This is a genomic window from Salegentibacter maritimus (assembly GCF_016236975.1).
GTDB classification, from domain to species: domain Bacteria; phylum Bacteroidota; class Bacteroidia; order Flavobacteriales; family Flavobacteriaceae; genus Salegentibacter; species Salegentibacter maritimus.
Genome location: NZ_JAEHNY010000005.1, coordinates 1 through 57671, shown reverse-complemented (window position 1 = coordinate 57671; position 57671 = coordinate 1). Strand labels below are relative to the sequence as shown.

General features: G+C 37.1%; 46 protein-coding genes (1 of these 46 running past the window's edge). 9 read left to right on the top strand and 37 right to left on the bottom strand.

Features of this window, described 5'->3' with window-relative positions:
• The 22 genes from I6U50_RS06615 to I6U50_RS06510 all read right to left on the bottom strand — a co-directional run.
• Window positions 1-502 carry the beginning of an argininosuccinate synthase gene (locus tag I6U50_RS06615; protein ID WP_198629004.1) on the bottom strand. The gene continues 683 nt to the left of window position 1, outside the view, so the window shows 502 of its 1185 coding nt (coding positions 1-502); the start codon lies at window positions 500-502; its stop codon lies beyond the left edge, outside the window.
• A gap of 116 nt (window positions 503-618) precedes the next feature.
• Window positions 619-1254: a GNAT family N-acetyltransferase gene (locus tag I6U50_RS06610; RefSeq protein ID WP_193709973.1), complete on the bottom strand. Its 636-nt coding sequence runs from the start codon at window positions 1252-1254 to the stop codon at window positions 619-621.
• A gap of 337 nt (window positions 1255-1591) precedes the next feature.
• Complete coding sequence (ilvA, locus tag I6U50_RS06605) at window positions 1592-2866, bottom strand: threonine ammonia-lyase IlvA (RefSeq protein ID WP_198629006.1); 1275 nt, start codon at window positions 2864-2866, stop codon at window positions 1592-1594.
• A gap of 2 nt (window positions 2867-2868) precedes the next feature.
• Window positions 2869-4344: a ketol-acid reductoisomerase gene (ilvC, locus tag I6U50_RS06600; protein WP_193709975.1), complete on the bottom strand. Its 1476-nt coding sequence runs from the start codon at window positions 4342-4344 to the stop codon at window positions 2869-2871.
• A gap of 9 nt (window positions 4345-4353) precedes the next feature.
• Entirely contained in the window at window positions 4354-4884 is a 531-nt protein-coding gene (gene ilvN / locus I6U50_RS06595; RefSeq protein WP_193709976.1) for an acetolactate synthase small subunit, read from the bottom strand.
• A complete protein-coding gene (gene ilvB / locus I6U50_RS06590; RefSeq protein WP_198629008.1) occupies window positions 4884-6617 on the bottom strand; it encodes a biosynthetic-type acetolactate synthase large subunit in 1734 nt (577 codons plus the stop codon). The genes ilvN and ilvB overlap by 1 nt, the downstream gene beginning before the upstream one ends.
• Window positions 6618-6628: 11 nt before the next feature.
• A complete protein-coding gene (gene ilvD, locus I6U50_RS06585; protein WP_198629010.1) occupies window positions 6629-8302 on the bottom strand; it encodes a dihydroxy-acid dehydratase in 1674 nt (557 codons plus the stop codon).
• A 367-nt stretch (window positions 8303-8669) separates the two neighbouring features.
• Window positions 8670-10193, bottom strand: coding sequence for a bifunctional GNAT family N-acetyltransferase/carbon-nitrogen hydrolase family protein (locus I6U50_RS06580; RefSeq protein ID WP_317191870.1), 1524 nt, complete (start codon window positions 10191-10193; stop codon window positions 8670-8672).
• Between the two features lie 560 nt (window positions 10194-10753).
• Window positions 10754-11386 carry a response regulator transcription factor gene (locus I6U50_RS06575; RefSeq protein ID WP_198638271.1) on the bottom strand — a complete coding sequence of 211 codons (633 nt, stop codon included), beginning with the start codon at window positions 11384-11386 and terminating at the stop codon, window positions 10754-10756.
• On the bottom strand, window positions 11379-12167 hold the full coding sequence (locus tag I6U50_RS06570) for a sensor histidine kinase (RefSeq protein WP_198638270.1): 789 nt from the start codon (window positions 12165-12167) through the stop codon (window positions 11379-11381). The genes I6U50_RS06575 and I6U50_RS06570 overlap by 8 nt, the downstream gene beginning before the upstream one ends.
• A complete protein-coding gene (locus tag I6U50_RS06565; RefSeq protein WP_198638269.1) occupies window positions 12157-12873 on the bottom strand; it encodes a hypothetical protein in 717 nt (238 codons plus the stop codon). The genes I6U50_RS06570 and I6U50_RS06565 overlap by 11 nt, the downstream gene beginning before the upstream one ends.
• Window positions 12873-13259 (bottom strand): hypothetical protein, encoded by a 387-nt coding sequence (locus I6U50_RS06560; RefSeq protein WP_198638268.1) that lies wholly within the window; start codon window positions 13257-13259, stop codon window positions 12873-12875. Before I6U50_RS06560 ends, I6U50_RS06565 begins: the two co-directional genes overlap by 1 nt.
• Before the next feature lie 1158 nt (window positions 13260-14417).
• Entirely contained in the window at window positions 14418-15275 is an 858-nt protein-coding gene (locus I6U50_RS06555) for a 5-oxoprolinase subunit C family protein (RefSeq protein WP_198638267.1), read from the bottom strand.
• Window positions 15265-15996 carry a 5-oxoprolinase subunit PxpB gene (pxpB, locus tag I6U50_RS06550; RefSeq protein WP_198638266.1) on the bottom strand — a complete coding sequence of 244 codons (732 nt, stop codon included), beginning with the start codon at window positions 15994-15996 and terminating at the stop codon, window positions 15265-15267. The genes I6U50_RS06555 and pxpB overlap by 11 nt, the downstream gene beginning before the upstream one ends.
• A complete protein-coding gene (gene pxpA, locus I6U50_RS06545) occupies window positions 15993-16733 on the bottom strand; it encodes a 5-oxoprolinase subunit PxpA (RefSeq protein WP_198638265.1) in 741 nt (246 codons plus the stop codon). Before pxpA ends, pxpB begins: the two co-directional genes overlap by 4 nt.
• A gap of 336 nt (window positions 16734-17069) precedes the next feature.
• Window positions 17070-18290 (bottom strand): Nramp family divalent metal transporter, encoded by a 1221-nt coding sequence (locus tag I6U50_RS06540; protein WP_198638264.1) that lies wholly within the window; start codon window positions 18288-18290, stop codon window positions 17070-17072.
• Window positions 18290-19441 (bottom strand): DUF2891 domain-containing protein, encoded by a 1152-nt coding sequence (locus I6U50_RS06535; protein ID WP_198638263.1) that lies wholly within the window; start codon window positions 19439-19441, stop codon window positions 18290-18292. Before I6U50_RS06535 ends, I6U50_RS06540 begins: the two co-directional genes overlap by 1 nt.
• Window positions 19442-19610: 169 nt before the next feature.
• A complete protein-coding gene (locus I6U50_RS06530) occupies window positions 19611-21149 on the bottom strand; it encodes a YifB family Mg chelatase-like AAA ATPase (RefSeq protein WP_198638262.1) in 1539 nt (512 codons plus the stop codon).
• 48 nt (window positions 21150-21197) lie between these two features.
• The gene (locus I6U50_RS06525; RefSeq protein ID WP_193709990.1) at window positions 21198-22058 is read right to left on the bottom strand and encodes an N-acetylglucosamine kinase; all 861 of its coding nucleotides are present in this window, start codon (window positions 22056-22058) and stop codon (window positions 21198-21200) included.
• 91 nt (window positions 22059-22149) lie between these two features.
• A complete protein-coding gene (gap, locus tag I6U50_RS06520) occupies window positions 22150-23148 on the bottom strand; it encodes a type I glyceraldehyde-3-phosphate dehydrogenase (RefSeq protein WP_193709991.1) in 999 nt (332 codons plus the stop codon).
• A 19-nt stretch (window positions 23149-23167) separates the two neighbouring features.
• Complete coding sequence (pfkA, locus tag I6U50_RS06515; RefSeq protein WP_193709992.1) at window positions 23168-24154, bottom strand: 6-phosphofructokinase; 987 nt, start codon at window positions 24152-24154, stop codon at window positions 23168-23170.
• Between the two features lie 123 nt (window positions 24155-24277).
• Window positions 24278-24538, bottom strand: a complete 261-nt coding sequence (locus tag I6U50_RS06510) for an alpha-glucosidase C-terminal domain-containing protein (RefSeq protein ID WP_262894729.1) — start codon at window positions 24536-24538, stop codon at window positions 24278-24280.
• Window positions 24539-24687: 149 nt separating this feature from the next.
• Between I6U50_RS06510 and I6U50_RS15910 the strand changes: the two genes are divergently transcribed.
• Both I6U50_RS15910 and I6U50_RS06500 read left to right on the top strand, forming a co-directional pair.
• Window positions 24688-24798, top strand: coding sequence for an alpha-amylase domain-containing protein (locus I6U50_RS15910; protein ID WP_193710020.1), 111 nt, complete (start codon window positions 24688-24690; stop codon window positions 24796-24798).
• 601 nt (window positions 24799-25399) lie between these two features.
• Complete coding sequence (locus I6U50_RS06500) at window positions 25400-27955, top strand: adenosylcobalamin-dependent ribonucleoside-diphosphate reductase (RefSeq protein WP_193709994.1); 2556 nt, start codon at window positions 25400-25402, stop codon at window positions 27953-27955.
• Window positions 27956-28214: 259 nt separating this feature from the next.
• Here the strand turns inward: I6U50_RS06500 and I6U50_RS06495 are convergent, their stop codons facing one another.
• From I6U50_RS06495 to pabB, 9 genes are all read right to left on the bottom strand, one after another.
• On the bottom strand, window positions 28215-29111 hold the full coding sequence (locus I6U50_RS06495; protein ID WP_198638261.1) for a hydroxypyruvate isomerase family protein: 897 nt from the start codon (window positions 29109-29111) through the stop codon (window positions 28215-28217).
• A gap of 203 nt (window positions 29112-29314) precedes the next feature.
• The gene (locus I6U50_RS06490) at window positions 29315-30019 is read right to left on the bottom strand and encodes an NUDIX hydrolase (protein ID WP_193709996.1); all 705 of its coding nucleotides are present in this window, start codon (window positions 30017-30019) and stop codon (window positions 29315-29317) included.
• Between the two features lie 211 nt (window positions 30020-30230).
• Window positions 30231-31907 carry a sodium/sugar symporter gene (locus tag I6U50_RS06485; protein ID WP_193709997.1) on the bottom strand — a complete coding sequence of 559 codons (1677 nt, stop codon included), beginning with the start codon at window positions 31905-31907 and terminating at the stop codon, window positions 30231-30233.
• A gap of 82 nt (window positions 31908-31989) precedes the next feature.
• The gene (locus I6U50_RS06480) at window positions 31990-32985 is read right to left on the bottom strand and encodes an aldose epimerase family protein (RefSeq protein ID WP_227740288.1); all 996 of its coding nucleotides are present in this window, start codon (window positions 32983-32985) and stop codon (window positions 31990-31992) included.
• A gap of 10 nt (window positions 32986-32995) precedes the next feature.
• Entirely contained in the window at window positions 32996-34819 is a 1824-nt protein-coding gene (locus tag I6U50_RS06475; protein ID WP_198638260.1) for a DUF885 domain-containing protein, read from the bottom strand.
• Between the two features lie 3 nt (window positions 34820-34822).
• The gene (locus I6U50_RS06470; protein WP_198638259.1) at window positions 34823-36670 is read right to left on the bottom strand and encodes a CocE/NonD family hydrolase; all 1848 of its coding nucleotides are present in this window, start codon (window positions 36668-36670) and stop codon (window positions 34823-34825) included.
• 196 nt (window positions 36671-36866) lie between these two features.
• Complete coding sequence (locus tag I6U50_RS06465; RefSeq protein WP_198638258.1) at window positions 36867-38885, bottom strand: protein-disulfide reductase DsbD family protein; 2019 nt, start codon at window positions 38883-38885, stop codon at window positions 36867-36869.
• Window positions 38882-40192: a tRNA lysidine(34) synthetase TilS gene (tilS, locus tag I6U50_RS06460; protein WP_198638257.1), complete on the bottom strand. Its 1311-nt coding sequence runs from the start codon at window positions 40190-40192 to the stop codon at window positions 38882-38884. Before tilS ends, I6U50_RS06465 begins: the two co-directional genes overlap by 4 nt.
• A 96-nt stretch (window positions 40193-40288) precedes the next feature.
• Complete coding sequence (gene pabB, locus I6U50_RS06455; protein ID WP_198638256.1) at window positions 40289-41587, bottom strand: aminodeoxychorismate synthase component I; 1299 nt, start codon at window positions 41585-41587, stop codon at window positions 40289-40291.
• A 209-nt stretch (window positions 41588-41796) separates the two neighbouring features.
• Here pabB and I6U50_RS06450 point away from each other — a divergent pair, with 209 nt between their 5' ends.
• Complete coding sequence (locus tag I6U50_RS06450) at window positions 41797-42753, top strand: sterol desaturase family protein (protein ID WP_198638255.1); 957 nt, start codon at window positions 41797-41799, stop codon at window positions 42751-42753.
• Here I6U50_RS06450 and I6U50_RS06445 read toward each other — a convergent pair.
• On the bottom strand, window positions 42750-43298 hold the full coding sequence (locus I6U50_RS06445) for an NADPH-dependent FMN reductase (protein WP_198638254.1): 549 nt from the start codon (window positions 43296-43298) through the stop codon (window positions 42750-42752). The two genes, I6U50_RS06450 and I6U50_RS06445, sit on opposite strands and share 4 nt — an antisense overlap.
• Before the next feature lie 422 nt (window positions 43299-43720).
• Here I6U50_RS06445 and I6U50_RS06440 point away from each other — a divergent pair, with 422 nt between their 5' ends.
• The 3 genes from I6U50_RS06440 (at window position 43721) to I6U50_RS06430 (ending at window position 47029) form a co-directional block, all read left to right on the top strand.
• Window positions 43721-45070, top strand: a complete 1350-nt coding sequence (locus I6U50_RS06440; RefSeq protein ID WP_198638253.1) for a DEAD/DEAH box helicase — start codon at window positions 43721-43723, stop codon at window positions 45068-45070.
• Window positions 45045-45950: an aldose 1-epimerase family protein gene (locus I6U50_RS06435; RefSeq protein ID WP_232805889.1), complete on the top strand. Its 906-nt coding sequence runs from the start codon at window positions 45045-45047 to the stop codon at window positions 45948-45950. Before I6U50_RS06440 ends, I6U50_RS06435 begins: the two co-directional genes overlap by 26 nt.
• Before the next feature lie 545 nt (window positions 45951-46495).
• Window positions 46496-47029, top strand: coding sequence for a DUF4494 domain-containing protein (locus I6U50_RS06430; RefSeq protein ID WP_198638252.1), 534 nt, complete (start codon window positions 46496-46498; stop codon window positions 47027-47029).
• 117 nt (window positions 47030-47146) lie between these two features.
• Here the strand turns inward: I6U50_RS06430 and I6U50_RS06425 are convergent, their stop codons facing one another.
• Window positions 47147-47314, bottom strand: a complete 168-nt coding sequence (locus I6U50_RS06425) for a Lacal_2735 family protein (RefSeq protein WP_198638251.1) — start codon at window positions 47312-47314, stop codon at window positions 47147-47149.
• A 330-nt stretch (window positions 47315-47644) separates the two neighbouring features.
• On the opposite strand from I6U50_RS06425, the gene I6U50_RS06420 reads away from it, so the two are divergent.
• A complete protein-coding gene (locus I6U50_RS06420) occupies window positions 47645-52141 on the top strand; it encodes an ATP-binding cassette domain-containing protein (RefSeq protein WP_198638250.1) in 4497 nt (1498 codons plus the stop codon).
• 110 nt (window positions 52142-52251) lie between these two features.
• Here I6U50_RS06420 and I6U50_RS06415 read toward each other — a convergent pair whose 3' ends face one another.
• Entirely contained in the window at window positions 52252-54135 is a 1884-nt protein-coding gene (locus tag I6U50_RS06415) for a S9 family peptidase (protein ID WP_198638249.1), read from the bottom strand.
• 255 nt (window positions 54136-54390) lie between these two features.
• Here I6U50_RS06415 and I6U50_RS06410 point away from each other — a divergent pair, with 255 nt between their 5' ends.
• Complete coding sequence (locus tag I6U50_RS06410; RefSeq protein ID WP_198638248.1) at window positions 54391-54783, top strand: hypothetical protein; 393 nt, start codon at window positions 54391-54393, stop codon at window positions 54781-54783.
• On the top strand, window positions 54780-54977 hold the full coding sequence (locus I6U50_RS06405) for a helix-turn-helix transcriptional regulator (protein WP_198638247.1): 198 nt from the start codon (window positions 54780-54782) through the stop codon (window positions 54975-54977). Before I6U50_RS06410 ends, I6U50_RS06405 begins: the two co-directional genes overlap by 4 nt.
• A 146-nt stretch (window positions 54978-55123) precedes the next feature.
• Here the strand turns inward: I6U50_RS06405 and I6U50_RS06400 are convergent, their stop codons facing one another.
• The 3 genes from I6U50_RS06400 to I6U50_RS06390 form a co-directional block, all read right to left on the bottom strand.
• A complete protein-coding gene (locus I6U50_RS06400) occupies window positions 55124-55474 on the bottom strand; it encodes an endonuclease/exonuclease/phosphatase family protein (RefSeq protein ID WP_198638394.1) in 351 nt (116 codons plus the stop codon).
• Window positions 55475-55551: 77 nt separating this feature from the next.
• Complete coding sequence (locus I6U50_RS06395) at window positions 55552-56310, bottom strand: 3-keto-disaccharide hydrolase (RefSeq protein WP_198629236.1); 759 nt, start codon at window positions 56308-56310, stop codon at window positions 55552-55554.
• A 17-nt stretch (window positions 56311-56327) separates the two neighbouring features.
• Window positions 56328-57671, bottom strand: a 1344-nt coding sequence (locus I6U50_RS06390; protein ID WP_198638246.1) for a Gfo/Idh/MocA family protein, incomplete at its 5' end; no start/stop codon positions are given.

Here is a 57671-nt window from a genome sequence, read left to right as displayed (position 1 = left end):
AGCTCATATCCACTCCATTTTCCTGTAAATAGGCAATCTCTTCCTGGCGACTTAGTTGTTTATCCCTAATAGGTGTAATAATTTCAATTTCGGGAGCTATAATTTGGAAAATCATATCAAACCTCACCTGGTCATTTCCAGCTCCTGTACTACCGTGTGCTATATATTTTGCATCAATACTTTTGGCATAATTTACAATTTCTATAGCCTGTACAATCCTTTCGGCACTTACCGAAAGTGGGTACGTATTGTTTTTTAAAACATTTCCAAAAATCAGGTACTTTACCACTTTCTGATAGAATGAGGAAACAGCATCTATATTCTTATAGGTTTTTGCCCCTATTTTTTGCGCATTTTCCCCAATTTTCTTAACTTCTTCTTCTGAAAAACCTCCGGTATTCACACTCACCGCATGAACCTCAAAATTTTCTTCTTTAGACAAATATTTTGCGCAATAAGAAGTGTCTAAGCCTCCACTATATGCAATAACTACTTTCTTCATTTTTATTTAATTTTTTAAAACGCCAAACTGAAATGGTTTCAGGATCTAACTAATTTAGAAGATGACTTCTCGACTCCGCTCGAAGTGACACGTTCAGGTTGACGATAAGTTTAATTTTAATTCTCGTTTTTCTCCTTTTTATAAAACAAGGTTTGTTTAATATTTTTCAGCCTTTTAAAGGCTTTCTTATTTAAGCTTTCTTTTTTCTGATTTTTTTGGAGCTCTTTTTTTCTTTCAGGATCGTACATCATTCCTGTACAAAGACACATATTTCGCTCTGTTCTGGTAAGGATATCGTAATTTTTACAGGTTTGACAACCTTTCCAAAACGAATCATCGTCGGTTAATTCAGAAAAAGTTACGGGCTGGTACCCCAGTTCATAATTTATTTTCATCACGGCCAGACCGGTAGTAATCCCGAAGATCTTTGCATTGGGATACAACTTTCTCGAATGGTCAAAGACCACTTCTTTTATTCTTTTGGCCAGTCCCTGGTTCCTAAAATTAGGGTGTACAATAAGGCCCGAGTTTGCCACATACCTGTCGTGACTCCAGGTTTCAATATAGCAGAAACCGGCAAATTCTTCACCTTCTAAGGCAATAACCGCGTTTCCCTTTTCCATTTTCCCAATGATATATTCAGGGGTTCTACGGGCAATACCTGTACCTCTAACTTTGGCAGATTCTTCTATAGTTGTACAAATAATCTCAGCATATTGAGCATGAGATTTATTAGCAATGATTATCTTCATTTGCTAAGAAATTAGTGAGAAAATAAATTTAATTTGGTCTTTTTGAGAGGGGAACCGGACTCACCTAAGTTCCATATAAATTATACACGCACAAACGTGCGACGCGGGAAGCGGCGGCGAATAACTATATTTTCAGAAGCAATTCTGAAATTAAATTTGGATAGTATGTTTTGTAAATCTTTCAAGGTATAGTTAAAGTCAAATAATATTAAAAAAAGGAAATAACCGTATTCTTCCTAGCAGCGGCGGCGCGGGAAGAAGCGATAAACGGGAAATATTATTTTCTTTATTGAAAGCATAACGCAAATGTACATAATTATTTTAACCAACAAAATATTTATACTAAATACTGAAACAAATTAGGCTTGTCATTAAGATATTCCCCATAAAAATTATTCGCTTTCATTCTATCAAGCAAAGGTTGAAAATCTGCCGGGTCATTGAGTTCTATCCCAACAACCGCAGGAGCATTCTCCCTATGATGCTTTTTTGTGTATTCAAAATGGGTGATGTCATCATTAGGTCCCAACACCTTGTCTAAAAAATCTTTTAAAGCGCCTGCCCTTTGCGGGAAACTTATTACAAAATAATGCTTTAAACCGGCATACAATAAAGCACGTTCTTTAATTTCTGCTGTTCTGGTTATATCATTATTGCTACCACTAACAATACACACCACATTTTTACCTTTAATTTCTTCGGCAAATAAATCTAGTGCACTTATGGCCATTGCTCCGGCGGGTTCCACTACAATAGCATCCTGGTTATATAAATCGAGGATAGTTTGGCAAATCTTGCCTTCCGGAACCGTGATCATTTTATCCAGGTTCTCTTTACAAATTTCGAAATTACGGCTACCAACTTTTTGTACTGCGGCTCCATCTACAAAACGTTCTATAGACTCCAGTTCTACTAATTTCCCTTCTTTTAAAGAGGTTGTCATAGATGCTGCTCCCTGGGGTTCCACACCTATAATTTTAGTACTGGGGGAAATCTCTTTAAACATAGAAGAAAGCCCGGCCAATAAACCACCTCCACCCAGTGGGGCGAAAACATAATCTATAGGTTCATTTGCCTGTTCTAATATTTCGAGACCAATAGTAGCCTGTCCTTCAATAACCTTTTCATCATCAAAAGGATGAATAAATACAAGACCAAATTTCTCGGCATGTTTCATAGAGCTCTTAAAAGAGTCATCAAAAGTATCGCCTTTAAGTACTACTTCTACCCAATCTCCTCCAAACATCTTAGTTTGATCTACTTTTTGTTTGGGTGTAGTAATTGGCATATAAATCACGCCCTTTGCCTGCAACTTATTGCAGGCAAAAGCAACACCTTGCGCGTGATTTCCTGCGCTGGCACAAATAACCCCTTTATCCAACTGCTGCTTTGGCAAGCTTGAAATCTTATTATAAGCTCCGCGTATTTTATAGGAACGAACTTGTTGCAAGTCTTCTCTCTTCAACATTACATTTGCCGAAAACTTCTTGCTATACGTAAAAGATGGTGTTAAAGGTGTCTTTACAACCACTTTAGAGATACGCTCTACCGCTTCTTTTACAGCTTTTAATTGAGGTTTGTATATTTTTTTATCTGCCAGCAAAATATCCATATTTATTCGTGTATTCTTTTCATTGCGGTCATTGCTTTTCGCAATCTTCCACCTACTTTTTCTACCGGATGTTGTCTAATGCCATCATTAACAGCAATAAGCTCCTGGTTATCTACCCCGGTATATTCGGTCCCAAAAGAATGGCCAATCACCTCTTTTGGTAAGGCATTTACATAATCTTTAATAAGCGGTTTTGCCGAATGGTCAAATAAATAACAACCGTATTCTGCCGTATCGGAAATGATCCTATTCATTTCAAATAATTTCTTTCTGGCTATAGTGTTGGCAATTAGTGGAGTTTCATGCAAAGATTCGTAATAAGCAGAATCTGCAATAATACCGGCTTCAACCATAGTTTCAAAAGCTAATTCTACTCCAGATTTTACAAAGGCTACCAATAGCACCCCTTTATCAAAATATTCCTGCTCCTTTATTTCTTCTGAAGTGGCTTCAGATTTTTCAAAAGCAGTTTCACCGGTTGCTGCTCGCCACTCCAGTAATTCCTTATCATTATTCCCCCAATCTTCCATCATTCTACTGCTAAAAGCTCCAGAGATAATATCGTCCATATGTTTTTGAAAAAGCGGACGCATTAATTTCTTCAGTTCTTCTGAAATTTCATTAGCCTTAATCTTAGCAGGATTTGAAAGCCTATCCATCATATTGGTAATACCACCGTGCTTTAAGGCTTCGGTAATAGTTTCCCATCCATATTGAATAAGTTTTGAAGCATAGGAAGGCTCTACACCTTCAGCTACCATTTTATCATAACTTAAGATAGAACCTGTTTGCAGCAATCCGCATAAAATGGTTTGCTCTCCCATTAAATCAGATTTTACCTCGGCAACAAACGAAGATTCTAAAACCCCGGCACGGTCTCCACCGGTAGCCACAGCATAAGCTTTAGCCCATTCGAAACCAATTCCCTGCGGATCGTTTTCAGGATGTACCGCTATTAAAGTAGGAACACCAAAACCTCTTTTATATTCTTCCCTCACTTCACTTCCCGGGCATTTAGGGGCTACCATAATTACGGTAATATCTTCCCTAATTTTCATTCCCTCTTCCACGATATTAAATCCGTGGGAATAAGAAAGTACCGCATTTTTTTTGATATGTGGCTGAATAGCCTTTATAACTGAAGTATGTTGCTTATCTGGTGTTAGGTTAATTACCAAATCGGCTTTAGGAATTAATTCTTCATAAGTTCCTACCTCAAAATTATTCTCTGAAGCATTTTTAAAAGACTGGCGTTTCTCCTTAATGGCACCTTCGCGCAGGGCATAGGAAATATCCAGGCCGCTATCGCGCATATTTAAACCCTGGTTAAGGCCTTGTGCGCCACAGCCAACTATTACTATTTTTTTTCCTTTTAAAGCAGCCACTCCATCGCTGAATTCATCGCTATTCATAAACCTACAGGTTCCCAGCTGGGCTAATTGTTCACGTAAAGAAAGACTGTTAAAATAATTCGTCATCACTTTTATTTAATTGGTTGTATCAAATTGTTCTAAAATATTCGAAATCTGCATTTCATTTTTGGTTACCGCAATAGTACCCGAACGTACAAACTGCATCAAACCATAAGGCTTTAATTTTTCATAAAGATTATCGGTTTCGTGACGTTTTCCGGTTTTTTCAATCACAAAAAACTTTGGGGTAACCGTTACAATTCTTGCGTTAGATTCTTTTATAAAATCCTGTATATTAAGATCTTCCACAAATTCTGCCGAATTTATCTTATAAAGCGCAGTCTCCTGGTAAATCATTTCCTTATCGGTATGATAAAAAGCTTTAATTACTTCTATTTGCTTTTCTATTTGCCCCACGATCTTTTTTACCTGTTCTTCTGTAACCTGCACCACAATTATAAATCGCATAACCCCATTCACCTCACTTCTGGAGGCAGTTATACTTTCTATATTAATATGTCTTCGCTGAAAAATAGCAGCAATACGACTTAAAAGGCCGATATTGTTTTCGGTATAAACCGAAACAGTAAAATTCTTCTTTTCCATTACTCTAATCTTATATCTGAAACTGAAGCCCCGGTTGGAACCATTGGGAAAACATTTTCTTCCTGTTCAACTTTTACTTCAAGGAAATAAGCTTCATCTGATTCCATCATTTCCTTAACCGCATCTTTTAAATTTGCCCGTTCACTTACCTGCCTGGCTTTAATATGATATCCTTTGGCAATAGTTATAAAATCGGGGTTAATCATTTCTGTGGAAGCGTAACGTTTTTCAAAAAACAACTGTTGCCATTGTCTCACCATTCCCAAAAAGTCGTTATTTAATACAACTATCTTTACGGGAACTTTCGTTTGAAAAATGGTTCCTAATTCCTGTATGGTCATTTGGTAACCACCATCTCCAATTATAGCTACCACGTCTCGTTTGGGCGCACCCATTTTAGCTCCAATAGCTGCCGGTAATGCAAAGCCCATAGTTCCCAATCCGCCAGAAGTCACATTACTTCGGGTTTGATTAAATTTTGTATATCTACAGGTTGCCATTTGATGCTGCCCCACATCTGAAACCACTACAGCGTTTCCATTTGAACAGGTGTTTATTTCATCAATAACTTCCGCCATTCCTATTTTACCCCGTTCAGCATTCAAATCGTTTTTTATAACCTTATCAAATTCAATTTTATAATGCTCTTTGAACCTTTGGTGCCAGGCTTCGTGTTTATTCGGTTTTAAATGTTCCAATAAAACTCTAAGGGTTTCATTTACATTTCCTAAAACAGGAATATCGGCATAAACATTTTTATTGATTTCGGCAGGATCTATTTCAAAATGAATCACTTTTGCCTGCTTCGCATATTTCTCTAAATTTCCGGTAACCCTATCATCAAATCGCATCCCAATAGCGATTAAGACATCGCACTCATTGGTTAGTACATTAGGACCATAATTACCATGCATTCCTACCATCCCTACATTAAGTGGATGATCTGTTGGAAGAGCCGAAAGACCCAAAATTGTCCATGCAGCCGGCACACCCGACTTTTCCACTACTTGTTTAAAAAGTTCTTCTGCACCCCCTAGAATTACTCCCTGACCAAAAACAATCATCGGTCTTTTGGCATTATTAATGGCCTGGGCAGCTTTTTCAATTTGGTTAGGGTCTATTTTAGGAATAGGCTTATAACTTCTAATTCCTGAACATTTTTTATACGAAAAATCCAGACTTGCAAACTGTGCATCTTTAGTGATGTCTATCAATACCGGTCCAGGTCTTCCAGATCGGGCAATAAAAAAAGCCTTTGCCAAAACTTCAGGAATTTCTTCTGCTCTGGTAATTTGGTAATTCCACTTGGTAATAGGGGTAGAAATTCCAATAATATCGGTTTCCTGAAAAGCATCACTTCCTAATAAATGAGACCCTACCTGCCCGGTAATACATACCATTGGGGTAGAATCTATTTGTGCATCTGCAATTCCAGTGACCAGGTTGGTGGCACCCGGTCCCGATGTTGCCATAGCAACACCTACCTTTCCGCTTACCCTTGCATAGCCTTGCGCTGCGTGAGTTGCAGCCTGCTCGTGACGGGTAAGGACGTGGTGAATTTGTTTCTGATATTTATACAATTCATCATAAACGGGCATAATTGCTCCGCCGGGATAGCCGTAAAGCGTATCCACTCCTTCCTCCAACAAACATTTTATCACCGCTTCAGCTCCTGAAACTGTGGTTGTTTTTGGAGAAGCTGTTTTCTCGAAACTAGCTGTTTTAACTTCCATAATTCACCTAATTAAAATTCATCGGTAACGCAGCCCTGTGAGGCCGAAGAAACCGTTCTTGCGTATTTATAGAGCACACCCTTGTTAAATTTTAAATCGGGGGCTTTCCAGTTTTCTTTTCTTTTCTTTATTTCTTCTGCTGAAAGTGCCACATCAATTTTATTGCTTTCGGCATTTATTGTAATCTCATCTCCATCTTTCAAAAATGCCAGTAATCCACCCTCTTGCGCTTCAGGAGTAATATGGCCAACAACAAAACCGTGAGTTCCTCCAGAAAATCTTCCATCGGTAATCAAGGCTACGTCTTTACCAAGTTTTGCTCCCATAATTGCAGAAGTAGGCTTCAACATTTCAGGCATTCCGGGACCTCCTTTGGGCCCTTCATACCTAATGACGACCACATCGCCCTTTTTTACTTTTCCTTCAGAAATTCCATCGTTAGCTTCATACTCACTATCAAATACTTTAGCTGTTCCGGTAAATTCCAAACCTTCTTTTCCCGTAATTTTTGCAACCGACCCCTTTTCTGCCAGATTTCCATAAAGAATCCTAATATGCCCGGTTTTCTTAATTGGGTTATCTAATGGCCTAAACACATCCTGCCCTTCTTCCATATCGGGAACATCGGCTAAGTTTTCGGCAAGGGTTTTTCCGGTTACCGTAAGGCAATCGCCATGAAGCATATCATGTTTCAACATATATTTTAGAACCGCTGGAATCCCGCCAATTCTATGTACATCTTCCATAGCATATTTCCCACTTGGCTTTAAATCGGCCAAAAACGGGGTACTGTCACATATTTTCTCAAAATCTGTTAAGCTAAAATCTACTTCAGCCGATTTTGCTATAGCCAAAAAGTGTAGCACCGCATTGGTAGAACCGCCCAATACTGTAAGTAAACGAATAGCATTTTCAAGCGATTTACGCGTTACAATATCACGAGGCTTTATATCTTTCTCTATAAGCAATCGCACGGCTTTACCGGCTTCTTCACTTTCTGCTTTTTTTTCTTCCCCTTCGGCAGGGTTAGAAGAATTATAAGGCAAGGCCATTCCCAGAGCTTCAATAGCAGAAGCCATGGTATTGGCGGTATACATCCCGCCACAAGCACCTGCACCAGGGCAGGCTTTTTCTATAATACTATCGTATTCTTCCTTATCTATATCGCCGGCAGTTTTTGCTCCCCAGGCTTCAAAAGCTGAAACTACATCCAGTTTCTTTCCGTTGTGACATCCAGAGGCAATTGTACCGCCATAAACTAAAATAGCTGGTCTATTAATTCTCAACATCGCCATTAATGCACCGGGCATATTTTTATCGCAGCCTACCACCGTAATCAATGCGTCATAAGACATCGCGTGAATTACCGTTTCCATAGAATCTGCTATAATATCACGAGACGGCAGTGAGTAGCGCATACCCGGGGTACCCATGGAGATCCCATCGCTAACACCAATAGTATTAAAAATTAAACCAACCAGTTCATTCTCATTTGCCCCTTTTTTAACCAGCTTAGCTAAATCGTTAAGATGCATATTGCAGGGATTACCTTCATAACCTGTACTGGCTATTCCTACAAAAGGCTTTTTAAAATCTTCTTTGGTTAATCCTATAGCGTGCAACATGGCTTGTGATGCCGGTTGCGAATCACTTTGTGTTAATATTTTGCTATATTTATTGTACATATATTAAGCTATATCTTATTTATAAAATTAAAAGTACTTTCCTCTTTAGTTTATAGTGATGTATTCACGACTTCAAACCTATTTCCGTGACCAAGCAAATAGTTTTAATGAACTGTATATCATGCAATTATACTTTATTTTATTACGATTGCTGAATTCACGTTTTTTTTCATAATTTTCTATTTACCTCATATCAACGCAAAAAAAAACCATCCCGGAAGGATGGTTCTTGCTTTTATAATGCACATCAATTCCGGATCAAATTCCCAGGGGAAAAATAATCTCGACAATAATTGACGTATTACTATTTTTATTTATTCTTTGCATCTTCACCAAAAGTAATCTTTTTTAAAAACAAACCAAATTTTTATTTTTTCTTTTTTAAAGAATATAAATCTTTTCGTCGATCTTTCATATTTCTTACGCTTCCAAAAGCATGTAGCTCTTTTAAAAGATCTAAGTCTACATCTACAATTAAGGTACTCTCGGTATTTGGAGTGGCTTCCGCTTTAATACCATTTACAGGAAATGCAAAATCTGATGGTGTTAGCACGGCACTTTGGGCATATTGAATATCCATATTATTTACTTTAGGCAAATTTCCTACAGATCCTGCCATGGCCACATAGCATTCGTTTTCAACCGCCCTGGCCTGGGCACATATTTTTACGCGAGAATATCCGTTTTGGGTATCTGTCATAAATGGAACAAACAAAATATTCATTCCCTCCTCTGCCAAAATTCTTCCTACTTCCGGAAATTCAACATCATAGCAAATAAGTACACCAATTTTCCCGCAGTCGGTATCAAAAGTTTGCAGTTTACTACCGCCCTTCATCCCCCAGGCAGCTTCTTCTGCAGGGGTAATATGCAGTTTCTCATAACGTTCGTAACTTCCATCCCTTCGGCATAAAAAGCCCACATTATACATATGTTCCCCAATAACCATAGGCATACTCCCGGTAATGATATTTATATTATAATTCACCGCAAATTCCTGGAAAGTCTCCAGCAAACGTTCAGAATAAGTTGAAAGTCCCCTGATGGCTTCAGGCTCGGTCAATTCATTAAACTGCGCCATAAGCGGCGCATTAAAAAGTTCTGGAAAAAGTATAAAATCACTCTGGTAATCACTTACTGCATCTACAAAAAATTCAATTTGTGAAACCAGCGCATCATAATCCTTAAAGAGTCGCATTTGCCATTGCACCAAACCAAGCCTTACTACGGTTTTTGGTGTATCTATTAGCTTTGTAGTTTTGGTATAATAAATATTGTTCCACTCCATGAGTACCGCATACTCCTTACTTTCAACATCACCGGGCAAATAGCCTTTTATCACTTTTTTTACGTGAAAATCGTTAGAAAGTTGAAAAGACAACACAGGATCATGGATTTCCTGAAGTTTTACTTTTTCTATATACTTTTTTGGTGTAAGCTCTTTAGAATAAGCACCATAATTGGGTATTCTTCCGCCAAAGGCTATAGATTTTAAATTCAGCTGCTCACAAAGCTCTTTTCGGGCTTCATATAAACGTCTTCCCAGGCGCATTCCGCGATAATCGGGATGAATAAAAACATCTATTCCATATAAAATATCACCATTTTTGGTATGGTTGGAAAAATTTTCACCACCTATAATTTCTTCATAGGTATGGTCTTCATCAAACTTTTTAGAATCTATTATAATGGCAAGCGCACAACCGGCAATCTTATTATCTATAATGATACAAAACTGCCCTTCGGGAAATTTATTTACCAGGTTCCTTATTTCATCTTTGGTCCAGTAGTCCTCTGGCATTTTCTGATAGCTTTTTATCATAGAAACCTTTAGTTCCTGATAGTCTTTAAGCTTTAAATTTCGAAGTTCTATTATAGGAGTTTCGTTCACGAAAGTCGGTATTTATTTAATACGAAGATACTGTAGAATATGTTGGTTTGAAAGTCCGTAATCTTTAAAGAAGAATTTAATGAAATTTAACTGAAACAAGAATAGCTTTTATTTATAAAACTTTTAGTCAGGCAAATGTTTGATTTGACCTGCCCTTCATTTCTTTTGCTCGTTCAAAAGAAACGAAGCAAAGAAAAAGACGCCTTTTTCAAGGAATTTTTTGGCGAAAGGCCAAAAACCGTGATCAAAACCCCGCGGATAACCGATTAAAATAATCGCTCATCCTGAATCTCGGGGTTTTGTCCACATATTCTGCGAAAAAGGATAAAAAAATAATTGAATTAATAAACCGATTTTTACTTGCGTCAAACTGAATTTATTTCAGAGCCTGCTCCGAAATTTATCGGAGGTCTAAGTAGAGCGTAACTAGTTTTCATATTAGATGCTGAAAAAAGTCAGCATGATGTTCTATGCTAAGATCAGACTTATTAAAAATAGATTCTAAAAATCCTAGTTCTGTTTAAAATTTTCGTAACTCCCCCTTTGGTGGCTGGGGGACCTTACAACAACAAAATCCTGTGTTTTATGGCGTATAGCACCAAACCGGTTCGGCTTCTTACGTTTAGTTTCTGGAATAAACTTTCTCGATATCCATCTATAGTTTTTGGGCTAAGGTTCATTTCGTGGGCGACTTCTTTATAGGTCATTTCAGAACAGGCCAGTTCAAGAAATTCCAATTCGCGTTTAGTAAGATTGGTGAGTTTATTTTCTTTATCCTTATTTTTAATAGCTTCAGAAACTGCATCGCTATAGAAAAAGCCTTCCTTTATCACCTCATCCAGGGCAAACTTAAACTCATCTGGATCTATATCTTTTAATAGATAACCGCGGCAACCTAATTTCACCATAAAAGTCACGGTTTCCTCATCATCTTCCATAGTAAGCGCCAAAACCTTCTGGTCAGGATAATTCTCTTTGAGCCAGGCCATCGTTTCAGGGCCATCCATTATTGGCATTCTAATATCCAACAATACCAAATCGGGTTTAGGTTGGTTGGCTTTAAAATGCGTCACCAGTTCCTGTCCGTTTTTATAAATGCCGGAAACCTCGTAATTTTCAAAAGAATTCACCAGGTTTTTTAAGGATTGTGAAAATAAAGTGTGATCGTCTACAATTGCTACGGTATTATTCATCTTGTTGCCCCATTAAAGAATAGCGTAAAGATAAGGAAGTTCCTGCGCCTATAGAAGTTTCCAACTTAAACTTTGCCTTTATCAGCGCTGCCCTGCTTTCCATATTGAATAATCCTGAATTCTTCTTTACCGCTTCCAAATCAAATCCCTGCCCGTTATCTTTTGCAGTAATGATGATTTCTTCGGAAGTAAAACTTATTTGAACACTTAATGTTGAAGCTTTCGCGTGCTTGATCACGTTAGAAAAGAATTCCTGAAGTATCCTGAATAAAATTATACTGTGTTGCTGTGGAATTTCCTGTTTTTCTCCGCTTACTTTCAATTCGTTTTCAATAACGCCCATACGCTGAAACCTTTCCAGTTCATTTTCTACCGAAACCACCAAACCGGCATAGCCAATTACCTGATTGTTTAAAGATTTTGAGAGCGAACGCACTTCCTGAAGCGAATTCGCCACAGTTTCTTTAATTTCTAAAGCTGAGTTTTTTTCGGCTTCAGGTAGGTTTCTTGAAAAAATATTCAACTGCATATTGGCAACAGAAAGTAACTGACCAATATTATCGTGCAATTCCCAGCCTACATTTTTTAAGGTTTGTTCCTGCATTTCTAAACGCGATTGTGAAATTTCCCGCTCAAAGCGCTGTTTAGCCTCAAATTGCTCTTGTAGCATCTTGTTTTTACGCCGTTGGTACACCACAAAAAAAACGATCACAAAAGCCGTTAGCATTAAGATAACTACCACAAAATAGATGATAAGTAAAATCTCTTCCTTAGAAAGCATTTTTTAATTTTTTTGAAGATGAATTTTTCTTATTGGCCAACCATAAAAAGGCAATACTATAGGAACTATACATAAAAATATTCATTGCAATCATAATCAAACTGCTGAGCTCCACAAATTCCGGACTTTTATCATTAAAATATTTGAAATAAATAATGATAGGAGTAGTAGTTAAGAAAAATAAAAGCGCTGGAAAGGAAATATAAAAGCTAATTTCCCTTTTAATATTTAGAATTTTGGAACTCAGTAAGATTTCAAAGTAATAATAGAAAATAACTCCCAGCAGAAAAAAACTACCTAATAAATAAGTAACTACGGAGTTACTCTGAAGAAATACATCTGAAAATATTAAATTAATAATGCAAATTATCACATATAATAATAAAGCTTTATCAATAAATTTTCTTGTTTTATTATTTGAAATATTCCATTTAAAAAAGAGTATATAAACAACAAAACTGATAATCAAATAAGGATTATATAACCAATAAGTTCTGTACAAAAAAGTTTGCTTTAGAAAATGTAATTCTTCATTCCAGTAGATTGCAGCCGGAAATAATCCTATACTTTCAACAAAGAATGTCAGCAATAGAAAATACGAAAAAAACCCAACCGCTTTATCGGCTGGGTTTTTCTGGTAAAAATATAAGCCGCATATGGCCGCAATACCCTCAAGTAAAAATACCAGGAATCTAAAATCTTGCATTAATATTCCATTGGAGGCCAGCCCGAGCCAATTGTATTATATGGATCAATTTCATAATTATTAGGGTCAGAGTCTTCCTGGGCACTTTCCGTTTCACCCTTAGCTTCTTTGGTGGGCGAGAGAAACATGGTAGTATAACTTTTTTTCTCTTTGGTTTTAGGATAAGCCCCTAAATAAAACCGAATTCCCGGTTTTTCTACCCCCTGCTCCTTAGATTTCTCGCGAACATAATCCAGGTACTCCTGTAATTCGTCCAGGCTATACCAGAATTCGCGGGTATCTTCATAACCCTCGGCTTCCCTAATATCTTTCCCGCGGGTCTTTACCCATTCGTCCTGTTCCTTACGCGCCTCTTCAACGCTGATGCACTTTTTTGGTTTTTTCATTTAATTGGTTGGTTAAAAAACTTAATTTTTTGTTAAGGTAAATTTAGTAGATTTTTTCATTTTGGCAAATCTTTGGTTGTCAGTTCTTTTTCGGTTGTGGGTTCTCAGTTGTGGGTTTTCTGTTTTCGGGTAATTCGGTTAAGCGTGTGGTTTGCAGGTTGGGGTTTATTGTTCGAGGTTTGTTGTTTGGCGCCACGAATTCACGAATATTCTTTGCTGTTATCAGTTGTGGGTTGTCAGTTGTGGGTTATGAGTTTTGAGTTCTCGGTTGCGGGTTTTTAGTTGTCGGTTCTCTGTTATCAGTTGTCGGTTGTGGGTTATAAGTTTTCTGTTACTGTATGTTTCGGGTTTGCGTTTGCATTAGACAGTTTATAGTTCGGGGTTTATTGTTTATTGTTGAAGATTTACAGAATTTTATCCTACTCTCTTGTTTCTTGCTTTTTCTTCCCCTCATCACTATTCACTAATCACTTTTCAACTTTTCAACACGAATCACTTCTCGATACTTTCCGACTCTCGTCGGAACACTCGAAGTGACGGGGAACTCCAAACAAAAGATCGCCGCACTCGTTCCTCGATCGCGATGACGGAAAGAAAAAGATGCGTCATTGCGAGGAGGCGTTGACTGATGTGGCGATCTATTTTTAGTCTGTTGTCTGTTTGGTATTCAAGGGTGGATTCAACCTAGATTCTGAAACAAGTTCAGAATGACATTCTGAAGAAAGGGGATTTTTCCCCTTGTAACCACTCGCCTTATGCTCTACTTTTGACATAGTCATTTTAGTTAGCTAAAGTGTTTTGGGGCAAAAAAGTGTCGTTAACGGTGAGGAGTTTGATTGGTAGGGTAATCAGATTTCTCGTAAACCAAGACGGCACTTTTTTATTAGTGAGCCTTGATATTCATAAGGCCTTTGGCCGTAATGAATATTCTAGAGCGAACTAATCCCGATTTCACATCGGGATCTTCTAGTCCCAATGTTGTTTTTCCCGTCACCCTGAATTCATTTCAGGGTCTAATTTCTAAAAAATTCAAAACAACTTAGAACCTGAAACGAATCCGTCCGAACGGTAGAGCAGTTTCACTGATAGGTTAGCAATTTAACAACTTAGATGCTGAAATAAATCAGCATGACGTCTCAATGATGTTTAAAGAAAAGTTCATGTTTTAAACAAGAACCTAATCTTATCCCCTGCCTTTTTCTGCGCCATCATATTAATTCCTTTCTCGCTTAATTGCAAAACCCTGGGATATCCACCCGTGGTTTGGCAATCGCGCATAAGAACGATTAATTTTCCGCCGGGAGTAAGTTGAACAGTACCGGGAAGCACCGGGCCGGTAATAATTGGCTGCAGTTCGTTCTCTAAGATCTCGCTCAGCTGAATCGCCATTCTATTATTATTTTTATCAATACTAAACTTACTTTGTCTCAAATGACTTTTTAAAGTTTCGGGCAGTTTTTCGAATTCAGGGCCGGGAAAAACCTCTATTTCTTCAGAACTCAAATATTCCTCATCAAACTTTATCCCAGCGTGAGTCTCATATTTTTCCTCCTCAGAAGCTTCGTATTGCAACTCCATCCCTTTCTCTAGCTTTTCGTGGCTGGTAATATCTTCGTACCAACTACGGCTCCCCAGAACTTTTTCGGTTTTAAATCCGTCGAGGATTGCTAAATAAGAACGCATCCCAAGTTTTGGCCTCCCAAAAGATAAAATATCACCTTCGTGAATTTTCACCACTTGATTATTGTCGATTTCAATATCGTTTAGTTTTGGAGAAAGATTTGCTCCACTGATAGCAATTTTTGTAGCTGCCGAAAATTTAAGTTTTGGTCCCATTTGGGTAATTTCCATCACCGAGGCGTCGGCCTGATTTTGCAAAATAAGGTTGGCGGTTTTTAAAGCGATTCTATCCATCACTCCACTTAAAGGAACTCCATATTTTTGAAATCCGCGACGGCCAAAATCCTGTATCGTGGAAAATAATCCCGGATGTAATACTTCAACTTCAGCCTTCATAATTTTCTTTTTTTAGTTGAAAAGTTCCTTCGGAAATTTGCTCTAAAATCTCTTTAAATTCCTCCCTGGAAACCGAATAAAATTTCACTTTATCTCCGGCCGAAATCTCACACGGAGGATCGTTATTTTTATCAAACAATTGCACAGGGCATTTGCCTAAAATCTGCCATCCGCCGGGACTGGATTTCGGGTAAATTCCGGTCTGGTTTTCGCCTATTCCAACAGCCCCTTTTTCGATCTTCATTCGGGGTTGATCTTTACGCGAAATTTGCAGCTTTTTATCCAGCCCTCCCAGGTATAAAAATCCGGGTAAAAATCCAGTGAAAAACACGGTATAAAACGGCTTGGTATGAAGCTTAATAATTTCTTCTGTAGAGAGCTTTTTCTCTTTAGAAATGTATTCCAGGTCCCAACCGAATTCCTCATTATAGCAAACCGGCAAATAGAAAATTTGTTGGTTATTTATTTTTCCTATCTTGGCCTCTCCAAACAGCTTTTTGATGGCTAAAACCTCATTATAGATGTTTTCTATAGTAAACATATAACTAATTAATAACGAGCTATATGTATTGATTACCTCAACATTTACTTCATCATAAAACTCCTCCAACTTATTCTTATAAAAAATGAGCTTTTCAAGAAGGTTTTCTTCTATTTTGGGCTCAAATTCTATTAGAATTCCCCGCTCCCCCATCGGTGTTATCTTAGGAAAATCATTCATTTCGCATTCTTAATTTTAACGTTATGCTTAGCAAATTTCTGGTCTAAAAAACTCATAATTTCCACTGAATTTGGTGTGTCACTATGCAGGCAAAAAGTAGCGGCATTACAACTGATTTTCGTCCCGTTTTCACAGGTGATTTTCCCTCCAAAAAACATAGAAAAAAGATGCTCAAAAACAGCTTCTTTTTCGCTTATCAAGGCGTTGGATTTTGAACGCGAAACCAGGCTATAATCCGGGTTATAATTTCGATCTGCAAAAGCTTCAAAAACTATTGGAATTTTCCCTTTCGCAAGTTTAGAAATCACCGAATTTAATGGACAAAGAAGGGCTAATTTTTGATCGAATTCCAGTAAGGAATCTATGATAATTTGAGCTGTTTTTTCGTCTTTTGCAGCTTCATTATAAAGTGCTCCATGAGGTTTTACATGGGTAAGTTTTACCCCTTCTGCTTCGGCCAATTGTTTTAAACTTAAGATTTGCGCAACAATAGAACGCTGCAATTCTTCCACAGAAATCTCCATAGTTTTTCTCCCAAAATTCTCCTTATCCGGATAAGAAGGATGTGCTCCTATTTCTACCCCATGCTCTACAGCAAGTTTAATAGTTTGCTGCATAGTGTCCAGATTTCCGGCATGGCCTCCACAAGCAATATTACAGGCAGAAATATGCGGCATTAAAGCGGCATCAAATTCGCTACCTTCACCTAAATCGCAGTTTATATGGATTTTTTTCATTTCAAAATTTTTCTAATCATTAATGTTATTCATTTTTTCCATCGATGAAAAAACGAATCAAAAAAATCTAGGCTTACGAATATTTATCTAAATTTATCGTTCTTCACCTAAATTTTAGGAACTCGCCATCATCATCTTATTAAAGATGAAAAGTCATTTTGCTCAAACAGCCTAAAATTTTACGGTGCTTTCACTTCAAATTTATACGATAAATTTTCGGTAGGCCAAAAAACAAGGAAAAACCTATAGCAATAGATTAAAATCAAGCTTAAGACCTATTAATATAAGATTTTAGAAAGCTTACAGTAAGATAAATTGACTAATCCACACAAATTATTAAAAGCTTTGTAAAACGCTTAGAATCGCTTTAATTCCTAAAAATACGGAAAGCGCAATAACAAGTAACCCCAATACATTTTGCAATTTGGAATTGCGGTGTTTACCCAAAACCGAAGCTCTATTGACTACCCAAAATAAGAAAATGGCAATAACAGGCAATAGGATTCCGTTAGCGATTTGAGCAAAACGTATAATTTCAATCGGATTAATTTGCAGGGAAGAGAAGAAAACGCCTAAAATAAGCACTGAAGCCCAAACCATTTTAAATTTTAATGATTTCATTCCCCCCTTCCATCCAAAACAACCTTTTACTACGTAAGCGGCCGCCAAAGGTGCTGTAATAGAAGAAGTGATTCCGGCAGCCAAAAGCCCCAAAGACATAAACCAGGTGGCAAATTTTCCAAATAATGGCTCCAGGCTCACCGCCATATCAGCTGCAGAATTTACATTAGTTAATCCCGAGGAAGCCGCACTAATAAGAATCGCCATAGAAACAGTACCACCAAGAATTATAGAAACTATAAGTTCTTTCCTGGCAATAGATAAATAGGAAGCTTCTTTCCATTTTTCACTAACAAGAGAAGCGTGTAAAAACAAGTTATAAGGAACCACCGTTGTACCTACAATAGCCATTACCGTAAGCAAACCGGCAGCATTGCTTGTTGGAATAAGTCCGTTTAAAATTTCTAAAATATCCGGTTTTGTAAGAATAGCAGTAAGCACAAAACTTATACTCATTAATAAAACCAGGCCAATAAAGACCTTTTCAAGGGTTTTATAACTACCGGTAAACAAAAGTATAAAAGCGACAGAGCCAATAAAAATACTCCAAAGGTTGAGCTTAAAATCGCCAAATTTGATGTTTTGAACTCCGAAAATAGCTTCAGCCCCTAAAACGGCACCGGTTATATTACCTGTTTCGTAGGCAGCATTACCAATAACTATCGCTGAAAAAATAAGAATAATCGCTAAAACCCTGAAAATTGGTTTTTTGATCTCTTCCCGAATAACATCGCTTAAACCTTTTTGAGAAACCACACCCAACCTGGCTGCCATTTCCTGTAAGATTATACAGGAAAAAATAGAAAGTAATAACGCCCAAAGCAGGCTATAACCAAATTCAACCCCGGCAAGTGTACATACTGTAACTGTTCCCGGACCAATAAAAGCCGCAGAGACCAGTATTCCCGGACCCAGATTTTTAAGGAAATTTCGCACTATAGGCCTTTAGATTCCTGTAAGGCATAAATAGCAAAAGACCCCAACCAATGGCCACCTTCGTAGCTATCGCCTACCAAATTGGGGAAGGAGTAAGCCATATGCTTATCGGCCAGACCTTTTAAATGAGAGAACTTTTCAGGATATTGATTTATAAGTCCGTAAAAAACCCAGGCACGACTAAAGTTAAGTCCGTCAAGGTGTACCAATTTTCCATCAGTCCTATCTGAAACTTCCCCAACTTCCATTTGAAAATCTTCCGATCTCAATTGCGGAAGAAAATCATCCAGCCACATTTCAAACGCATTTTTAGGCAGAACCCGGCGCATAATATTTATTTCTTCCAGGCAGGGAGAAAGAAAATCGAAACCACTAGGTTCCCAGCTTAAAGGACAATCGTCGTCTTTTAAATAAAAGTCTTTAGCGCGTTTTGAAATGAGTTGTTCTAACTCGGCGTTTTCTGCAGCAATAGCATAATCGTAAGCAAAGCTAAGTCCGAAGGCCGTATTGGTGTGCTCTCCCACTCTAATGGGATAATTTAATTTTGGCAGGAATTCTATATATTTTTCAACTATAAGATTGGTTAAAGGAGCTAAATTTTCACTAAGCTCTTCTGCAAGAGGATCGTTCCAGGTTTCTAATTCTTCAGCCAATTTTAATAGCCAGGCCCACCCGTAGGTACGCTCAAAAGAAGCACTTTCCTCTCTTTGAAAGTAGGCTATTTCCCCCTGAATATTTTCTGCAGAAAGAGACTCTTTTAATTTTCGTCTAATAGTTTCTGCTTTTTCCAAATCGGGAAACTGTTTCAGCAAGCTTAACATAGACCAATGTGCATGCACGGAAGAATGCCAATCGAAACACCCATAAAATGCCGGGTGAAGCTCTGAAGGCTCACCCAATGCTTCTTTATTCTCCAAGGTTTGGCCCAATTTATTTGGATATTCGGTATTAATACAATTTAACGGAAGCTCCGCCAGGTTATTTGCTTCTTTTAGCGTAAATTCCACCCGATTTTCTTCAAGCAATTCACCATTTAAAATACTTTTGTCTGTAATACTATCGTTTTCAATTTTTGAAGCACCTTTCCCTTCAGGGTCACCTTTACAGGCAAAAATTAAAATTAATATTAGCAAGGATAAACTTTTTTTCATAATAGTCCGGTCTTAGCAAACAAACTCCTTCAAATGCTCTCACGAGCCAACGAAAGGTTAAAACAAGCTGAATTTAAATATATGTATTTCTTTAAGAGGTAAATATAAATTAAAAGTTGACAAAATTTAAAGAGCAAAGCTTTTAAAAATATCAAAATTTACTTAAAAATTAACCTAGCCATCCATCGCGATCCAGGCTTCGGTATTGAATAGCTTCACTGATATGATTTCCATGAATACTCTCTGAGTTTTCTAAATCGGCAATGGTTCTGGAGACTTTTAAAATACGATCGTAGGCACGTGCAGAAAGGTTTAAACGTTCCATCGCGGTTTTAAGCAATGCTTTTGAAGACTCGTCTAAAGCACAAAATTCCCGAATTTGCCCCACACTCATTTGCGCATTATAATGAACCGAATCAGATTCTTCAAAACGTTGGGTTTGAAGCTGGCGTGCCTGTGTTACCCTTTTCCTAATTTCCACACTGCTTTCACCCCGTCTTTCTTCACTTAACTTTTCAAATGGCACTGGGGTCACTTCAATATGAATATCTATTCTATCTAAAAGAGGCCCGCTAATTTTACCTAAATAACGTTGCATTTCTGCGGGAGAAGATGTTGCCGGCGCATCTGGATCATTAAAATAACCACTGGGACTGGGGTTCATACTAGCCACCAACATAAAACTCGAAGGATAAGTTACGGTAAATTTAGCCCGGGAAATAGTAACCTCCCTATCTTCCAACGGTTGGCGCATCACCTCTAAAACACCGCGTTTAAATTCGGGTAATTCATCTAAAAACAAAACCCCATTATGAGAAAGCGAAATTTCACCCGGTTGAGGGTAAGCTCCACCACCAACCAGCGCTACATCTGAAATTGTATGATGGGGACTCCTAAAAGGTCTTTGAGACATTAAACCTACATGCTCCTTCACCCTTCCCACCACACTATGTATTTTTGTGGTTTCCAGGGCCTCATGTAAACTCATTGGAGGCAAAATACTAGGCAAGCGTTTAGCAAGCATGGTTTTACCTGCTCCAGGAGGACCTATTAAAATAATATTGTGTCCACCGGCTGCAGCTATTTCCATACAGCGCTTTATAGATTCCTGACCTTTTACATCGGCAAAATCATGTTCCGGATGATCCAGGCTTTTATAGAATTCTTCGCGTGTGTTTATTAAGGTAGGTTCTAAAGCTTCATCTTTGTCAAAAAAGTTAATGACTTCGGTGATATTTTCTACCCCATATACATCAAGTCCGCTTACTATTGCAGCCTCTTTCGCATTTTGTTTAGGAAGGATAAAACCTTTAAAACCCTCTTCCTTAGCCTTAATAGCAATGGGCAAGGCTCCCTTTATAGGTTGTAAGCTTCCGTCTAACGAAAGCTCACCCATAATAATATAGTTTGATATATTTTTAGCATTGATTTGGCCTGAAGCTGCCAAAATCCCAAGACTTAAGCTAAGGTCGTAGGCAGAACCTTCCTTTCTAAGGTCTGCCGGTGCCATATTAACAATAATTTTCTTTCCGGGAAATTTATACTTGTTATTCTGAAGGGCTGCCGCAATTCTAAAACTACTCTCCCTTACGGCATTATCGGGTAGCCCTACCAGATGATAACCAATACCAGTTGCCACATTTACCTCTATAGTAATTGTTGTAGCCTCTACCCCAAATACAGCACTCCCATAAACCTTTACTAACATTTAAGAACAAAATTTCCTAAATGTACTAAATTTTACAAGAAAAACTTACTATTTAGCAACAAGCACTTTTTCTCTATAATATTCTATTAACCCATCAATGGGTCTGCGTACAATATTTCCTATTTCAATCCCATAAGGTTGCGCTACTGCCCGTATGATATCTTCGCTAAAATGAGCAATTGTTCCAATAAAGTGTACCGGTGTATTTTGCGCTTGTTTGTAACACATTACGCGAGAATGCATAAAATCGGTAATACCCTCGTGAACTAATTTATAGAAATATCCATTACGTTCGTTAGAAAAGATAAATTCAGCAAATGATGCTAAATATGTATTTGGATTTTCCTTACGATAAAGGTTTTTCTTAATCTCATCAGAATCAAGATTGTATTTCTTACCGAATTCTACTGAAAGTTCAGGAGGCATTCTTTTGTAATAATAATCTCTGATAAGCCTTTTTCCAAAATAGTTCCCACTAGCTTCATCCATAAGAATATATCCCAGGGAATCAACTGACTGATGTATATCTTTACCGTCAAAGAAACAGCTATTGGATCCTGTACCAAGAATACAAACAATTCCAGGCTCTGTAGTCGCCGCATAAACAGCAGCCACCATATCTTCCAAAATTATCACTTCCTCTACATTGGTGAAGAAATTGGTGAAAATTCCTTGCAATAGTTTACTAGGTGTTTCAGTACCACAACCAGCACCGTAAAAATGTACTCGTTCTACTTTATCCTTTACTTCTCTTAAATCGGCATTTTCTTCAACACGTTGTTCCAGCACTACCTCTGGAAATACCGCGGGATTTAAGCCTTTAGTACGGGTTCTAAGTAATTCTTCTCCCGTTGCACTAAGTAAAATCCAGTCGCATTTTGTTGATCCACCGTCAGCTATTAGTATCATTTATATGAATATGATTTAAATTAAAAAGCCTGAGGAAAGCGCTAAGAGGAAAAACCTAAGCATAACTTTCTTCAGGCTCTAATGTAAAATATTAAATTGAATTAACGTGTGCCGCTAAATCCAAAAGTTTGGCTGAATAACCATACTCGTTATCATACCAAGCGATTAGTTTAAAAAAGTTATCGTTAAGAGCTATACCAGCTTCAGCATCGAAATTACAGGTATGTGCATCTGATACGTAATCTTGAGAAACAACAGCATCCTCTGTATAAGAAATCACTCCATTGTAAGAGCCTTCTGAAGCTTTTTTGAATGCAGCTTTTACATCGTCGTAACTTACAGATTTTTCTGTTTTAACTGTAAGGTCTACCACAGAAACATCGGCAGTTGGAACTCTAAAAGCCATTCCGGTAAGTTTTCCATCTAACTTAGGAATTACTTTACCTACTGCTACGGCTGCTCCAGTTGAAGAAGGTATAATATTCATAAGTGCACTTCTACCTCCTCTAAAATCTTTTGCTGATGGCCCATCTACTGTAAGCTGAGTAGCTGTAGTTGCATGAACCGTGGTCATTAAACCTTCAACAAGACCAAACTCATCATCTATTACTTTGGCAAGTGGTGCAAGACAGTTAGTTGTACAAGAAGCATTAGAAACTATAGTATCTTCCGGCTTTACATCCTGGTGGTTTACACCCATTACAAACATAGGTGCGGTTTTAGAAGGTGCAGAAATCACAACTTTCTTAGCACCTGCTTTAAGGTGGGCACTTGCGCTATCTTTTTCTTTAAAAATTCCGGTACAATCAACAACAACGTCTACTCCTACATCTCCCCATTTAAGGTCTTCTGGATTTTTTTCTGCTGTAATACGAATATCTTTACCGTTTACTACAAGGTTTCCGTCTTTAACAGCAACATCTCCTTTAAATTTACCGTGAACAGAGTCATATTTCAGCATATATGCCAAATGATCTACATCTAACAAATCGTTTATTGCTACAACTTCTACGTCACTTTTTTCAGCCGCGATTCTAAACGCTATACGTCCAATTCGGCCAAAACCATTAATTCCAATTTTTGTACTCATAATTTAAATTTTAAAAAATTTACACAGAAGTGATGTTTGCCACCCTTCTTAATTCCTGATCAAATTCCCTGTCTTCTTTTAAAGCGGTTTCCAAAGGCACATGCACCACTTTTTTATGATCCACTCCCACCATGATATTGGTTTTACCATCGGTTAATGCTTCAACCGCACCAACGCCAAGCTTACTGGCCAGAACACGATCAAAACAACTTGGGGAACCTCCTCTTTGAATATGACCCAGCACAGAGACTCTAATATCATATTCTTTGTGACTTTCCGAAATAACTTCGGCTAATTGAAAAATATTTTTACCACTCTTCTCACCTTCAGCTACTACGATAATACTGGAAGTTTTTCCTGATTTTTTACTTTTCTCCAAAGACTCCATCATTCGCTGAATCCCGCCGTCTTCTTCGGGAAGCAATACTTCTTCGGCACCAGCCCCAATACCACTATTCAAAGCAATATCTCCTGCGTCACGCCCCATAACTTCAATTAAAAACAAGCGGTTATGAGAACTTGCTGTATCGCGAATCTTATCTATAGCCTCTACTACCGTATTTAAAGCGGTATCGTAACCTAAAGTATAATCGGTTCCATTAATATCGTTATCTATGGTAGCAGGAATTCCTACAATTGGAAAGTTGAATTCACCACTAAAGTAAAGGCCACCCGTAAAGGTTCCGTCACCTCCAATGACCACCAAAGCATCTATACCGGCATCCGAAAGGTTCTTGTAAGCTTTCTTTCTTCCTTCTTTAGTTTTAAATTCTTCAGATCTGGAAGATTTAAGAAAAGTTCCTCCTTTATTAATAATATTCCTAACCGATCTAGCGGTAAGATCTTCAAAATCCTTTTCTATAAGCCCCTGGTAGCCTCGGTAAACACCAACGCACCCCAGGTTATAATATGAACAGGATCTAACAACCGCTCTAATGGCGGCATTCATCCCGGGAGCATCTCCACCGGATGTTAAGACTGCTATTTTATTAATTTTCTTTGCCATTAGGTCAAAGCTATTTTAATTCTACCATATAACCTAATTTCCTAAAAAACTAAAACGTTTTCGGTTAATAACTAAGAAAAATAACTTTTTGCGAGACCTGTTTTTATTTTTTTAGTAAAAAAATTATTTATTTATCAAGATCAGATACTCCCAGGCTTCTAATTTCATATCTTTTTCTTTTGAGATTGTAAATGTCTCTCCTGAAAAATAATTTTTAAATATTCCATCTAATTGAATATTAAAATTGATATTTTTCTTACTCATATTCGCTATAAAAATGAGTTTTGCCCCGTCTTTTTCTCTCTTAAAAGCCAAAACTTTTTCTTCTTCTGAAGTTTTATTTTTTTTTAAAGAAAAAGGCTTATGATTATTAAAGAAGACCAATTAATAGGAATACACACGCTTTTTATAAAGTTTAAATGAATTTATTTCTAAAAAACAAAAGGATACAAAAAAAACCGAGATTAATTATATATATTAGCGACCAAAATAATTAAACGGAAAACGTTCAAATTAATTGAAATAGTGTTACTATATTAAACAACAGTAACAACTCAAATTATGTCCCTACCTCCGATGAAAACGGAATGGTCACGATTGAAGCTCCGGCGAATGGATATTCAATTTATTCCATAACAAAATAGGTTTTATTTTGAATTTTCATAGGTGTTAATTCAAAGATTGGCTGGTTGTTAGCTCAACCAGCCTCTTTATTTTTATAAACCCGCGTTTTTCTTAAACCAGATTAGCCTTTTTTTTCAGACTTTGCCACCCCTAAAAATTAATTGATATCGGCCGGTAGGAAATCATTGGCTGTGGTGACATAGTATTAAACCCCATTTTTCACATTCAATTATTTATTGGCACCGCCAAAGGATATAATATCCCGAGGCTTTCTTCGAAATTAAAAACTTGTTTCCAACGAATGCCTCGTTGGCTTACCCAGAGGTAGTTTACTAATTAATTAAAATTAAAACACTGTAACACCTCAATTTATAACAAAAAATAACATTTAGGTCGTTTAAGCTTAACAAAAAAGCAGTTATTTAATGCACAAGTTTAAATTATATTTTTTTACAAATTTGTCAACTTACAAATGTTGATAAATTTACAATTTACTGATAAACAGTTTATTAACAATTTTTGTTTGATAACTTTTTTCAACAGGATTTTATATTCTTATACTTCTTTGTCTATATTTACAGTCTGCTTGAAACTATTACTAATCCAAAATCTAAAATTAATATGGGTGTGAACACTACTACCGCCACTCCTAAAATCTATAGCCAGGAAGAGGCCTTTAAAGCTTCGCTTGACTATTTTAAGGGAGATGATTTAGCCGCACGGGTGTGGGTAAATAAGTATGCGCTTAAAGATTCTGAAGGGAATATTTATGAGCTTACGCCAAACGATATGCATCGTAGAATTGCAAAGGAAATTTCCCGTGTAGAGCAACGCTACCCAAACCCAATGAGTGAAGATGAGGTTTTTGACCTTATTAAAGACTTTAAATATATTGTTCCCCAAGGTAGCCCTATGGCGGGTATAGGAAACCCCTATCAAATTGCATCCCTTTCTAACTGTTTTGTTATTGGCAACGATGGTGATTCAGACTCTTATGGCGGAATCATGAAAATAGACCAGGAGCAGGTGCAACTTATGAAGCGTCGTGGTGGTGTTGGGCATGACCTATCTCATATTCGCCCAAAAGGATCGGCAGTTAAGAACTCGGCCCTTACATCTACCGGGATAGTTCCTTTTATGGAACGTTACTCTAACTCTACCCGCGAAGTTGCCCAGGACGGCCGTCGTGGAGCACTAATGCTTTCGGTTTCTATAAATCACCCTGATTCTGAAGACTTTATAGACGCTAAAATGGAGCAGGGCAAGGTAACCGGGGCCAATGTTTCAGTGAGAATTGATGACGATTTTATGCGTGCGGTTAAAGAGGAGCGCAATTATGTTCAGAAATATCCAATTTTTAGTGAAAATCCTAAGAAATCTAAAGAGATTGAAGCCAATAAGCTTTGGAAAAAAATAGTACATAACGCCTGGAAATCGGCAGAACCGGGAATCCTTTTCTGGGATACGGTAATTAACGAGTCGGTACCAGATTGTTATGCAGATCTTGGTTACAAAACGGTTTCAACTAACCCTTGTGGTGAGATTCCACTTTGTCCTTACGATTCTTGCAGGTTATTAGCGATAAACTTATTTTCTTATGTAGAGAATCCGTTTACGAAAGATGCTTCTTTCAACTTTGAACTTTTCAAAAAACACATCGCAGCTGCGCAACGTATCATGGATGATATCATTGATCTTGAACTAGAGAAGATTGATGCTATCCTTGCAAAAATTGAAGCAGACCCTGAAGGAAATGAAATTAAAGGTGTAGAATATAACCTTTGGAAGAATATACAAGCCAAAGCAAAAGAAGGTAGAAGAACCGGAATAGGAATCACCGCAGAAGGTGATATGTTAGCCGCTTTAGGTATAAAATATGGAAGTGACGAAGGTGTAGATTTTTCAGTAGAAATACACAAAACCATTGCTTTAGAAGCATATAGAGCTTCAGTTTACGCCGCGAAAGATAGAGGTGCTTTTGGAATTTTTGATTCTGAAAGGGAAAAAGAAAATCCATTTATCCTTCGACTTAAAGAAGCCGATGAGAAATTGTATTACGATATGCTGGAATATGGTCGTCGTAATATTGCATTACTCACTATAGCCCCTACCGGAACTACTAGTTTAATGACGCAAACAAGCTCTGGAATTGAGCCGGTATTTATGCCTGTTTATAAAAGAAGAAGAAAAGTAAATCCGAACGATAAGGATTCACGAGTAGATTTTGTAGACGAAGTTGGCGATTCATGGGAGGAATACGTAGTTTTCCACCACCGTTTTAAAGAATGGATGCAAGTAAACGGTCACGCCATAACCGATGATTATACGCAAGAAGAATTAGATAAGTTGGTTAAAGCTTCTCCTTACTATAAGGCTACTTCTAATGATGTAGATTGGCTAAGCAAGGTAAGAATGCAAGGGGCAGTACAAAAATGGGTAGACCACTCTATTAGTGTGACTATTAATTTACCAAACGATGCCACTGAAGAATTGGTAGGCGAATTATATCTAGAGGCCTGGCAAGCAGGCTGTAAAGGTGTTACAGTATACCGTGATGGTTCTCGTTCTGGAGTTTTAATTTCTAATGACGAGAAAAAAGAAGAAACAGAAGAAGAAAATAATACACCATTCCCAACTACACGTCCGCAAACATTAACCGCAGATGTAGTTCGTTTCCAGAACAATAAAGACAAATGGATTGCTTTTATTGGCTTGATAGACGACAGACCTTACGAAATCTTTACCGGTTTTGCCGACGATGAAGAAGGAATTTTATTGCCTCGTTGGGTTACTGAAGGTGTTATTATTAAAGCCAGAAATGAAGACGGAACTTCTCGTTACGATTTCCAGTATCAAAATAAACGAGGGTACAAGACAACTATTGAAGGCCTGTCTCATAAATTTAATCCAGAATACTGGAATTATGCGAAATTAATCTCTACTACTCTTAGGCATGGTATGCCAATTGAAAAGGTAGTAGACTTAATAAGCAGCTTACAACTGGACAGTGAATCTATAAACACCTGGAAAAATGGAGTTGCCAGAGCCTTAAAACGCTTTATTGCAGATGGTACTGTTGCAAAAAAACAAAAATGCCAAAATTGTAATTCATCTAATCTTATCTATCAGGAAGGTTGCCTTACCTGTCAGGATTGCGGTTCTTCTAAATGTGGATAGATAGCTCTTGTTAGATTAGATAAAAAACAGCCTTTTGAAAATTTCAAAAGGCTGTTTTGTTTATTGCTCTAAAATATTTTAAAATGAACTCTCAAAAATACTATCACCAAGCTTGTCTTGATTAGAGCTTATTTGAATTATTTAAAAGTTAAAATAAATTCAGTGTAAAGAATATATAAACTAACCTAAGCCGTTTTATATATTTTCCGTTTTCTAAGTTTATTTAAATGATATTCCCTCGCCATTTTTATTTTTGAAACTAAACATCACAAATTTCAATGGCCTTTCTTAGCGATAAAATTTCATCAGGGTTGGTGGGAATAAATTCCTGGGCTACATAACCGGTAAAGCCGGTATCTACAATTGCCTTCATAATTGCCGGATAAAATAACTCCTGAGTATCATCAATTTCGTTTCTCCCCGGAACTCCGGCTGTATGATAATGACCAATATAGTTATAGTTCTTTTTAATACTAGCAATTATATCACCTTCCATAACCTGCATATGGTAAATATCAAAAAGAAGTTTAAAATTATCTGCCTGGATTTCTTTAGCCAGGGCAACTCCCCATGCGGTGTGATCTGCCATATAATCGGGATGATCAACCTTACTATTAAGAAGCTCCATAACCAGAGTAACATTTTTCTTTTTTGCATACTTCAGTAGTGGCTTTAATCCTTTTGCACAATTTTTAATTCCGGTTTCCTCATCCATACCTCGTCGGTTTCCAGAAAAAACAATCACGTTTTTTATATTATGCCTGGAAGCTTTATTAATTAAGCCGCGATATTTTTCCTGAAGATTACTATGATTTTCCGGCTCATTAAATCCGTTTTCAATACTGGCAAAATCATCAGTAGCCATAGAACAAACCAATCCATACTCCTCTACTGTCTTCCACTCGGAAGGTTTTAAAAGGTCTATTGCCTGAATCCCCATGCTGGCACAGGTTTTTGCAAACTTATCTAAAGGAATATCCTGAAAGCACCAACGACAAACCGAATGCTTGATGTTATTTTTAGGCTTATTTAAGAAAGTTTTATTGTCTATATAATTCATAGCAGCAAAAGAAGAGGCTACGCCACCAATACTTAAAACTCCTGAGCCTATGGCAATGCTTTTTAGAGCATCTCTTCTTGAAAAATTTTTATTCATAATAATTGGTTTTGGCTGGTTACTATTTTAGAGATAAAAACTACGAGCTTTTAAGCTTAAAAGCAATTATCTCAGTAAATTGTAATTTGCAAAGCATTTTACAATAAATGTAAATTTTACAATTATTATTTAGAAAAAAAATTTTTTCGGTAAATTATTTTTTAGATTTTTCTTAACTAATTTTTAAATGCTGTTTTTAAGTCTTAGGCTATTTTAAAATCATAACCTGACTCTAGAAGCTCCTGATAATTCTCATGATCAAATTTATAGAGAAAAGCCCCTCTACGGGAAGTAGATTTATCTTTTTCGTCTAGTTTTACAAGCACATTAAGAGATAACACCTTTTTACGAAAGTTTCGTGCATCCAATTCTTTCTGGTAAATAGCTTCATAAAGCTGTTGTAACTGCGGAATAGTAAATTTTTCAGGGAGTAATTCAAAACCAATGGGTTTATACCTGGCTTTTCTTTTTAATCGCTCTAAAGCATCTTCCACCATTTGATTATGATCCAATACCAATTCTGGTAATTTATCTATTTCATACCAATGTGCCCCATGCTTTTTAACCAGTTCTTTATCATATTCATCTAATCTAATCAATGCATATTGCCCTATGGAAATTGAACGAAAACCGGGATCCCTTTCAGCTTTACCGTAGCTTCTAAGTTCTTCCATAAACACATTTTCCAAACCGGTAATTTCTGTTAGGACACGTTTTGCCGCCTGGTCTACATCCTCTTCCAATCTTACAAAACTCCCTATTAAAGACCAGGAATTTTTTAAAGGTTCAACCCTTCTTCTAAATATTAATAGCTTTAGTTTACCTTCATCGAAACCAAAAATTATACAATCGGTAGCGACATACATTTTATCGTTCTTACTGTAAAAATCTTCCTGGAGTCGAATCATTTATATTTTAAAAGTTTGGGTTTACATAGGTTATCCCTTAAAAATACTCAGGATTAAAAAATTATTATTTCTCAATTAAAAACCTCTTATTAGTTCCGAAAGCATCATTTAAGATATATTCCGTAAAAAGAGAGATTGTCTAAAAAGCCTTAAGTATATACGTAAATTTCAAAGTTTAAAGACTTTCCAGACAATCCCTTTATTTTTTTATTTACCAGAACATGGCGTAAAGCATAGTAACAATTAAAAGGATTGCAAAGGCACCAATATTAAATGCCGGGCCAGTATTAAACAATTTACTGCTAAGTTCAATCCCTTTTTCGTGATCACGCCCTTTATTTTCAGCCAAACTAATTACTACCATAATCAGCATGGTTAATAACCAGGTTATCATCATTTGATGCATAAACGGAAGGGTTACAAATATAGCACTGTCTATCCATCCGTTAGGTCCTACTTTAAAGAATAAAGCGATTGGGATAGAAGCCAGCACACCAAATATAGCAGCTTTGTTTGTGGTCTTTTTCCAGAATAAACCTAACATAAATACGGCTAAAATTCCGGGACTAACCACCCCTGTATACTCCTGAATATACTGGAATACCTGACCTAAGTTCTTTAATTGCGGAGCAAGAATTACGGCTATCACCAAAGCAGCAGTTGCAGAAAGCCTTCCTACTTTTACAAGATTCTTTTCCGAAGAATTCTTACCAAAATATGGTTTATAAATATCCATGGTAAAAATAGTGGCTGTAGAGTTAAGCATAGAAGCTACCGAAGAAACAATAGCTGCAGCAAGAGCTGCCAATACCAATCCTTTTAAACCTGCCGGTACAAATTCCTGAATAAGCCATGGGGCGGCGTTATCATTTATAATATTTCCAGTATCACTAAAGAAAGAACTATCGGTAAAATCCAGGGAAATAGCACCATCTGGTCCCGTATTCATTACGAAGGCAATGATCCCGGGAATAACTACAATTAACGGAACAATTAACTTTAAGAATCCGGCCAGGATAATCCCTTTTTGCGATTCCCTAAGGCTTTTTGCTGCCAGGGTACGCTGAATAATATATTGGTTAAACCCCCAATAGTATAGGTTTGCTACCCATAAACCTCCAATTAAAACAGCAAGGCCTGGAAGGTCCCACCAGGCATCCTTTCCATTTGGTGTTATAATTTCACCTTTATCAAGAATCATAGAAAATTTTTCGGGAACCTGCTCGTAAACCGCAACCATTCCAGAGATTACACCACCATCTTCGGTTACGTGAGACAATGCGATAAAGGTAGTAATAAGCCCTCCAATAATTAGTAATACCACCTGTACAACATCGGTCCAGGCCACTGCCGAAAGTCCGCCATACAAAGAATAAGCAGCCGCAAAAAAGGCAAGACCAATAATTGCATATATAAAGAAAGAGCCATCACCGGTACCCATAATAGTATCTAGCGCAGTAGCTCCAAGATATAGTACCGAGGTTAGGTTAACAAATACAAAAAGGCAAATCCAAAAGACTGCCAAAATTGTTTTTAAATTAGAGCCATACCTAACTTCTATAAACTCCGGGATAGTATACAAGCCTTTATCAATAAAAATGGGCAGGAAAAATTTCCCAACCAATAGTAAGGTAATTGCCGCCATCCACTCGTAGGAGGCAATGGCAAGGCCAATAGCAAAACCCGAACCCGACATACCAATAAACTGCTCGGCAGAGATATTGGCAGCTATTAAAGATGCTCCAATGGCCCACCAGGGCAAGCTTTTGTCTGCCAGAAAATAACCTTCAGAAGAATCTCCTTTTCCTCGTGACACGTACAAACCTACGCCCACAATTAAAAGTGCATATGCTGCAAAAATAATTTGATCTAGTAATCCAAATTCCATAAGTAAGCTGTTAAAAACCCATATTTAATTGGGTGTTAAAATTAAATGTTAGAAAATTTTATAAGGGTGAAGTTCAAACTTGTTATTTCGAGACTAAAAACTTATAACTTATTCTGTTATAATATGTTTCTCCTGGTTTTAATACGGCATCAGGAAAGTTCCTAAAGTTTGGGGCATCAGGAAAATTCTGAGCTTCCAAACAAAGCGAAGGATACTCTTCTGCAATTGGCGTATAATAATTTAGGTCTTCGGGAAGAGTCTCAGGAGCATAAGCTACCATGGCTTTTTGATTGGTCTTTACCTCCATTTTTATGCCGGTTAGTGGTGCAAAAAGCCTTGCAGCCACTTCATCTTCTCCAGATTTTAATACAAAACTATCATCCAGGCTCCTATTACCAATTAATTTACTTTCGCTAAAGTTTTTAGGGTGCTTTTTTAGTTTGGTTAAATTTCCGGTTGGCATTAAGTTTTTATCTACCTCCAAAATCTTTTCAGCATTAATCTTTAAAAAGTGATCGCTTATACTTCCTCCGCCATTAAGGTTAAAATAAGTATGATTCGTAAGGTTAATCACCGTCTTTTTATCGGTGTGTGCCGAATATTCTATTTGCAGTTCATTTTCTTCTGTAAGGGTGTATTTCACTTCAACCTCAAGGTTTCCGGGATAATATTCTTCTCCATCCTTACTAAGATAAGATAGTGTAACCGAAGGGTTGGGGGCTGTAGTTTCCTCCTTAATTTCCCATATTTTATATTGAAAACCTTCCCGGCCACCATGCAAATGCACTCCATCCTTTTCAAAAAGCTTGTAAGTAGTTTCATCCAATTCAAACTCGCCATTAGAAATCCTACCTGCGTAGCGTCCCACTGAAGCACCAAAACATTTATTGTGCTCTTTATAAACCGAACGAATAAATTCTTCTGCACGGGGGCTCACTACTACGTTTACAAGGTTCCCGCTTTTATCTTCCAGTTTAAATTTAAGCACTGCAGCACCGTAGTTTAGAATATCCAATTGGCTACCTTTGTTATTTACAAGGCTTACGGTTTTAAGGTCTTCTTTTTGTAAAATTTTCAATTTCTTTATTTTAAAGGTTATTTTTAGAAATCCAGGCGTTTACTTTTTCTGTAAGGATATTCAAAGGTAAGGCTCCATTAAGAAGAATCACATCGTGAAACTCCCTAATATCAAAATCTTCTCCTAATTGCTCCTTAGCATGCTCCCTTAGCTCTAAAATCTTATTCATTCCAATTTTATAGGCTGTTGCCTGGCCGGGCATTACAATATGCCTTTCTACCATTTTAATACAATCACTTTCAGCATTTGGGGTGTTCTCTTTATAATAGGCTATCCCCTCTTCCCGAGTCCATTTCTTAGCATGAATACCGGTGTCTACTACCAGCCTACAAGATCGCCAAAGCTCCATGGCCAATCTTCCAAAATCTGAATAAGGATCTCGGTAATAACCTATTTCCTTTGGCAACAATTCACTGTAAAGTCCCCAACCTTCAACATAAGCCGTGTAAAAACTAAATTTTCTAAACTGTGGCACATCCTCTAATTCCTGCGCGATAGCAATTTGCATATGATGCCCTGGGATACCTTCGTGATAAGCCAAAGCTTCCATTTGGTAGGTAGGCATTGCCGCCATATCGTATAAGTTTGCATAATAGGTTCCCGGTCTGGAGCCGTCTTTTGCCGGTTGTTGATAAAAGGCTTTTCCTGCACTTTTCTCCCTAAAAGGCTCTACCAGCTTTACTACCAATGCTGCATTAGGAGTAGTTTTAAAAAGTTTATCTAAATCTCCTTTCATCGTATTGATGATAGCTGTAGCCTCTTTTAAGTATTTTTGCCTCCCTAAAGAATCATTGGCATAATAAAATTGCTCATCTTCACGCATAAACGCAAAGAAATCCTGCAATGTTCCTTTAAAACCAACTTCTTCCTTTATTTTTTCCATTTCAGCATGAATTCGGGCAACTTCGTTTAATCCTATTTCATGAATTTCATTTGCTGAAAGATTTGTAGTAGTGTTTGTTTTTAAAGCATAGGCATAAAACTCCTCCCCTTTTGGAAACTTCCAGGCTCCCGCATCGCTATTTGCTCGTTTTTGTTGGTTTTCCAGAAACAAAATTAAAGCTTCATAAGCCGGTTTCACTTTTTTAATGAGCGCAGTTTCAGCTTTGGCCACCAGGTCTCTTTTTAGGTCACCAGTAATTTTAAGCTCGTTTATTTTTAATTTAAAATCTTCAAGCAAAGCGCTGTTCTCTGAAGATTTAACAAAGGGTTTAGCCTTAATCAAATTTCTACTGGATTCCAAGACCCTATCAAAAACAAATTTTGGAGGTACAATACCATTTTGCTCTCGTATTTTCAGGTTCCCAATAACGTCTTCCATAACCTCAGGAAATCCTTCTAATCTTGAAATATAAGCTTCGGCATCACTTATTGAATCTATACGGTGCATATTGATTAAAAATGCGGGAAGTTCTGCATGGTAACCATGCATTTGGTTTACCGGGTAATTGTAAAACCTATAATTATAATCTTCTAATTGATTTTTCTGCTTTTGAAGATACAACTCATAACTTAAACGAGTTTCCCGGTTTAGGCTGGAGGCATCTATTTTTTTTAAGTATTCTAAACGTCTTTTTGCCATATTACGTTCTTCTACGTACTTTAAATGAGAAAAATCGTCCCATTTCCCATAGTTGGTTTTTTGCCCAAGCCGGGTTTGCATCATGGGAGATTCAGCCACATCCTTTTGAAACTCTTCCTCAAAATACCGATTCAATTCGGCCGAATTTGCTTCAATTTCTTCTGCGGAATAATTTTCTTTTTGCTGATTACAGGAAATAATAAAAACCAGAATACCAAAAAAGAAGATTTTATGAATTAGTCTGAAGCTCATAAGTTATTCTTTAATTACTGAAAATTCTATCGAAGAATCCCCAAAAACAGTATGGGTTTGGGGCTGAAAATCTTCTACTTCAGCTTTAAAAATATTAGGCACATAAGTTTGCGGGTTTCTATCTATAAGCGGAAACCAGGTACTTTGGACCTGAATTTGCAATTTATGGCCTTTTTTAAAAGTATGATTAATATCCTGAAGCGTGATATTCACCTCTGTTTTCTTATTCGGTTCAAATGGCTCTGGGTTTTCGAAACTATTTCTAAACCTACCGCGCATCACTTCACTGCGTACCATCATATGGTAATTATCCATATCTAAATGCTCCATGGTCTCCTCATAATCTTCAGCATCTGGTGGATAAACATCTATTACTTTTACAACCCAATCTGCCGCAGTTCCGGTAGTGGCCACTTTTAACCGGGCTTTAATCTCCCCGGTTAGTTTTAAATCTTCTTCCAAAACTTCGGTTTCAAATACCAACACATCGGGCCTTCTAGCCGCGAAGCGCTGGTCTCCCGTCATATATTCCCTTGGCGTAAATACAGCTTTAATTTCGTTATTGTAAGAAACCGGTTTTGCCGGGTCACTTACAAAGCTTTCTTTATTATTGGTAGCTTCTAAGCTTAGATCCTGATTATCCCCAAGATAAAAAACTTTCTTTTCTGTGTTTTTTGGAGGCCAGGCAGGATAAGAGTTCCATTTTTTGGCTCCGGTATCGTAAACATAGGCTTCAGCAAGGTCTAAATCTCCTCTAGCATCGCCTTTTAGAAAATGATTAAAGAATTTAGTTTCAATATTCTTTTGGTAATCTTCAGAGATATTATCACCAAAATATACATTCCCTACGGCCTGTCTTTTGGTTTGCCTGGCCCAATCGCCGTGACTCCAGGGACCAAAAACCATAATATTGTAGTTATCGCTGGTTTCTTCAATCTTTTTGTAGGTATTAAACGGGCCATAAAGATCTTCGGCATCAAACAAACCACCCACAACCATAACCGCTGGTTTAATGTCTTCTAAATGCTGGATAATTCCGCGAGATTGCCAAAACTCGTCATAATTAGGGTGCTCTTTTAGTTGTTGCCAAAAAATATTGTCTTCGCCATAATATTTATCCAGGTTACTAAGAGGCCCTACATCTAAAAAAAACTGATACTGATCTTGCGTCCCTAATTCGGGTAAACTGTACCAGCTTTCGGTAGTAGGCCCGGTTTTATCGTATCCAAAAAGTGCCGTTGCCCGCCAATAACTTAATAGATAAGCTCCATTATGGTGAAAATCATCAAAAAAGAAATCACCAATTCCCGCTTGCGGTGACGAAGCTTTTAGGGCCGGATGCGCATCTATCAAAGAAGCCACCGCATAATGCCCGGGGTACGAAATGCCCCAGGTTGCCACCCTACCATTATTGTTTTCTACATTATTAATAAGCCATTCTATAGTGTCGTAAGTATCACTGGACTCATCAAATTCATTTCCTTTTTTATTGGGGATTATAGCACGCATATTGTCGTACTTTCCCTCACTCATCCAACGGCCACGAACATCCTGATAAACAATAATATTGCCCTCTTTCATCAAATACTCATTAGGCCCAATTAAGGAGCGAAATTGATCTTCGCCATAGGGTCTTGAGCTATATGGAGTACGCTGCATTAAAATTGGATATTCTTTAGAAGTATCTTTTGGAGAATAAATAGTAGTGTGCAGCCTGGTACCGTCGCGCATAGGTATCTCCACTTCTGTTTTATTGTAATGTTCTTTTACATTATATTCTTCCTGCGCATGAACACAAAAAGTTAAGAAACTAAAAAACAGAAATATAACACTAAATCGGAGTGATTTCATAAATAAGGCAGATTTTAAGCCCCCTAAGATAGAAATTACACCGGTAAACCTAAAAGAATTTTACTCGATAATCGAGTTTTAAATAAATCAGGCTTTGATTCTAAATTAAATAGAAATTCTAATCGATAACTTTTAAGCCTGCCAGGAAATAAATTCAGGTTAATCAGTACATGGTTTATACAAATTCTTAAGAGGTTTATTTCGATGTTTCCTGAAACTTTGCAAGTCCCTCCTTTAACCACGCCAGGTATTCTGAAGCCTTTGGGGTATAACCTACCGGTTCATTCAACATATCAACTTCGTTATCTAAAAGCACATAAAATGGCTGGGAGTTATTCTTAAAGTTCAGCGTTTGAAAAGTAGCCCATTTATCACCAATAGTTTTAATGGGTTTTATACCACCTTGCGGCTTCATATAATTAAATTGTGCTTCTTCCGGAAGTTCTTTTCTATCGTCTACATAAAGAGAGATAAGTACATATTCATCATTCAATATATCAAAAACTTCAGGGTCGCTCCATACCTGTTCTTCCATTTTTCGGCAATTCACACAAGCCCAGCCGGTAAAATCTAGAATAATAGGCTTATTTTGCTGGCGGGCAGCTTCCAGGCCTTTATCCCAATCTTTATAAGCTTCCAAACCTAAAGGTGCTTCGGTTCCTTTATCGTAGATACTATAAAATAAGGGTGGAGGAAAACCACTAAGCAATTTAAGGTTTGCTGCAGAAGTATTGGTTAAACCCGGAATTAAATAAAGTACAAAGAAAAAAGTAACGACACCTGCTCCAAACCTGGCTTTACTAATCCTCTTTTTAGGACCATCGTGCGGAAAGCGAATAAGCCCGAATAAATAAGCCATAAGTCCCAATCCTACAAGCACCCAAATTCCTATAAAAATCTCACGCTTTAAAAACCCCCAATGCTCCACAAGGTCGGCATTAGAAAGAAATTTAAAGGCTAACCCTAGTTCGATAAAGCCTAATGTAACTTTTACGGTATTTAACCAACCGCCACTTTTTGGTAAAGAATTAAGCCAATTGGGGAATAATGCGAACAATGCAAAAGGCAGTGCCAGGGCAAGGCCAAAACCTCCCATACCCATAGACAATTGCATAGCTCCGCCATCGCTGGTTAATGAGCCTCCAAGTAGCGAACCTAAAATAGGGCCGGTACAGGAGAAAGAAACCAAAGCAAGGGTAAGCGCCATAAAAAAGATCCCTACAATTCCCCCTACACTAGAAGCTTTATCGTCCATTTTATTGCTCCAGGAACTAGGTAAGGTAATCTCGTAATACCCGAAAAAGGAGAAAGCAAAAATGATAAAAATGATAAAGAAAACGATATTTAGCGTAACATTGGTAGAAATATTATTAAGTATTTCGGGGTTCACACTGTCTAATAAATGAAAAGGCAGGCTAAGCAAAAGGTAGATGGCGAATATAAAAACCCCATAAAGAATGGCATTTACCAACCCTTTTTTTCTGTTTTTAGCGCCTTTTGTAAAAAAAGAAACCGTTAACGGAATCATAGGAAAAACACAGGGAGTTAAAAGCGCAATTAAGCCCCCTACAAAACCAAGCAGGAAAATATTTAAAAAGTTATTTCCTTCTTCTTTCTCTTCGGGAGCAAATTTTTCCATTCCTGAAACATTAATATTCAATGCTTCGGTAAGTTCTTTATCTTTTTCTGAAATTTCCAGATTGGTAAAACCTTCGGTAATTTCATTATCCTGAAGGGAAATATTAAAACGTTCGGTATCGGGGGGCAAACATTTTTCGTCATCACAAACAGAAAAATAAATCTCGGCAACAATCTTAGGATTACTCCCGGGTTGCACTTTAATTTGCTGTGTAAATACAGCTTCACCTTCAAAATAGATAATATCGGCTTCAAAAACCTGGTCGTAAATAGGTGCTACATCAGGTTCTTTGGTATCTTCTATTAGCTCATAATTTTCCTCTTCATAATTATAGGAAAACGAAGTAGGTATTGGTGCGATATCAATATCGGCTTCTTTTTGGGAATATAAATGCCAACCTTCTTCCAGGTTTGCCGTAAAAACCAAATTAAATATGCTATCGTTTTCTTTTTCTACGGCAGCTTCCCAGGTAATAGGATCGTCCATTTGGAAGTCTTCACTACCATCGTTAAAATATTGCGCCTGTAACTGAAGAAATGGAATAAAAAACAAGAGCAGACTCGATAGATATTTCATAAACTAAAAGTAATTTTTATTATTTTTTGATCGGGTGAAGTTATGGAAAACCGTCTATCGGCCCGCTGATTTACCACCCAAACAATTTTTTCGCCAGAGCACAGCAACCAGCTGTTTTCTTTTTGCGGCAAAGATAATTTTTTGTTTTTAAAGAAGTCGCTTAACTTTTTCTTTCCTTTCATACCAAAAGGATAAAATATATCCCCCTGCTGCCATTTTCTAACTTTAAGAGGAAATTCCAGTTTATCGGGATTTACATAAATACAATTTGAAACTTTCTCATCTATATCAGCTACTTCTAAAAATGAAAATGTTCCCATAGGAAGCATCACAAAATCTTCATCTTTGGAGATTTCGTAAATTTTATCTTCGGTTTCATCAATTTCTGTGAGCAACAAGTAATCCCTATCCTTCACTAACCTGTGGGAAGTAGAAAAAACCATTTTACCGGGTTGAGCGTCTAATAAATGGTACACATCATTCCACTCGGTAAAACCAAAAGATTTTAGTAATTGGTATAAAACTGCAGCCTTATTAGGGATTTTTTTTAAATAATTTATATCCAGGCTATAGCCATAATCTGTTTTCTCAACAATTTTTGGATAAAGCAAGCTTAAATAATCCTCAACCAATTGTTCATTTTCTTTTAAATGCGATTGGGTCTTTAAAAAAGTATCTAAAAATTGCGGGTTCATTTCTTCTAAAATAGGCACCAGATCGTGCCTTATTTTATTGCGAAGATATTTAGTGGAGGCGTTGGTACTGTCTTCTTTCCATTCAATAGTATTCGCTATGGCAAAAGCCTCAATTTCCTTTCGGGAAAACTTCAACAAAGGCCTTATTATGTAATTGCTATCCACATTTATTCCGCTTAAGCCTTCCAAACCGGTTCCCCTTATTAAGTTAATAAAAAAAGTTTCCAGGTTATCGTTGGCATGATGTGCGGTTAAGATAAAATCAAATCGATGTTTAAGGCGTAGCTCTTCAAACCATTGGTATCTAAGTTCACGTGCCGCCATTTGGGTAGAAAGCTTATTGTCTTTTGCATATTTTACAGTATCAAAATTCTCTACAAAAAGCTCTGCTTGCATTTCTTTTGCAAGATTGGCAACAAACTCTTCATCGGCTTTGCTTTCTTTGTCCCTGAGATTAAAATTACAATGTGCCAGGCTCAAATCCAGTTTAGCTCTTTTACATAGATGAGTAAGAACCACGCTATCTACACCCCCACTTACGGCAAGTAAAATTTTACTGTTACACAAATAAGGAAATTGTGATTTAATCTCGTTTTTGAAAGCTTTTTCCATAAGAAATCAAAGATACAAAAACAGTTGGCAGTGTTTTAGCAAGCAGCAGGCAGAAATTAGAATACTGGTTTTTATAGCAAACAATATCGATCTATACTAAGAAAGCACCTTTCTCATAGCCAGGGCTTTTAGCAAGCATTCTTCGTACTCCTTCTCTGGTATAGAACCGGCAGTAATTGCGCCACCTACCGAAAAAGACACATATTTTTTATTCGAATTATATAAAATACTTCTTATAACCACATTAAAATCGAAATCGCCCTCTGGGGTAAAATAACCTACTGCCCCACTATACAATCCGCGTTTGGTTTCCTCCAGCTCTTCAATAATTTTCATTGCTGAAATTTTTGGAGCACCGGTCATGCTCCCCATGGGAAAAGTAGCCCGCAACGCCTCTACCGGCGGAATACCATTATCAATTTCAGCCGAAATGGTAGAGATCATTTGATGCACTTGTTTAAACGAATAAACTTCACAAAGTTCATCTACTTTTACACTGGCTTTTTTCGCAATTTTAGAAAGGTCGTTTCTCACCAAGTCTACAATCATCACGTTTTCAGATTGCTCCTTGGGGTCTTTTGAAAGTTCTTTTGCAATTTGAAGATCTTCTTCGGGATTTTTAGAACGCCTTGCGGTACCTTTTATGGGTTGGGATATTAATTTAGAGCCTATCTTTTTTAAATAGCGTTCCGGCGAAGCCGAAAGCAAATAATACTCTTCCAATTTTAAAAAAGTAGCAAAGGGAGGGCCCGAAATTTCGTTAAGGTCCCGAAATACTTCAAATGGTTCTATTTCCCTGTTATCTACAAAAAATTCCTGGCAAAAATTAGCTTCATAAATATCGCCACGCTGAATATAGGCGAGCATTTTATCAAGCTTTTGTAAATATTCTTCTTTTGAAATTCGGGATTGTATTTTCGCTTTTAAATCATCTCTTTTCGGTTGATGGCTATCGGCGACTGAGAGGTTTAAAATTTCACTGAAATCTTCTTCTATTTCATCATCCAACATTCTTAGGTAGCGCATTTCCAATTGATCGCCTTTTAGCAAAAATAATTTTTGAGGCTGAAAAAAATAAAGATCGGGAAAAGCTAAACCATCGAAATTCTTAGAAGAAAGATTTTCCACGTCATTCTTAAGGTCGTAAGACAAATAGCCAAAAATCCAGTCTTTGGTGGTTTGCTGATACTCCTGAAGCTTTGCAAAAGCCTGGTGATAATCGGTTTTTACAGCTGTAAATGCGCCTACGGCCAGCAATGCATCAAACTCTCCGTGATTTTGATGATAATTATTACTATCTAGCCACGCAATTTCCTCAAACCGCTTGCTCCATTGTAAAAGTTGCTTTTTAAACCTTAAAGGCTCTTTTAAAGTAAAGATAGTTGTTGTGCGCACCGACTATTAATTTGGAGCGCAAAGGTAAAAACAATTTAACGTAGTGCCTACTTTAATTCTTTTGCAGTTTAGCTTAAAAGCTTTTTAAAATATCGGCATTTAAAATTTTAAAGAAATAGGTGTAAATACTTATTGCGGTTCAAATAAAAATCTTTACTATACCAAATCGTGATTACATGCGCGATAAAAACAAGAATTAACTATTTTCTATGCTTACAGATACTGAAAAACTTACCTTAGCCGATATTGAAAACCTTGACTTCACCACTGTTATTTGGGTCGTAGCCCCAGTTATGTTCTTTTTTGTGCTACTTGAATTTTTAATTGGAAGAAAAAAATATAAAAACCTATACTCCGGAAAAGATTTTCTTGCCTCTACTGCTATTGGAATTGGAAATTTAATTTTAAATGGCTTCATGAAAATTGGGGTTTTTATGGTCTTTCTATTCTTTTTTAATTTGGCTCCCTTTAAAATACCACATACCTGGTGGTCTTATGTTTTGTGTTTAGTTTTATTGGATTTCAGCAGATATTGGGCACATAGATTGGCGCATGAACAACGGTTTTGGTGGTCCACACATGTAGTACATCATTCTTCTGAACATTATAACCTATCTACTTCTTTTAGATTGTCCTGGACACAGAATTTAAAAATAATCTTTTTTCTACCTGTGGTTTTATTAGGTTTTCATCCCCTGGTATTCTTTATTGTACATCAACTGGAAGTGCTGTATCAATTTTGGATTCATACCGAATTGATTAAAAAATTACCCAGACCTATAGAATATGTATTTACCACACCATCGCATCACCGGGTTCATCATTCAGTAAATGAAAGGTATTTAGATAAAAATTACGGCTCTACTTTTATAATTTGGGACCGGTTATTTGGAACTTTCCAGGAAGAAGATGAAAAACCTCGTTATGGCATCACCAAACCGGTAAACTCTTACAATCCCTTTTTCCTGGTTTTCCATGAATGGATTGAAGTTGGTAAAGATATATGGAGAGCAAAGTCGCTTAAAGAAGCCTGGATTATTCTATTTGGCAGCCCCGTAGATAAGCATAAAGAAGATATGGGAATTACCGGGAAAACTGAAGCCGAACTAAACAATTTGGGAAAAGCCAATGAGAAATTTACTCCTGAAATGAAAAAAGCAAATTAACTGTATTTGTCAGATTTCAATTGGTGAGAGAATGTGGTTAATACATCTTCTATTCCCATATCCAGCACCTCATTTAGTATTTTTCCGTTTTTAAAATTATCCTGAAAAGATGGTAGACTAAAACTTTCTATTACCTCACCGCCAAATCTTGGTAAAATACCTTTTGTATATTCTAGCGCAGATGCTGCTCCTCGCCTACCTGGAGAAGTACTAATTAATAATATGCGTTTATTAGCCAGAAAATTACGGTCTAATCGTGAGAGCCAATCTATCATATTTTTAAAATAGGCAGATACATTTCCGTTATGTTCGTTCACGGCAAGAAGCAGGGCGTCGTGCTCCTGGATAATTCTATTGATTATTTTAACACTTACAGGAATACCTTTCTCCCTTTCCCTATCGGCACTATACAAGGGTAATTCATACTGACTAAAATCCTGGGTTTTGATGTCGTGGCCGGCAAGCCTTTTGGCCACGTGCTGTAATAATTGAAAATTAATTGAGGTACTGCTATTGGAACCGGCAAAGGCAAGAATTTTTTTCATCTAAATTATTTTGATTAAAAATAAGGAAATAAATGATGTAACTGCTTATTGATAAATCGAAAAACTTGTAAACTCTCCTTTATTCTTAGTTTGTAATTCATCGTCAACTTCTACTGGTTTCAGCGCCTGCTACAAAATATAGTTGGAGGCATATTTGAGTTTTACATTTATTCATGCTAGATGCTGAAACAAGTTCAGCTTGACGGTTTTTGAAAATAAATTAATTCAGAATCTTTAAAGATTATTTCCCGCCCTGCGGCGAGATTAGTTCAACTAACTACTTTAAAAGTGCCACAGAAGAAAAAAGGCACTTGAGATCCCGCCCTGCGGTGGGATTAGCTCAACTAACTACTTTAAAAGTGCCACGGGCAATTTTAAAGTAGAGTTTCACTAACTTTGTGCATTCATAAAAACTTCATTTAGTGACTTTTCAGGATTTAAATATTACCACACCCTTGCGCAATGCGCTGGAAGATATAGACATTACCACGCCCACACCTATTCAGGAGCAATCTTTTTCTACTATTATGTCTGGAAAAGATATGGTAGGTATTGCACAAACCGGTACCGGGAAAACCTTTGCCTATATGCTTCCCATTTTAAGAATGCTTAAATATTCGGAACAAAAGAATCCCCGGGTTTTGGTTTTGGTACCCACACGGGAATTGGTGGTGCAGGTGGTAGAAGAGATCGAAAAGTTAACTGCATATATGAATGTTCGTATCGCCGGTGTTTATGGTGGGGTAAATATAAATACCCAGCATCAGTCAATTATGCAAGGCCAGGACATTGTAGTGGCTACTCCGGGCAGGTTATATGATCTTGTACTTAGGCGTGCCATCCAATTAAAATCTATTCAGAAATTAGTAATAGATGAAGTAGATGTAATGTTAGACCTGGGCTTTAAATTTCAGATCAATAATATTTTGGAATTGCTTCCCCAGAACCGGCAAAACATTATGTTTTCGGCCACCATTACAGAAAATGTAGAAAAGTTAATCGAAACCAACTTTAAAAGTCCACAAACTATTTCTGTGGCCGCTAGTGGAACTCCCCTCGATAACATTCAACAAACCGGTTATAAAATACCAAATTTCTATACCAAGGTAAATTTGCTAAAGCATATTTTGGCCGATAAAGAAACCTACTCTAAAGTCTTGATTTTTGTAGCTTATAAACGAATGGCAGACAGACTTTATGCAGAATTAGAACAATATTTTCAGGATGAATGTACGGTAATTCACTCCAACAAAACCCAAAACTATAGATTGCGCAGTATCAAACAATTTGGCAACGGATTTTGCCGAATTTTAGTAGCCACCGATGTTATGGCACGTGGGCTGGATATTGAATCGGTAAGCCACGTGATTAACTTTGATACGCCAAAATATCCCGAAAATTATATGCATCGAATTGGCCGTACCGGTAGGGCCGAAAAAGAAGGAAATTCTATATTAATGACTACGGAAGCTGAAATGGAATCTTTAGAAAAAATTGAAGCTTTAATGCAAATGGAAGTTCCGCAAAAGAAACTTCCGGTGGAAGTTGAAATTTCTTCAGAATTAATTCCCGAAGAACAACCGAAGGTTTTTGAAATTAATAACCCGGGGAAAAATATAGACGAAAACGCTCCCGGCCCAGCTTTTCACGAGAAAAAAGAAAAAAATAAAAAAGTTAATCTGGGTGGTTCTTACCGCAGGGAAATTGCCAAAAAATATAAAAAGCCAAAAACTCGCGGCGATAAAAATGCAAACAGAAGAAAGAAAAAATAATTTTGAAATGCACGAATTACAGAACGATTTTTTAAGTATACAGATAAAGCAGGTAGGCGCTGAATTAGTTAGCCTTAAAAATAAAGAAACCGGCATTGAACATATATGGCAGGGAAACCCCGAGTTTTGGACCGGCCAGGCTCCCAATTTATTTCCCGTAATAGGTATTTTAAAAGATGGGAAGTTTATATATGAAAACAAGGAGTATACTATGCCCAAACATGGTTTTGTAAGGCATAATGAACACATTCAGTTAAAAGAGAAAACAACCGATAAATTGGCTTTTCAATTAGATTATTCTGAAGAAACCCTGGCTATATATCCTTTTAAATTCAGGTTTGAAATTTCTTTCCAACTCAACGGTAAATCCCTTAGTGTAAATCACCAGATCTCTAATTTAGATGATAAACCTTTATATTTTTCCTTAGGTGGGCATCCAGCGTTTAATGCGCCAATTAGCACCAATGAAGTTTATGAAGATTACTATCTTGAGTTTGACAGGAAAATGGATCTTAGAACTTATCTTTTAAATGAAAACGGATTGGTTAGCGATACAACCGAGGGCATTTTGGACAACGAAGATAAAATTAGATTGCATAAAGATCTTTTTATTGATGATGCACTTATTTTTAAGAATATTCCTTCTAAAAAAGTTAGCTTAAAAAGTAAAAATTCAGGTAGCGTTTTAAGCGTTGAGTATAAAGATTTTAAAAACTTAGGAGTTTGGGCAAAACCGGGAGCACCCTACGTATGCATAGAACCCTGGCTGGGCATTGCCGATGTTGAAGACACCGATCAAAATCTAAAAACCAAGGAAGGGATTGAAAGCCTGGCAGTAGAAAAAGATTTTCAGGCGTCCTATACAATTGATATCGCCTAGAAAGAGAATGAGACTGTCTGAAATGTCTACTTCCGTCAAGCTGAACCTGTTTCAGCTTCTAACGTGTTTTTAACCTATCGACACGTTAGATCTCCGAATAAATTTCGGAGCAGGCCTTGAAATGAATTCAAGTTGACGATTTTAAAAACCACTTCAGACAGCTTCAACGATTTTAAAAACTTTTCAGACAGTCTCTTTTATTTAAAACCTTTATTAAGTTCTATTTTTTTTCTTTGCGGCCTTTGCAGCGCGCTTTTCCTTTAAGCTCAAAACAGGCTCTTTTCTGGCCGATTTCTTTGAGGGTGATTTTTCTTTTGGCATGACTTCCGAATAATTAAAAATTAACCTGATAAAGATAGTGAAAGAAAGCATTCAAAATTTAAAATTCAGCCATTTCAATGCTATATTTTCAGAATTAATAAATCCTATTTTAAGACTAAATATTTGGTGAATTAAGAAATACAAGATTGTGAATATCTATTCCTGTTTTTTATCCTGGAGGCTGCCTAGAAATTCTATTTTTGGCTTCCTAAAAAAATATAGAAATGAGCGTAACTTGGTTTGAATGTAAGGTGAAATACAAAAAAACACACGAGACAGGAGAGCAAAAAATGACTACAGACACCTATCTTCTTGATGCAGTATCTTATACAGAAGCAGAAGCGAGGATTACCGAAGAAATGACGGCTTATACCAGTGAAGATTTTAGAATAATGAATATAAAAGTAGCTAATTTCTCAGAGGTTCATCCTTTTGAAAATTCAGATCGCTGGTTTAAATCTAAAGTTTCCCTGGTAGCCATGGATGAAGAAAGCGGCAAGGAAAAAAAGACCAATATTTATTTGCTGGTTCAGGCCAACGATATCAAAGAGGCTTTTGAAAATACTACTACCGCTATGGAAGAAACCATGGGAGATTATAGTATTCCTTCTATCACAGAATCTCCAATACTGGATGTTTTCCCATATTTTACGGGAGAGGAGGAACAATTAGAAAAATTTAATGTGCTGGATTCTGTTGAGAGTGATGTAGAAACCGGAGAAAAAGAAGAAGAAGAAGAAGAAGAAGAAACAGCCTAAATTATCTAAAACTTATTTTTAAAGAGGCTGTCTAAGAATGTTTCTTCATAAAATTGGACTGATTTATATTTCCTTTAGACAGCCTCTTCTTAGTAGGTATTTCAAACAGCAGTATTCCTACTTTCTAATCTCTTCAATCTCCTCTAAAACCTCGTTTGCTTCATACATTTTTTCATCGCTTTTACTACGATTGGTAGTAGAGAGCTGATGCGCTTCTTCCAGAAGTTTTTTGTATTTCACTTCCAGTTTTTCAACTTTTGACTTTTTCCTGAATAATCTGAACATTTCCTTTTTTACTTAAATATATTACAAACACTAAAGCAAATAAGAAAAATCATACTAATTAACCTTTGTTCTAGCCCTGCTTTACAAAGGTGAAATTTGAAATCTCTTCTCTATGGGAAGTAAATATTTTGGGATTTAATCAATTTTAATTACGATTATTCCTTCAACAATTTTTTCCATCCTTCAAGCATCCTTAGTTTTGCTTGTCGCTGAACCAACAATGAAATTCCATGTTAAAAAAGATTAATATTTTGCTTTGAGTTGTATAATACTCATTTTAAACTATTATAGTCTTTCTATATTTTTCGAAAATAGAACCAAAAAGCCTGTATGCACATAATTAATGCCCATCAAAATAACTTAAAAAATATTGATTTAAGTATTCCTGAAAACCAACTAATAGTAGTCACAGGTCTGTCTGGATCGGGGAAATCTTCCCTGGCTATGGATGTTATTGCAAACGAAGGCTATCGTTATTTTTTAGAAAGCCTTCCTGCCTACAGTCAACAAAACGGCCAATTAATTCCAACTGCCGAAGTGGATGATATCAAAGCACTGCCACCTGTTATTAAGGTAGCGCAATCTAAACGTTTCCAGTCTATAAACACCACCTTCGGTACACTCTCAGAACTCACAGCCGTTTTTAGAATTTTATTTGCACGCTTTTCAGCTACTAAATCTATGAGTAAGTCACTATTTTCCTTTAATCACCCAAAAGGTGCTTGTGAGGTATGCCGTGGCATTGGGGAAGCAGAATATATTGATCTAAAGAAGTTAGTGGGAGACAAAAATAAAACGCTAAGAGAAGGTGCTATTACCACTACCCTACCAAATGGTTATATTGTTTACTCCCAGATTACTGTAGAAGAATTAGACAAAGTTTGCAAGGCGCACGGTTTTAATGTAGACATTCCCTGGAAGGAACTCACTGCCGAGCAACAGGATGTAGTGCTAAACGGAAGCAATCGCATCAAGGTTTTCTTTGGTAAACACGGCCTGGAATCCCGACTTAGATGGAAAGGTATTAAGGCCAAACCCCGCGAAGAAGGATTTTATAAAGGAATGCTTCCTATAATGAAAGATATTTTACGGCGGGATAGAAACCCTAATATCTTAAGATTTGCAAGCTCCAAAATTTGCCCGGCCTGTAAGGGAGCCCGAATTAAAGTCGAACATTTAAACTACAAATGGAAAGGTTTAAATTTTAAGGACTGGATGGAACTTTCATTAAGTGAATTATATGATAGGCTAAAGTCGCAAACCTACAAACCCGGGGAACAGGTATTAGTAGATAAAATGAGCAGCCAGTTATATGACCTTATTCGCCTGGGGATGGAACAATACAAGTTAGGTACACCAAGCCATGCTATTTCTTCAGGCGATGGGCAGCGTATTAAACTCATTAACCAGGTAAATAGTAAACTACAGGGTATTTTATATGTTTTTGATGAACCCTCTATTGGTCTATCTCCAAACTACCAAAAATATTTGCTTCATATTCTAAACCGACTAAAACTTAGAGGAAATACAGTTATGGTGGTGGAGCACGACTTAGATTTTATAAAATCGGCCGATTGGGTCTTGGAATTAGGTCCGGAAGCCGGGGTACACGGTGGCGAAGTGGTTTTTAACGGCCCTATAAGTAACTTTTTACAAGCAAAAGACCTAAACAGTCCAACTTTAGCAGCATTAAAGGAGGTAGGAAATGAAAAAAAACTAAAAAACCAGCCCAAAAAAGTGTCGACTAATTCCTTTCAACCCGGTAAAAAGGAGCTTACAGCAGTCAGTCGCAAAACACCTCAAATTATTGATAGCATCACCGAGTTTTGTAAAAATGAAAGTCTAAATCTTCTAACCGTAAACGACCAGCCCATTGGTAAAACTCCCCGAAGCAACCCGGCGACTTATACAGGCCTGGCAGATAAAATAAGAGACCTATTCGCCAAAACGACTGAAGCAAAAACTTCGAATTTATCCAAAGGGGCCTTTTCCTTCAACAATAAAATCGGTAGATGTGAAACCTGCGAAGGAGCGGGCGTTATCACATTATCTATGAGTGCCTTGGGCAGTATCAACCAGGTTTGCCCTGGCTGTAATGGTAAACGTTTTAAGCCGGAAGTACTTCGTGTTGAATGGAGAGACAAGAATATTGCAGATCTTTATAAGCTAAGTATCGAAGAAGCTTATGATTTCTTTTCCGAGGAAAAGAAAATCAAAGAAATTCTGTTTTTAATGCTACAGTTAGGACTTGGCTATATTAAACTGGGGCAGCCCTCCAACACCTTATCAGGTGGTGAGGCGCAACGCATTAAACTCACTAAACATTTTGCTAAAAAATCAGAAAAAACACTTTTAGTATTAGAGGAACCAAGTATAGGACTGCACCAACAAAATGTGCATCAGTTGCTGAATGCCCTGCATAAGTTAAAGCTACAAACCGCTGGCATCCTTTGCTTCGAAAACCATTCACTTTTCACATCTTCCTGTGACAGCCTGGTAGAAAATGTACTTAAGGATCAACCTATTAAACTTAAAAAAGAAGTCCCCCGGCAATTAGATAAAATTTCCATTAGTGGAGCACGAACGCACGCACTTAAAAACCTCAACCTAGAACTACCTAAATATAAATTAACAGTAGTTACCGGGATTTCGGGATCGGGAAAATCTTCTTTGGTTATTGACACCCTACACGGTTTTGGGCTACAGGAAATGAGCCGCCAATTTTCCAGCTATCAACAGTCTAGAGTGGGGGTGAATTTTCAATTAGAGGTAGATACAATTGAAGGACTTAGCCCTACTATTTGTATTACGCGCAAGCACAAAAATTACTCACAACGTACAGATATAGCAAAACAGACCGGAATTGATAAAGTTTTACGTTTTGCCTTTTCCAGAAAGGCGCAATATGAAGGCCGGGAATTATCGGCCAGTCATTTTTCGAATAACCATGAATTAGGTAAGTGTGCTGTTTGCGAGGGACTTGGAGAAGAACTACTCCCCGATCTAAACAAACTCGTTTTAGATGAAAATAAAAGTATTGCCACTGGTCTATTTGCGCATAATAAAGCAATCGCTTATTATGGAGATCCGCAAGGCAAGCATATGGCTATTCTAAAAGAGGTTGCGAAAGAAAATAAATTTAACCTGGAAACTCCTTTTAAAGATCTAAAAGAGGATCAAAAAGAAATCTTACTTCACGGAACCGGCGACAAAGTATGTAAAGCCAATTGGTTGTATAAAACCAAAACAAGGGAAGGCGTACAGGCTCTACAGATGAAATGGGAAGGTCTTTTTCCATACCTACAGGAAGAATATTATAAAACCAGAAAGAACAAAAATATTAGTCAGCTCACCGCGCTCTTTTCTAATAAGAAATGCGGACACTGTAATGGTAGTGGACTAAAACCTGAACGATTGAATTTCAAAATAGCCCACAAATCTATTCACGAGATAAAATCTATGGATTTTAGGGATTTTGGGCGATGGATTGCACAAAATTCAAAAAAGGAAAATATAGATGGTAAACTATTGTCTAAAATAGCTCCGCACCTAATTAATACTATTAACAGGGCTAAACAATTACACATTGATCACCTTCAATTGAGCCGAAAATCACCTACACTCTCAGGAGGCGAAAATCAAAGAATTGAGCTAATAAAGCAATTGAATAGCCCGCTTAAAGGCATTACTTATTTACTAGATGAGCCTTCTGCAGGATTGTCTAATAACAATATTCACGATTTAATAGAACTGCTAAAGGAACTTATTGAAAAAGGGAATACTGTAGTGGCTATTGAGCATAATAAAGATATTATTCACCAGGCAGACCATATAGTTCAAATTGGCCCTAAGGCAGGAAAGTTTGGGGGGTACATCACTTACGAAGGCAATACCAAAGGTTTATTAGAACAAAGCAATTGCCATCCTTATCTAAAATCTCCTTCCCAAAAGCCGAACCTTAGAGACGGCGATAATCATATTAATATTGGCAAAGTGGCAAAGCACAGCCTGGTTAGGGAGTCTATAGCATTGCCTATAGGAGGAATTACTGCTCTTACAGGGAAGTCTGGTATTGGGAAAACCACGCTGGTAAAGGAAATTTTGATTCCCAGCATTAAAAAAGCCCAGCCGGTAAATTGTAAGCGCATAGATTTTCCTAAAAAATATAAAGAAATACATTATTTTGAACCTAAAAAGTTAAGATCACACGCGACCACTTTATTGGTTTCGTATTTAGATATTCTGAAAGACATCAGTAAAATATTTGCTACCAAAACCAATTTTAAAGCAAAGGACTTTTCGCATAAAACAAAAACAAGTCAGTGCCCAAACTGCAAAGGAAAAGGCTATATAGAAACCAGCCTGGATATTGTCGCCAATACTATTGAAAAATGTGAAGTTTGTAAAGCAAAGCGTTATCAACAGCATATTCTAGAAAATAGTGTTGAAAATAAAAATATAGCAGAGGTACTTGCCCTGAATATTCTAGAGCTAAAAGACTGGCTAAAAAAGCTGAAGCTTTCTTCCAAAACCAGGCAAATTCTAGATCAATTGAAGGAAATAGGCCTGGCACACCTTAGTTTAGAGCAACCGGTACAATCGCTTTCTTCGGGAGAAAAACAACGCTTGTTATTATTAAACTGGTTGCAGGAAGAGCGTAGCGATGTCCTATATATTTTAGATGAACCCAGCACCGGGCTACATTATGCCGATATTGATTTGTTGTACACCATACTTCAAAAGCTCGGCCTAGGCAACGATATTCTTATTATTGACCACAACCCATACCTCTTAGAAAAAATTGGGGTTGGCCTGATTTTAGAATGATTTATTATTAAAATTGGCTAAACAAAAAACTCCCCCGGGAACAGGTTCTCGAGGGAGTTAATTCTAGTTTCAGGGCAAAATACGTATCCTTCTATTTTATTATTTTTAAATTACAAGGTTTCTTCCAACCATTTAAAGAATTCTTTTTGCCAGATGATTCCGTTTTGCGGGCTTAAAATCCAGTGGTTTTCCATAGGAAAATAAAGCAACTTGCTTTTTAAACCTCTTAGCTGGGCTGCCTGAAAAGCTTCCAATCCCTGCCCAATAGGAACTCTAAAATCTTTACCTCCCTGAATAATTAGCATAGGTGCATTCCACTTTTCAACAAAATTAATAGGATTAAATTCGGTGTAAGCTTTAGGGCTTGGCGTTTGCCAATATGGGCCTCCCATATCTTTATTTACAAAGAACAACTCTTCTGTAGTACCATACATGCTACGCGTATTAAAAATACCATCGTGAGCAATAAAAGTTTTAAAACGATTATCGTGATGACCTGCCAGGTAATACACCGAATAACCGCCATAACTAGCGCCCACTGCGCCTATTCTGTCTTTATCTATAAAGTCTTCTTTACTCACTTCGTCTATTGCCGAAAGATAATCTTTCATATTTTGGCCACCCCAATCGCCGCTTATTTGTTCATTCCAGGCTACACCGTGACCCGGCATTCCACGTCGATTTGGTGCAACCACAATATAACCATTGGCAGCCATTAACTGAAAATTCCATCTAAAAGAATAAAACTGCGATAGTGGAGATTGTGGTCCACCCTGTAAATAAAGAAGTGCCGGATACTTTTTATTTGGATCAAAATCTGGCGGATAGATTACCCAGGTAAGCATTTCCTTCCCATCGGTGGTTGAGACCATTCTTTTTTCTATCTGGCTTAATTTGATAGTATCATAAAAACCATCGTTTACATGACTAAGCTGATCCATCTTTCCGTTTCTAAGATTTACCGTATATATTTCTGAAGCGTGGTTCATATCGGTTCTGGTCACCACCATGGTATTATTTGACTGTCCTACCATTGCTGTGATATCGAACTGCCCCTGAGTAATTTGTTTAATTTCAGCTGAAGCTTTTTTAGGAAGATTTACTTCAAATAATTGCTTTGTTCCCGCAATAGGCGCTATAAAGAAAAGTTTCTTTCCATCCTCAGCCCATAAAAAACTACTCACTGTTCCATCCCATTCTTTGGTAAGATTTAGTTTATGACCATCTCTAAGAACTATAATATCATTCTTATCGGCTTCATAGCCCGGCTCATCCATTTGCAACCAGGCAAGTGTTCCATCTTTAGATATGGCAGGCGAAGTATCATAACCTTCATTATCATCGGTTAAATTCGTTGTGGTTTTTGAAGCTAAATCGTAAGCATAAATATCGGTATTGGTGCTTTCAGCATATTCTCTTCCTTTTACTTTTTTAGAAACATAAAATACCTTGCTACCATCCTGATTCCATATATAATCTTCGGCACCTCCAAACGGCTGCAAAGGAGTGTCATGCGGCTCTCCTTGCATAATATCCCATTCTTCACCAGTAGGAATATTTTTCACAAATACATGGCTGTACTTACCATCTTCCCAGGTGTCCCAATGCCTGTAATTAAGATCATCGTAAATATAGACATCAGACTTTTTCATTTCAGGATAAAAATCGTCTCCATAAACCGGCTGTATTTTCACTTCTTTAGAAAATATTTTGTATTCCCCGGAAGGAGATAGCTTTGAATCTTTGAAGATACTATCATAATTTGTTACCTGGATTGGCTCACCTCCTTTAAGAGAAAGCACAAAGGTTTGGGCACTACTGGTATTACTGTTAATATCGTAAGAGCTGCTGGAGTAAATAACCTGCTCTCCATTAGTGGTTAGACCTATTGGTGAGATTCGTTTTAGTTCCCATAGTTTTTCTGGAGTCATTGTTTGGCCTGTAGCAGACAGGCATATTCCCGAAAGTATCAGGAAAATATATAGCTTTTTCATTGAATAAAAGATTAATTATAAACGGCTATAAAGATACACAGGAAGCGGGAGAAAGTTTACTATACTAATAGAATAATCTTTTTTGTAAAGAAAACTTTACATTAAGAAAATTTTACTAAATTTGTAAAGTAAACATTACATAAAGATAAATTCTCTCTTAGCATGGCTACGAGGTATTAATGGAAAGATTTTTTATTTCCAGGTAATTATCGAAATAAATCTCAAATATCGAGTAAACTCTTAATTAAAGTTAAAATGAAGAAAGAACGCAGAAAGAATATGTACAACCTGGCCATTTGGACCTGGACTTGGGTAGCTACTTTGGCAATTGCCACATTTGGGCCTAAATATATTTGGGACAATCATACTGTTTTAACTGCTTTGGCTGTTTCAGTAAATTTTGTTCACGGTATTCTAATGATTGTGGCTAACCGCAAGATGTTTAATAATTTTGATGAGTTGGAACGAAAGATTCATTTAGAATCTTTGGCTTTAACATTGGGGTTAGCGGTAGTAGTAGGATTATCTTACTCTCTACTTGAGGTCACCAATCTAATAACCAATAATGCAGAAATAAGTTATCTTATAATATTTATAGGTTTAACTTACTTAATACTGGTTACTATAAACACCAGACGCTACGCATGAAAAACAAGTTAAAAGTACTTAGGGCCGAGCATAGTTATACACAGGAAGATTTAGCAGATATTATTGGTGTTTCCAGACAAACCATTAATGCCATAGAAAAAGAAAAGTTTGCCCCCAGTTTACCTACTGCTTTTAGAATCTCAAAACTTTTTAAATTACCAATAGAGGCCATTTTCCATTTTGAGGAGTCCTAATATGTGGTTATATGGATTAAATTGATTCCTAATATTTTTCTACAAAAACTTTAAAACTTAAGATAATTACTACTTTCATGCTGGTACAAAAAAAGCCATCTGAATAAATCAGATGACTTTTCACAAACTAACCAAAACTAACATTTTTAATGTTCTATTATAACTTCAGCATAAACCGGTAAATGATCTGAGGCATATTTTTCATCTATCACTTTATGTAGCTTTACATCTAATTTATTCTGAGGATGCTTATAGAAAATAAAGTCTATGTCCCGACTGGGGTTATTAACCGGAATTGTAGGCGGGCACGAATTACATGTTCTGGTAAACTCCGAATCCATTAAATTAATGGTTTCCGAACCCGAACTTGCATTAAAATCGCCTGCAATTATAATTGGAATAGGTGAAGATTTTGAATGTTCAATTATACGTTTTACTTGTAAAATCCTACTTTTAGATTCTTTTTTATAGTCTAAATGCGTACTTCCAAATAGGATTTCTAAATCTTCAACTTTTACTAAACCAAAAGCTACAACCCTATCTTCGGTAGATTCTCCAGGATCATTAGGTAGTTTTAAAGTTTCCTAATTTTTATATTTCTAAACCAGGTAAAGCTTCCGTGATCCTGCAATCCAATGAAACCAGATTTGGCTTTAGCGTAATCAGGATAATCTTTCCATTTACCTTCTCTTTTTCTTTGCTTCCATTCTTCTGACCAGGGCTCGAACTCTACTGTTTTTTGACCATTTAACCAATAGGTCACTTTCTCTTCAGTAAACCTGATTCTGGTGGTATTCCATTCCCCCACAGGTCTAAGGTCTTTTTCATCGTAATCAGAAGCATACATACCATAATCTGCACCGATAGAATTCTTCGGTTTTAATTCATGCGGAAATCCTTTTTGATCAATAATTTGATATTCGGGAGCGACAAAATAAGGGGCAGCATAGGCCTCATCTTCTACTACATGATAGAATATTCCACTATTACCTTCAGGTGATATCTTCCATTCCAGGTACAATTCAAATTCGCCAAACTCTTCTTCACCATATACAATATCACCACCTATATCCCCTCCTTTTCCCAATGATTTTAAGGTTTCGTCTTCTACTACCCATCCCTGTGGAAGTTCCTGTGCATTAGTGTCATTATACCCACGCCATCCATCAGCATTTTTGCCATCAAAAAGATATTGCCATTCTTCTTTATTACTGGCAGTATCTTCGGCATTTTGCTTTTCATCAATTACTGCTTCCTTACCCTTATTTTCATCTGCATTTTTACAAGCCATCAAACTTGCTACAAACATTACATTTACTATTATTTTTTTCATCTTTAAATTATATCAGGTTATACTAATTTCATTTTTTCCGGATCCCAGTTTATAAATTCATTCTTTTTATAGCTTTCATTACATAATAAAGCCGGTGCGGCTGCACGGAACCCAAAAGCAGGATCTTGGGCTACCGAGCCATTTTCACGAATTGCCATAAAGAAATTGGCAAAATGGTCATAATGCGCTCCTTTGTAGCCATCTTCTGCCCGGTAAACGGTTTCTAAAGGTGGAACCAGCTTTTTACGATCTGGCCTGCCTGAATTTTCTTTTGCTTTTTCTGCCAGGAAAGGATCATCACTTCCTCCACCGGCATTGCGCTTTAATGTAAGGCTGTCCCAGGCTATATCCATAGAACCTTTACTTCCTACCAGTTTTAAGAACGTACTTCCGCTGGTACCGTCAACAAAATTACAACGCAAGGAAAGGTTAAATGCCGGGTGTTGTTTTGTATCGGGGTAATCAAACATTCCTAAAAGTACATCCGGTACTTCACGCCCGTCATCCCAGTGGCGCAATCCACCGGTTGCCGCAATTTTATTGGGGCCATACGAATTGGTAATAAAATGAAGACTGGAGAATAAATGCACAAATAGGTCGCCGGCCATACCCGTACCGTAGTCAAGGTAATTTCTCCATCTAAAGAACCTTAAAGGGTCAAAAGGCATGTCTTTGCTTATAGAAGTATACTTCTCCCAATCTACGGTTTGGGTAGAGGCATCTTTGGGGATTGGATACTGCCAGGCACCCAAGGCCGAATTCCTGGCCCAAAAGCCTTCAGCATAATTAAGCGTTCCTATAGCACCGGCTGCCAATAGTTCTCTGGCCTTTTCATTACCCAAAGAAGACATTCCCTGGCTACCTACCATGTAGATTTTTCCAGATTTCTTCCAGGCTTTTATGATATCGTTTCCTTCTTCTACACTATGTACCATTGGTTTTTCACAGTACACGTGTTTACCTGCATTAAGCGCATCAACACTCATTTTTTTGTGCCAAAAATCGGGGGTGCCAATTATTACCGCGTCAATATCACTGCGGTTTAGCACTTCCTTATAATCTTTGGTAAGGAACAAACTGCTGCCCCAACGTTTTTTAGCATCTTCTAAACGCCCATCGTATAAATCACATACGGCCACAAGTTCTATATTCTCGTGCTTTAATGCCGTATTGGTATCGGCAACACCCATTCCCCCGGCACCAATTAAAGCGATTTTAAGGATTTTGTTTGTTGAAGTCTTTGCAGCTCTATTCAATAAATTTACTTCTTTCGCTTCTGCAGCAAAACTGGACGGGATTACGGCCGCAGTTGCGCCCACTATTCCTAAATTCTTAATAAAGGAACGTCTGTTATTTTTCAT

Coding starts and splice junctions, on each gene's coding strand:
- I6U50_RS06420 (WP_198638250.1), top strand. CDS start 47,645: ATGCACATAATTAATGCCCATCAAAATAACTTAAAAAATATTGATTTA.
- I6U50_RS06425 (WP_198638251.1), bottom strand. CDS start 47,314: ATGTTCAGATTATTCAGGAAAAAGTCAAAAGTTGAAAAACTGGAAGTG.
- I6U50_RS06475 (WP_198638260.1), bottom strand. CDS start 34,819: ATGAGCTTCAGACTAATTCATAAAATCTTCTTTTTTGGTATTCTGGTT.
- I6U50_RS06495 (WP_198638261.1), bottom strand. CDS start 29,111: ATGAATAAAAATTTTTCAAGAAGAGATGCTCTAAAAAGCATTGCCATA.
- I6U50_RS06490 (WP_193709996.1), bottom strand. CDS start 30,019: ATGATTCGACTCCAGGAAGATTTTTACAGTAAGAACGATAAAATGTAT.
- I6U50_RS06415 (WP_198638249.1), bottom strand. CDS start 54,135: ATGAAAAAGCTATATATTTTCCTGATACTTTCGGGAATATGCCTGTCT.
- ilvA (WP_198629006.1), bottom strand. CDS start 2,866: ATGGATATTTTGCTGGCAGATAAAAAAATATACAAACCTCAATTAAAA.
- pxpA (WP_198638265.1), bottom strand. CDS start 16,733: ATGAAAAAAATCCATATAAACTGCGATTTAGGTGAAGGTAGCGAATTT.
- I6U50_RS06395 (WP_198629236.1), bottom strand. CDS start 56,310: ATGAAAAAAATAATAGTAAATGTAATGTTTGTAGCAAGTTTGATGGCT.
- I6U50_RS06410 (WP_198638248.1), top strand. CDS start 54,391: ATGAAGAAAGAACGCAGAAAGAATATGTACAACCTGGCCATTTGGACC.
- I6U50_RS06555 (WP_198638267.1), bottom strand. CDS start 15,275: ATGAAGGCTGAAGTTGAAGTATTACATCCGGGATTATTTTCCACGATA.
- I6U50_RS06465 (WP_198638258.1), bottom strand. CDS start 38,885: ATGAAATATCTATCGAGTCTGCTCTTGTTTTTTATTCCATTTCTTCAG.
- pxpB (WP_198638266.1), bottom strand. CDS start 15,996: ATGAATGATTTTCCTAAGATAACACCGATGGGGGAGCGGGGAATTCTA.
- I6U50_RS06575 (WP_198638271.1), bottom strand. CDS start 11,386: ATGAATAATACCGTAGCAATTGTAGACGATCACACTTTATTTTCACAA.
- tilS (WP_198638257.1), bottom strand. CDS start 40,192: ATGGAAAAAGCTTTCAAAAACGAGATTAAATCACAATTTCCTTATTTG.
- I6U50_RS06535 (WP_198638263.1), bottom strand. CDS start 19,441: ATGAAAAAAAGTTTATCCTTGCTAATATTAATTTTAATTTTTGCCTGT.
- I6U50_RS06435 (WP_232805889.1), top strand. CDS start 45,045: ATGCAAACAGAAGAAAGAAAAAATAATTTTGAAATGCACGAATTACAG.
- I6U50_RS06485 (WP_193709997.1), bottom strand. CDS start 31,907: ATGGAATTTGGATTACTAGATCAAATTATTTTTGCAGCATATGCACTT.
- I6U50_RS06565 (WP_198638269.1), bottom strand. CDS start 12,873: ATGCAAGATTTTAGATTCCTGGTATTTTTACTTGAGGGTATTGCGGCC.
- I6U50_RS06470 (WP_198638259.1), bottom strand. CDS start 36,670: ATGAAATCACTCCGATTTAGTGTTATATTTCTGTTTTTTAGTTTCTTA.
- I6U50_RS06570 (WP_198638270.1), bottom strand. CDS start 12,167: ATGCTTTCTAAGGAAGAGATTTTACTTATCATCTATTTTGTGGTAGTT.
- ilvN (WP_193709976.1), bottom strand. CDS start 4,884: ATGGAAAAGAAGAATTTTACTGTTTCGGTTTATACCGAAAACAATATC.
- I6U50_RS06525 (WP_193709990.1), bottom strand. CDS start 22,058: ATGATACTAATAGCTGACGGTGGATCAACAAAATGCGACTGGATTTTA.
- I6U50_RS06405 (WP_198638247.1), top strand. CDS start 54,780: ATGAAAAACAAGTTAAAAGTACTTAGGGCCGAGCATAGTTATACACAG.
- I6U50_RS06430 (WP_198638252.1), top strand. CDS start 46,496: ATGAGCGTAACTTGGTTTGAATGTAAGGTGAAATACAAAAAAACACAC.
- I6U50_RS06610 (WP_193709973.1), bottom strand. CDS start 1,254: ATGAAGATAATCATTGCTAATAAATCTCATGCTCAATATGCTGAGATT.
- ilvB (WP_198629008.1), bottom strand. CDS start 6,617: ATGGAAGTTAAAACAGCTAGTTTCGAGAAAACAGCTTCTCCAAAAACA.
- pfkA (WP_193709992.1), bottom strand. CDS start 24,154: ATGGCAAAGAAAATTAATAAAATAGCAGTCTTAACATCCGGTGGAGAT.
- gap (WP_193709991.1), bottom strand. CDS start 23,148: ATGAGTACAAAAATTGGAATTAATGGTTTTGGCCGAATTGGACGTATA.
- I6U50_RS06450 (WP_198638255.1), top strand. CDS start 41,797: ATGCTTACAGATACTGAAAAACTTACCTTAGCCGATATTGAAAACCTT.
- I6U50_RS06500 (WP_193709994.1), top strand. CDS start 25,400: ATGGGTGTGAACACTACTACCGCCACTCCTAAAATCTATAGCCAGGAA.
- I6U50_RS06530 (WP_198638262.1), bottom strand. CDS start 21,149: ATGTTAGTAAAGGTTTATGGGAGTGCTGTATTTGGGGTAGAGGCTACA.
- ilvD (WP_198629010.1), bottom strand. CDS start 8,302: ATGTACAATAAATATAGCAAAATATTAACACAAAGTGATTCGCAACCG.
- I6U50_RS06560 (WP_198638268.1), bottom strand. CDS start 13,259: ATGAAAAAACCAAAAAAGTGCATCAGCGTTGAAGAGGCGCGTAAGGAA.
- I6U50_RS06445 (WP_198638254.1), bottom strand. CDS start 43,298: ATGAAAAAAATTCTTGCCTTTGCCGGTTCCAATAGCAGTACCTCAATT.
- ilvC (WP_193709975.1), bottom strand. CDS start 4,344: ATGACGAATTATTTTAACAGTCTTTCTTTACGTGAACAATTAGCCCAG.